At 57.2% G+C, this 56,796-nt stretch carries 52 protein-coding genes (1 of these 52 only partly in view); 31 read left to right on the top strand and 21 right to left on the bottom strand.

The window, feature by feature from the left end:
• Both ACFX4O_RS22065 and ACFX4O_RS22060 read right to left on the bottom strand, forming a co-directional pair.
• Nucleotides 1–261, bottom strand: the 5' portion of a protein-coding gene (locus tag ACFX4O_RS22065; protein ID WP_380211249.1) for a sigma-70 family RNA polymerase sigma factor. Its footprint begins 297 nt before the window's first position; the window shows 261 of its 558 coding nt (coding positions 1–261); it begins with the start codon at nucleotides 259–261; its stop codon lies beyond the left edge, outside the window.
• A complete protein-coding gene (locus ACFX4O_RS22060) occupies nucleotides 242–763 on the bottom strand; it encodes a tetratricopeptide repeat protein (RefSeq protein ID WP_380211251.1) in 522 nt (173 codons plus the stop codon). The genes ACFX4O_RS22065 and ACFX4O_RS22060 overlap by 20 nt, the downstream gene beginning before the upstream one ends.
• A 188-nt stretch (nucleotides 764–951) precedes the next feature.
• Between ACFX4O_RS22060 and ACFX4O_RS22055 the strand changes: the two genes are divergently transcribed.
• Nucleotides 952–2,622: a phospholipase D-like domain-containing protein gene (locus ACFX4O_RS22055; RefSeq protein ID WP_380211253.1), complete on the top strand. Its 1,671-nt coding sequence runs from the start codon at nucleotides 952–954 to the stop codon at nucleotides 2,620–2,622.
• A gap of 245 nt (nucleotides 2,623–2,867) precedes the next feature.
• On the opposite strand, the gene ACFX4O_RS22050 is transcribed toward ACFX4O_RS22055, so the two are convergent.
• A complete protein-coding gene (locus ACFX4O_RS22050) occupies nucleotides 2,868–3,464 on the bottom strand; it encodes an NAD(P)H-dependent oxidoreductase (RefSeq protein ID WP_380211254.1) in 597 nt (198 codons plus the stop codon).
• Between the two features lie 112 nt (nucleotides 3,465–3,576).
• Between ACFX4O_RS22050 and ACFX4O_RS22045 the strand changes: the two genes are divergently transcribed.
• The 7 genes from ACFX4O_RS22045 (at nucleotide 3,577) to ACFX4O_RS22015 (ending at nucleotide 15,436) form a co-directional block, all read left to right on the top strand.
• Nucleotides 3,577–4,173, top strand: coding sequence for a TetR/AcrR family transcriptional regulator (locus ACFX4O_RS22045; RefSeq protein WP_380211256.1), 597 nt, complete (start codon nucleotides 3,577–3,579; stop codon nucleotides 4,171–4,173).
• A gap of 60 nt (nucleotides 4,174–4,233) precedes the next feature.
• Nucleotides 4,234–5,490 (top strand): nitrate- and nitrite sensing domain-containing protein, encoded by a 1,257-nt coding sequence (locus ACFX4O_RS22040; RefSeq protein WP_380211258.1) that lies wholly within the window; start codon nucleotides 4,234–4,236, stop codon nucleotides 5,488–5,490.
• 276 nt (nucleotides 5,491–5,766) lie between these two features.
• The gene (locus tag ACFX4O_RS22035) at nucleotides 5,767–7,026 is read left to right on the top strand and encodes a CmpA/NrtA family ABC transporter substrate-binding protein (RefSeq protein WP_380211260.1); all 1,260 of its coding nucleotides are present in this window, start codon (nucleotides 5,767–5,769) and stop codon (nucleotides 7,024–7,026) included.
• A 10-nt stretch (nucleotides 7,027–7,036) separates the two neighbouring features.
• Nucleotides 7,037–7,924, top strand: coding sequence for a nitrate ABC transporter permease (gene ntrB, locus ACFX4O_RS22030; protein WP_131408726.1), 888 nt, complete (start codon nucleotides 7,037–7,039; stop codon nucleotides 7,922–7,924).
• A gap of 9 nt (nucleotides 7,925–7,933) precedes the next feature.
• Entirely contained in the window at nucleotides 7,934–8,728 is a 795-nt protein-coding gene (locus tag ACFX4O_RS22025; protein WP_380211262.1) for an ABC transporter ATP-binding protein, read from the top strand.
• A gap of 34 nt (nucleotides 8,729–8,762) precedes the next feature.
• Nucleotides 8,763–11,675 carry a nitrite reductase large subunit NirB gene (gene nirB / locus ACFX4O_RS22020; RefSeq protein ID WP_380211264.1) on the top strand — a complete coding sequence of 971 codons (2,913 nt, stop codon included), beginning with the start codon at nucleotides 8,763–8,765 and terminating at the stop codon, nucleotides 11,673–11,675.
• A 17-nt stretch (nucleotides 11,676–11,692) separates the two neighbouring features.
• Nucleotides 11,693–15,436, top strand: a complete 3,744-nt coding sequence (locus tag ACFX4O_RS22015) for a molybdopterin-dependent oxidoreductase (protein ID WP_380211265.1) — start codon at nucleotides 11,693–11,695, stop codon at nucleotides 15,434–15,436.
• Between the two features lie 118 nt (nucleotides 15,437–15,554).
• Here ACFX4O_RS22015 and ACFX4O_RS22010 read toward each other — a convergent pair whose 3' ends face one another.
• Complete coding sequence (locus ACFX4O_RS22010) at nucleotides 15,555–16,076, bottom strand: surface-adhesin E family protein (protein ID WP_380211267.1); 522 nt, start codon at nucleotides 16,074–16,076, stop codon at nucleotides 15,555–15,557.
• Nucleotides 16,073–16,681 carry a hypothetical protein gene (locus ACFX4O_RS22005; protein ID WP_380211269.1) on the bottom strand — a complete coding sequence of 203 codons (609 nt, stop codon included), beginning with the start codon at nucleotides 16,679–16,681 and terminating at the stop codon, nucleotides 16,073–16,075. The genes ACFX4O_RS22010 and ACFX4O_RS22005 overlap by 4 nt, the downstream gene beginning before the upstream one ends.
• Before the next feature lie 180 nt (nucleotides 16,682–16,861).
• Between ACFX4O_RS22005 and ACFX4O_RS22000 the strand changes: the two genes are divergently transcribed.
• Nucleotides 16,862–17,203, top strand: a complete 342-nt coding sequence (locus ACFX4O_RS22000) for a nitrous oxide-stimulated promoter family protein (RefSeq protein ID WP_380211271.1) — start codon at nucleotides 16,862–16,864, stop codon at nucleotides 17,201–17,203.
• Nucleotides 17,204–17,323: 120 nt separating this feature from the next.
• Here ACFX4O_RS22000 and flhA read toward each other — a convergent pair whose 3' ends face one another.
• Genes flhA through hypA form a run of 6 tightly spaced genes read right to left on the bottom strand, consistent with a single transcriptional unit; the run spans nucleotide 17,324 to nucleotide 23,067 of the window.
• Nucleotides 17,324–19,396, bottom strand: coding sequence for a formate hydrogenlyase transcriptional activator FlhA (flhA, locus tag ACFX4O_RS21995; RefSeq protein WP_380211273.1), 2,073 nt, complete (start codon nucleotides 19,394–19,396; stop codon nucleotides 17,324–17,326).
• 56 nt (nucleotides 19,397–19,452) lie between these two features.
• Nucleotides 19,453–20,463: a hydrogenase expression/formation protein HypE gene (hypE, locus tag ACFX4O_RS21990; protein WP_380211275.1), complete on the bottom strand. Its 1,011-nt coding sequence runs from the start codon at nucleotides 20,461–20,463 to the stop codon at nucleotides 19,453–19,455.
• Complete coding sequence (hypD, locus tag ACFX4O_RS21985) at nucleotides 20,460–21,581, bottom strand: hydrogenase formation protein HypD (RefSeq protein WP_380211277.1); 1,122 nt, start codon at nucleotides 21,579–21,581, stop codon at nucleotides 20,460–20,462. Before hypD ends, hypE begins: the two co-directional genes overlap by 4 nt.
• Nucleotides 21,581–21,853 (bottom strand): HypC/HybG/HupF family hydrogenase formation chaperone, encoded by a 273-nt coding sequence (locus tag ACFX4O_RS21980; RefSeq protein ID WP_131408746.1) that lies wholly within the window; start codon nucleotides 21,851–21,853, stop codon nucleotides 21,581–21,583. The genes hypD and ACFX4O_RS21980 overlap by 1 nt, the downstream gene beginning before the upstream one ends.
• Complete coding sequence (gene hypB, locus ACFX4O_RS21975; protein WP_380211279.1) at nucleotides 21,844–22,716, bottom strand: hydrogenase nickel incorporation protein HypB; 873 nt, start codon at nucleotides 22,714–22,716, stop codon at nucleotides 21,844–21,846. The genes ACFX4O_RS21980 and hypB overlap by 10 nt, the downstream gene beginning before the upstream one ends.
• Nucleotides 22,717–22,719: 3 nt before the next feature.
• On the bottom strand, nucleotides 22,720–23,067 hold the full coding sequence (gene hypA / locus ACFX4O_RS21970) for a hydrogenase maturation nickel metallochaperone HypA (protein WP_045511032.1): 348 nt from the start codon (nucleotides 23,065–23,067) through the stop codon (nucleotides 22,720–22,722).
• A 201-nt stretch (nucleotides 23,068–23,268) separates the two neighbouring features.
• On the opposite strand from hypA, the gene hycA reads away from it, so the two are divergent.
• The 9 genes from hycA (at nucleotide 23,269) to hycI (ending at nucleotide 31,082) form a co-directional block, all read left to right on the top strand.
• Nucleotides 23,269–23,730, top strand: coding sequence for a formate hydrogenlyase regulator HycA (gene hycA, locus ACFX4O_RS21965; RefSeq protein ID WP_131408750.1), 462 nt, complete (start codon nucleotides 23,269–23,271; stop codon nucleotides 23,728–23,730).
• Between the two features lie 97 nt (nucleotides 23,731–23,827).
• On the top strand, nucleotides 23,828–24,436 hold the full coding sequence (locus tag ACFX4O_RS21960; RefSeq protein ID WP_131408752.1) for a 4Fe-4S dicluster domain-containing protein: 609 nt from the start codon (nucleotides 23,828–23,830) through the stop codon (nucleotides 24,434–24,436).
• Nucleotides 24,433–26,247, top strand: a complete 1,815-nt coding sequence (hycC, locus tag ACFX4O_RS21955) for a formate hydrogenlyase subunit 3 (protein ID WP_380211282.1) — start codon at nucleotides 24,433–24,435, stop codon at nucleotides 26,245–26,247. Before ACFX4O_RS21960 ends, hycC begins: the two co-directional genes overlap by 4 nt.
• Before the next feature lie 2 nt (nucleotides 26,248–26,249).
• On the top strand, nucleotides 26,250–27,176 hold the full coding sequence (locus ACFX4O_RS21950) for a respiratory chain complex I subunit 1 family protein (protein ID WP_380211321.1): 927 nt from the start codon (nucleotides 26,250–26,252) through the stop codon (nucleotides 27,174–27,176).
• Between the two features lie 12 nt (nucleotides 27,177–27,188).
• Complete coding sequence (gene hycE / locus ACFX4O_RS21945) at nucleotides 27,189–28,901, top strand: formate hydrogenlyase subunit HycE (protein WP_380211284.1); 1,713 nt, start codon at nucleotides 27,189–27,191, stop codon at nucleotides 28,899–28,901.
• Nucleotides 28,902–28,917: 16 nt separating this feature from the next.
• Complete coding sequence (locus ACFX4O_RS21940; protein WP_131408758.1) at nucleotides 28,918–29,460, top strand: formate hydrogenlyase complex iron-sulfur subunit; 543 nt, start codon at nucleotides 28,918–28,920, stop codon at nucleotides 29,458–29,460.
• The gene (locus ACFX4O_RS21935) at nucleotides 29,460–30,224 is read left to right on the top strand and encodes an NADH-quinone oxidoreductase subunit B family protein (RefSeq protein ID WP_131408760.1); all 765 of its coding nucleotides are present in this window, start codon (nucleotides 29,460–29,462) and stop codon (nucleotides 30,222–30,224) included. The genes ACFX4O_RS21940 and ACFX4O_RS21935 overlap by 1 nt, the downstream gene beginning before the upstream one ends.
• On the top strand, nucleotides 30,224–30,634 hold the full coding sequence (locus ACFX4O_RS21930; RefSeq protein ID WP_380211286.1) for a formate hydrogenlyase maturation HycH family protein: 411 nt from the start codon (nucleotides 30,224–30,226) through the stop codon (nucleotides 30,632–30,634). The genes ACFX4O_RS21935 and ACFX4O_RS21930 overlap by 1 nt, the downstream gene beginning before the upstream one ends.
• Nucleotides 30,627–31,082, top strand: a complete 456-nt coding sequence (gene hycI / locus ACFX4O_RS21925) for a hydrogenase maturation peptidase HycI (RefSeq protein WP_380211287.1) — start codon at nucleotides 30,627–30,629, stop codon at nucleotides 31,080–31,082. Before ACFX4O_RS21930 ends, hycI begins: the two co-directional genes overlap by 8 nt.
• Before the next feature lie 29 nt (nucleotides 31,083–31,111).
• On the opposite strand, the gene ACFX4O_RS21920 is transcribed toward hycI, so the two are convergent.
• Nucleotides 31,112–32,068 (bottom strand): sensor domain-containing diguanylate cyclase, encoded by a 957-nt coding sequence (locus tag ACFX4O_RS21920; protein WP_131408766.1) that lies wholly within the window; start codon nucleotides 32,066–32,068, stop codon nucleotides 31,112–31,114.
• Nucleotides 32,069–32,118: 50 nt separating this feature from the next.
• Nucleotides 32,119–33,039, bottom strand: coding sequence for a LysR substrate-binding domain-containing protein (locus tag ACFX4O_RS21915; RefSeq protein ID WP_380211288.1), 921 nt, complete (start codon nucleotides 33,037–33,039; stop codon nucleotides 32,119–32,121).
• A 97-nt stretch (nucleotides 33,040–33,136) separates the two neighbouring features.
• Between ACFX4O_RS21915 and ACFX4O_RS21910 the strand changes: the two genes are divergently transcribed.
• Nucleotides 33,137–34,000, top strand: coding sequence for an aldo/keto reductase family oxidoreductase (locus ACFX4O_RS21910; protein ID WP_131408770.1), 864 nt, complete (start codon nucleotides 33,137–33,139; stop codon nucleotides 33,998–34,000).
• Between the two features lie 16 nt (nucleotides 34,001–34,016).
• On the opposite strand, the gene ACFX4O_RS21905 is transcribed toward ACFX4O_RS21910, so the two are convergent.
• Both ACFX4O_RS21905 and ACFX4O_RS21900 read right to left on the bottom strand, forming a co-directional pair.
• On the bottom strand, nucleotides 34,017–35,021 hold the full coding sequence (locus tag ACFX4O_RS21905) for a LacI family DNA-binding transcriptional regulator (protein WP_380211290.1): 1,005 nt from the start codon (nucleotides 35,019–35,021) through the stop codon (nucleotides 34,017–34,019).
• Between the two features lie 140 nt (nucleotides 35,022–35,161).
• Nucleotides 35,162–35,650 (bottom strand): PTS glucose transporter subunit IIA, encoded by a 489-nt coding sequence (locus ACFX4O_RS21900; RefSeq protein ID WP_380211291.1) that lies wholly within the window; start codon nucleotides 35,648–35,650, stop codon nucleotides 35,162–35,164.
• 196 nt (nucleotides 35,651–35,846) lie between these two features.
• Between ACFX4O_RS21900 and ACFX4O_RS21895 the strand changes: the two genes are divergently transcribed.
• From ACFX4O_RS21895 to ACFX4O_RS21865, 7 genes are all read left to right on the top strand, one after another.
• Nucleotides 35,847–36,161, top strand: a complete 315-nt coding sequence (locus ACFX4O_RS21895) for an antibiotic biosynthesis monooxygenase family protein (protein WP_380211292.1) — start codon at nucleotides 35,847–35,849, stop codon at nucleotides 36,159–36,161.
• Nucleotide 36,162: 1 nt separating this feature from the next.
• A complete protein-coding gene (locus ACFX4O_RS21890) occupies nucleotides 36,163–36,555 on the top strand; it encodes an amino acid-binding protein (RefSeq protein WP_380211293.1) in 393 nt (130 codons plus the stop codon).
• Nucleotides 36,552–37,259: an ArsR/SmtB family transcription factor gene (locus tag ACFX4O_RS21885; RefSeq protein WP_380211323.1), complete on the top strand. Its 708-nt coding sequence runs from the start codon at nucleotides 36,552–36,554 to the stop codon at nucleotides 37,257–37,259. The genes ACFX4O_RS21890 and ACFX4O_RS21885 overlap by 4 nt, the downstream gene beginning before the upstream one ends.
• A 106-nt stretch (nucleotides 37,260–37,365) precedes the next feature.
• A complete protein-coding gene (locus ACFX4O_RS21880) occupies nucleotides 37,366–37,725 on the top strand; it encodes a type II toxin-antitoxin system RelE/ParE family toxin (RefSeq protein WP_380211294.1) in 360 nt (119 codons plus the stop codon).
• Nucleotides 37,713–38,012 carry a helix-turn-helix domain-containing protein gene (locus tag ACFX4O_RS21875; RefSeq protein WP_380211295.1) on the top strand — a complete coding sequence of 100 codons (300 nt, stop codon included), beginning with the start codon at nucleotides 37,713–37,715 and terminating at the stop codon, nucleotides 38,010–38,012. The genes ACFX4O_RS21880 and ACFX4O_RS21875 overlap by 13 nt, the downstream gene beginning before the upstream one ends.
• Before the next feature lie 258 nt (nucleotides 38,013–38,270).
• A complete protein-coding gene (locus ACFX4O_RS21870; protein WP_380211297.1) occupies nucleotides 38,271–39,038 on the top strand; it encodes an isocitrate lyase/phosphoenolpyruvate mutase family protein in 768 nt (255 codons plus the stop codon).
• On the top strand, nucleotides 39,022–40,074 hold the full coding sequence (locus tag ACFX4O_RS21865; RefSeq protein WP_380211298.1) for a bifunctional transcriptional activator/DNA repair enzyme AdaA: 1,053 nt from the start codon (nucleotides 39,022–39,024) through the stop codon (nucleotides 40,072–40,074). Before ACFX4O_RS21870 ends, ACFX4O_RS21865 begins: the two co-directional genes overlap by 17 nt.
• A 75-nt stretch (nucleotides 40,075–40,149) precedes the next feature.
• On the opposite strand, the gene ACFX4O_RS21860 is transcribed toward ACFX4O_RS21865, so the two are convergent.
• The 4 genes from ACFX4O_RS21860 to ascF form a co-directional block, all read right to left on the bottom strand.
• Complete coding sequence (locus ACFX4O_RS21860) at nucleotides 40,150–41,979, bottom strand: glycoside hydrolase family 15 protein (RefSeq protein WP_380211300.1); 1,830 nt, start codon at nucleotides 41,977–41,979, stop codon at nucleotides 40,150–40,152.
• A 68-nt stretch (nucleotides 41,980–42,047) separates the two neighbouring features.
• Nucleotides 42,048–42,941, bottom strand: a complete 894-nt coding sequence (locus tag ACFX4O_RS21855) for an SDR family oxidoreductase (protein ID WP_380211302.1) — start codon at nucleotides 42,939–42,941, stop codon at nucleotides 42,048–42,050.
• Nucleotides 42,942–43,108: 167 nt separating this feature from the next.
• Nucleotides 43,109–44,533: a 6-phospho-beta-glucosidase gene (locus ACFX4O_RS21850; protein ID WP_380211304.1), complete on the bottom strand. Its 1,425-nt coding sequence runs from the start codon at nucleotides 44,531–44,533 to the stop codon at nucleotides 43,109–43,111.
• Nucleotides 44,534–44,554: 21 nt separating this feature from the next.
• Nucleotides 44,555–45,997, bottom strand: a complete 1,443-nt coding sequence (ascF, locus tag ACFX4O_RS21845; RefSeq protein ID WP_131408788.1) for a PTS cellobiose/arbutin/salicin transporter subunit IIBC — start codon at nucleotides 45,995–45,997, stop codon at nucleotides 44,555–44,557.
• Nucleotides 45,998–46,262: 265 nt separating this feature from the next.
• Between ascF and ACFX4O_RS21840 the strand changes: the two genes are divergently transcribed.
• The 4 genes from ACFX4O_RS21840 to hypF all read left to right on the top strand — a co-directional run bounded on the left by ACFX4O_RS21840 (nucleotide 46,263) and on the right by hypF (nucleotide 52,387).
• Nucleotides 46,263–47,276, top strand: a complete 1,014-nt coding sequence (locus ACFX4O_RS21840; RefSeq protein ID WP_380211306.1) for a LacI family DNA-binding transcriptional regulator — start codon at nucleotides 46,263–46,265, stop codon at nucleotides 47,274–47,276.
• A 136-nt stretch (nucleotides 47,277–47,412) separates the two neighbouring features.
• Nucleotides 47,413–47,958, top strand: coding sequence for an electron transport protein HydN (gene hydN, locus ACFX4O_RS21835; RefSeq protein WP_020454941.1), 546 nt, complete (start codon nucleotides 47,413–47,415; stop codon nucleotides 47,956–47,958).
• Between the two features lie 36 nt (nucleotides 47,959–47,994).
• Complete coding sequence (fdhF, locus tag ACFX4O_RS21830; RefSeq protein ID WP_380211308.1) at nucleotides 47,995–50,145, top strand: formate dehydrogenase subunit alpha; 2,151 nt, start codon at nucleotides 47,995–47,997, stop codon at nucleotides 50,143–50,145.
• A complete protein-coding gene (gene hypF, locus ACFX4O_RS21825; protein ID WP_380211310.1) occupies nucleotides 50,129–52,387 on the top strand; it encodes a carbamoyltransferase HypF in 2,259 nt (752 codons plus the stop codon). The genes fdhF and hypF overlap by 17 nt, the downstream gene beginning before the upstream one ends.
• Here hypF and norW read toward each other — a convergent pair.
• Both norW and norV read right to left on the bottom strand, forming a co-directional pair.
• Nucleotides 52,368–53,501, bottom strand: coding sequence for an NADH:flavorubredoxin reductase NorW (gene norW, locus ACFX4O_RS21820; protein ID WP_380211312.1), 1,134 nt, complete (start codon nucleotides 53,499–53,501; stop codon nucleotides 52,368–52,370). The genes hypF and norW overlap by 20 nt on opposite strands.
• Nucleotides 53,498–54,949 carry an anaerobic nitric oxide reductase flavorubredoxin gene (norV, locus tag ACFX4O_RS21815; RefSeq protein ID WP_380211314.1) on the bottom strand — a complete coding sequence of 484 codons (1,452 nt, stop codon included), beginning with the start codon at nucleotides 54,947–54,949 and terminating at the stop codon, nucleotides 53,498–53,500. Before norV ends, norW begins: the two co-directional genes overlap by 4 nt.
• Before the next feature lie 184 nt (nucleotides 54,950–55,133).
• Here norV and norR point away from each other — a divergent pair, with 184 nt between their 5' ends.
• Nucleotides 55,134–56,648: a nitric oxide reductase transcriptional regulator NorR gene (gene norR, locus ACFX4O_RS21810; protein ID WP_380211316.1), complete on the top strand. Its 1,515-nt coding sequence runs from the start codon at nucleotides 55,134–55,136 to the stop codon at nucleotides 56,646–56,648.
• Nucleotides 56,649–56,796 lie beyond the last annotated feature (148 nt).

The following is a 56,796-nucleotide window of genomic DNA, read 5'->3' as shown; positions in this document are numbered from 1 at the left end:
CGCGCGCAAATCGGAGATCCATATCGAGTGCAGAATGGCGAAAAGCCAGCTGTCTATCCGCGTGCCGGGGGTAAATTGCGCGCTCTTTTCGAGCGCGCGAACGCAGGTCGACTGCACCAATTCTTCGGCAACCTCGCGGTTGCGCGACAGAACCAGTCCATAGCGCCACAGGCGTGTCAGATGTGCAGCAAGTTGCTGGCGAACGTCACTGGTGGTGATTTTGCGCTCCTCGCACCGGTATTCAGGATTCGGGGTGACCATTAATTGCTGCCTGCAGGTCGCGATACTCTTCGCATTGCATCCCGCAAAGCGTGGCGATGGTCTTCAGTTGTTCTTTTGCCAGATCCGGGCGGCCTTTTATCAGCCACGCTTCACCGAGATATTCACGCACTTTCGCATACTGCGGGTTGAGTGCCAGCGAACGCTGATAATAGCCAATTCCTTCATCGGTGCGACCCAGTTTCCGCGTGGCGTAACCCCGGTAGTTCCAGGCTTCAGCGGTATTACCGTTTTTCAGCGTATCCAGCAGATTCAACGCCGCCTGATATTCCCCTTTTTTCGCCAGATGATAAGCATAATGGGTTTTGTCTTCGTCACTGAGGCGGCTACTTTTTTCCACCACGCACTGTTTGAGCGAACTGTCATAAACCTGCCCGCTCGGGCAGTCTGGCGTTTTACTGTTGGTATTATCGTCTTCGGCGGCAAAAACCTGCGCGGCAGGCAGTAAAAATAGCGACAGCAACAGCGGGGCGAACATTTTCATGGTGAGTTCCTTCGTAACGTTGAGTAATCAGTTAACGCTGCAATGACGATTTCTATTCGAAAAAAATCACGTTTCCCGCAAAGCGCTTCTGATGCGGGCGACATCACCGTTACGTCACACATCCGGTTTATAATTTCATACGGCTTGTCGCGGTAATGTGAGTCTCTGATTCCGGCGGAGGGTAAATCATGCGTGTTAGCGGGCAGCAAGGTGAGTTAACGGCGTTAGCGGTGGCGGGCAGTTATGTGGTGTTGCTGGGCTGGGATATGCCCGAGCAGCACATCATCGCCGGTAACATTTTGGGTTTCGCCATTCAGCGCACGCGTAAAAGCGACGGTGAAGTCATCTGGCTAAACGGCATGAAAACCTTCGCCAGCGTCGAGCCGACGCCGACGCCTGCGCCGGGCGTGCCCGTTTCCTCTTTTAAACATCCTTTCCAGACGTTTCAATGGTCTGATTACAGTGTTTCGCCCAATGCTGAATATCGTTACCAAATTGTCGCCATGCGCGGGCCTGCCGGGGCATTAACGCCGGGCGATGCGGTGCAACTGACGGTGTTAACTGAGCCAGTGGATAAAGGTGAACACGCAATTTTCTTCAACCGGGGCGCGATTGCTTCTCAGGAATATGCCCGGCGTTTTCACAATGCCAGCCCGGCGGAAATTGGCGATGCGGCGTGGAAGTGGCTGTCGCGCGGCTTGATTGAAGGGCTGGAGCGATTTATCGGCCAGGCTGATAAAGGTGATGAGTTGCACGGTGCCATTTTTGAGTTCAAAAACAGCCGCATCTATGAAGCGCTAAAAAGCGCTGCCGCGCGCGGCGCGACCGTGAGCGTGATTTACGATGGCGACTCGCAGCGCGAGTCGAATGAAAAACATCTGGCGCACAGCGGCATCGAGGCGCTGGTGCACCCGCGCATACACTCTGGTCGCTATATGCATAACAAGTTCTTTGTCTTTCGGCGCCAGGGTGTGTCGCAGCAGGTGTGGACCGGCTCCACCAATCTGAGCGAAAACGGCATTTTTGGTCACTCGAATAATGCACACATCGTTCGCGATCCTCGCGTGGCCGAGCAGTATGAAACCTACTGGCAACTGCTGTTGCAGGATTTAACCCGCGCGCCAACGGCGAAAAAAGTCGAAACGATCACCGCCGCGCCGCCGGTTCCCTGGCGTGATGAAGTCAGTACCGTTTTTTCGCCGCGTACCTCACTTACCGCGCTGGAGTGGTACGCCCAACTCGCAGCAGGTGCGCAACGAGCGCTCTTCGGTACTTTCGCCTTCGGCATGAACAAACTGTTTGTCCCTGCCTGGGATCGCACCGATGAGGTGTTGCGCTTCGCCTTGCTGGAGAAAAAAGGCTCCGGCAGTCAGTACAAGCAACAAGCGGCGGAAATCGACCGTATCCGTAAACATCCAAATGTCACCATCGCCGTTGGACAAAACCTGGTGCTGAACGCCTTTGACCGCTGGCTAAAAGAGATCGAAAGCCCAGTGGAAGAGACGCACGTCACTTATATCCACACCAAATATTTGCTGATTGACCCGCTTGGCCCGGAGCCGATTGTGATTGTCGGTTCGGCGAATTTTTCCGCCGCCTCCACCGACACCAATGATGAAAACATGCTGGTGATCAAGGGCAACGCTGCCGTGGCGGACGTTTATCTTGGCGAGTTTATGCGCTTATTCACCCACTATGCGTTTCGTGAATCGGTGGCGCGCTCGCAACAACGCATCGTTGCGGGCGCGGTGTCGCCAAAATATCTGTACGAAACCACGCAGTGGATTGATGCCGCATCCGGGTATTTTGTCGCCGGTAGCGATCGCGCCCTGCGTCGCCGCTATTTTTCTGGCCAGTAAGCGGCGGCAAAATGGCGGTTGCAATAAATCATTGCCGGTGGCGATAGTTTCGCCTTCTGTTATTTTTTCCGCTTTGTTTAGTTTGATAAAAAGAGAAATAACCGGTGATAAAGCGTATCAGAATGGATATTTTGTTTACGTTCGGTGAAAAGCCAACAATTGCTGGGTGTTTTCTTTGCTGCGTGGATAATAATGACCGGCAGAACCCGCCTGAAAGGCGGGTTTTCACGGATAAAGTGAGAGGCTTATTGCTGGTGAGTAAATATCCGCTCCCCTATTTTTTGTGCCTCGCGTAATAACGCTTCCGGCGTGCCGAAATCAGGTAACATCAGCGTGGCATTGGTGAGTACCGGCGCAGCGCAATAATCAAAAATACCGTGGGCGATCTGCGTATTCCATGATTGCGCATAGCCATGTTTTTCAAAGGTTTTCATGTCCGCACCACCCAGTGCGATAAGGTGAACGGGCAAGTGCCCCAGTTTGCCGGAAACCTTGCTGTTTGCGCCCTCTTCATAGGCCCAGCCGTTAGAAAACACCCGATCAATCCAGCCTTTTAGCTGACCAGGCATCGTCCACCAGTAGATGGGGAACACCAGCACCAGCGCATCGGCTTTCCCAATGCGCGCCTGCTCGGCAAGTACATCGGCGGGCAGCGGCGCGCCTTCGGCGAAGGCGGTGTAATCTTCGGCATTAAACACCGGGTTAAAGCCTTCTTGCGTCAGATCGGCAAACTCTGCGCTATTTTGCCCATTTTTATCCGTAATACCCTGCGCAATAGCTTTCGCTACGCTGTGGGTTAACGAACGTGCTAAAGGGTGAGAAACCACGATTAATGCATGCATCTGAATCTCCTGGATTGCCATCCGCCGTTAACGGACGTAGTCTTATATACGAACAGTAACCTACCATTAGTAAGTTACTTTTGGTATATAAACCTGTCAAGGGAGAAACATCATGCCGGAAACGCGTGTGCGTCAGCGCTTGTCGCGGGAAGAACGCTATTCGCAGCTTGTCGATGTCGCGTGGCACATTATTCGCCAGGAGGGCACCGAAGCGCTGACGCTCGGCCATCTTGCGGAGTTAGCCGGTGTCACCAAGCCGGTGGTGTACGATCATTTCACCAGCCGTTCCGGGCTGCTGGCGGCGCTCTATCGCGAATATGATCAACGCCAGAACCGCAAAATGGATGATGCGCTGGCAAAGACCGCGCCTGAGTTAGCCGCGCGCGCCACGGTTATCTCCACCGCTTATATTGAGTGCGTGCTGTTTCAGGGGCGCGAAATGCCAAGTTTACTGGCGGCGCTCGCCGGTACGCCGGAGCTGGAAACTATCCGCCGCGAATACGCCGTCGATTTCATCGGAAAATGCCGCACTCTGTTCGCGCCATTTTGCGGCGAACCGCTGCGTGATGCGCCGCTGTGGGCCATGCTGGGAGCCGCCGAAGGGCTCGCCTGGGCGGCGGTGCAAGGTGCCATCAGCGAGTTGCAGGCGAAAGAAGAACTTTGTGCGGTGATTATCGCCATGGTGCGGGCGACGCTGCCGCGCGGCTAAACCTGTTCTACCTGGCGCGCACCTTGCATCAGGGAAGGAGGACTTCCCTGGAGCATACGCATGATAGCCAATTCATCGACCACCATCCGTTTCTTGCTCGCCTCGCGCCAGTGTGAGCTCAACAGCCTACGTTATCTGCTACAAGGCGGCGAGCTGGTGGGCAAAATCAGCCAACTGGTGCACATGCTGCAACGCGAGCGCGGAACCTCCAATATGTTTCTCTGCTCGACTCGCGGGCAATTTGCCGATGAGCTTATCCTGCGTGAACAAGAGGTGGCGCAGGCGCAAGCCCCGCTGATGGCGCAACTCGACACGCTGGAGCACCAGATTGCCGCGCTGCCGCAGGCTAGCCGCCTGTTCAGCCACGTCGCCAGCGTCGTTTACGCCCTGAGTTTGTTACCTGCGTTACGCCAGCAAATCCGCCAGCGCACGCTGCGTTTACCGCAGGCGATGAGCTTCTTTAACGACATCATTCGCCATTTGTTGTCGCTGGTGTTTGAACTTTCTGACACCGCCGCCGAACCGGCCATCTCCAGGCGTTTAATCGCCATGTTCAGCTTTATGCAGGGCAAAGAGTACGCAGGTCAGGAGCGGGCGACCGGCGCGGCCGCTTTTGCCGCTGGCACCTTCAGCGAAGAGACGCAGCAGAAATTGCTCAGCCTGATTGAACGCCAGGAGCGCTGTTTCGCCACCTTTGCCGATTTCGCCGACGACGAACACCGCCTGCGCTGGCAGCAGATGGCGGCCGACAGCCAGTTTGAACGTCTGCGGCGCATTGCCTGCACCGGGCGTGAGTTATACGAAGCCGACAGTTGCCTGCGCTGGTTTGCCCTCGCCACGCAGCGCATTGACGCAATGAAAACTCTGGAAGACGCCCTGGCGCAAACGTTAATGGCGCACTGCCAGGCGCGTATTGCCGCCACCGAGCAGGCCAATAACGAGCAACTCGCCGATATCGAAAGCCTGATGCCCGCACACGAAAACGAAGAGAGCAGCTACTCGGTGTTTAGCGATGCGCACGGCTGGCTGGAGAGCGGCGGCGTTCGCCCGCAGCTTGGCCGTTCCCTATTGGTGTTGGTGCAGCAGCAATCGCGGCGCTTGCAGGCGCTGGACACTGAGCTTGCGGCGCTGCGCGAAACGCTCAACGAGCGCAAGCAGATTGAGCGCGCGAAAAGCATGTTGATGCAGCACCGGCAAATCAGTGAAGAAGAGGCCTATAAAACCCTGCGGCGCATGGCGATGAACCAGAACAAAAAGCTGATTGAAATCGCCAGCGCCATGCTGGCGGTGGCCGATGTTTTTCAGTCTAACCCTTAAGGAGTAGCTGCACATTGCCAGTGCGAAAAGTGCCCTTCCGCAGTGCGCCGCGCTGGGGTGTTAACGGCAATATGCCGCGAAATCCGCCGTTTTCAATTCTGGCACAGCCTTTGCTTTAACCTTCCCAGGTAGAAAAAAATCACAACGCGCACCCGACCAACGGCGGTCGGTTTAGCGTTAAGCGGACAACGGCGTCCATAAGCGTGCAGCTTTGCACGGGCTTATGGGCGCCGTTTTTTTTTTGCATCCCACAACGGTGAGCAGCGCGAGGGTGGCATGAGTGATAACAACACGAAAGGTATGACGGTTTCCCGCCGTCAGTTTTTACTGGGTAGCGCGGCGCTGGGCGGCAGCCTGCTGGTGCCGGGCGTCATCAACCGCGCATGGGCCGCCGGTTCTGACGCACCGGAGCTTAAAGAGATCCGCGTGGGCTTTATTCCACTCACCGATTGCGCCTCGGTGGTCATGGCGGCGGTGAAAGGCTTCGACAAAAAATATGGCATCACCATTTTGCCGAGCAAAGAGGCCAACTGGGCGTCGGTGCGCGACAAGCTTCTTTCTGGCGAGCTGAATGCTTCGCACATTCTCTACGGCCAACTTTACGGCTTGCAAATGGGGCTTTCCGGGCCGCAAACCAACATGGCAGCGCTGATGACCCTCAACCAGAACGGTCAGGGGATCACGCTGGCTAACGCGCTGCACGAGGCGGGCGTCACCGATTTGCCCGCGCTCGCGAAGCATCTCGCCGCCAGCCCGGCGGGCACTTACACCTTTGCGCAAACCTTCCCGACCGGCACCCACGCCATGTGGCTCAACTACTGGCTGGCGAGCGCGGGTATTAACCCGCTCAATGACATCCGCAGCGTGGTGGTGCCGCCGCCGCAAATGGTGATGAACATGAAAATTGGCAACATGGTCGGCTACTGCGTCGGTGAACCGTGGAACCAGCGCGCCATCAGCGATGGCATCGGTTTTACCGCCGCGACCAGCCAGGATATCTGGCCGGATCACCCGGAAAAAGTGCTCGGCACACGCGCCGATTGGGTCGAAAAGAACCCTAACAGCGCCCGCGCGCTGACCGCCGCAGTTCTGGAAGCCTCGCGCTGGATTGACGCCTCGGACGACAACCTCCGTGAAACGGCGAAGGTGATTGCCGGGCGTGCTTACCTGAACACCAAAGAAGAAACCATTGTTGGCCGCATGCTCGGCCAGTACGACAACGGCATTGGCAAAAGCTGGAAAGATCAGCACGCGATGCGCTTTTTCCACGATGGCTCGGTCAACTACCCGTGGCTCTCCGATGGGATGTGGTTTCTCACCCAACACAAACGCTGGGGGCTGCTCGACAGCGATCCGGACTACCTCGCCATCGCCCGCCAGGTGAACCGCATTGATATCTACAAACAGGCCGCCGCCAGCGTGGGCAATGTTCCGCTGCCGGGCAGCGATATGCGCAGCAGCGTGTTGATGGATGGCGTTCGTTGGGACGGCAGTAATCCTGTCGCCTACGCCAACGGCTTTAGCGTAAAAAAATGAGAGGTCGCTGATGAAAAACCAGGCGCAAGTTATCCCGATTCCGCTGGACGAAGCGGCGAAAATTCCCCAGCAGGCAGAGATTGTTACGCTGCCCGCTAAAGTGCGCGTGCGTCGTCGCCCGTCGCTGTTACGCCCGCTGATGCAGCGCGTGGTGCCTGCGTTGCTCGGCATCGGTCTGCTGCTCTGCTTGTGGCAGGTGGTGGCGCTGAACAGCAAAAACTTTCCCACGCCGTGGCAAACATGGCTGGCGGCGCTGGAGGTTTTTGCCGATCCGTTTTATGTCGCCGGGCCTAACGATCAGGGCATTGGCTGGAATGTGCTGGCGTCATTAGCGCGCGTGGCGACCGGTTTTGGCCTTGCCGCACTGGTTGGTATTCCCACCGGTTTTTTGATTGGCCGCTTTCGTTTTGTCGCCAACATGCTTAACCCACTCATCTCCCTGCTGCGCCCGGTCAGCCCGCTGGCCTGGCTGCCGATTGGTTTATTGCTATTCCAGCGCGCGGAACCGGCGTCAAGCTGGACGATTTTTATCTGCTCCATCTGGCCGATGATTCTCAACACCGCCGAAGGCGTACGGCAGATCCCGCAGGATTACCTGAATGTCGCGCGGGTTCTGAAACTTTCCGAGTTCGCCATTATGCGCAAAATCCTGCTGCCCGCCGCGCTGCCCGGCATCCTCACTGGCATGCGGTTATCGATTGGCATTGCCTGGCTGGTGATCGTGGCGGCAGAAATGCTGACCGGCGGCATCGGCATCGGTTTTTGGATCTGGAACGAGTGGAACAACCTGAATGTGGAACACATCATCATTGCCATCGTGGTGATTGGCGTGGTCGGTCTGCTGCTGGAGCAGGCGCTGATGTGGATTGCTAACCGTTTTAACTACACCAACCGCTAGGGGGCTCTGATGCGTACCAATCCGATTATCCAGGTTCAGCAAGTGAGCCAGCGTTTTAACACCAGCAGCGGTGAGTTTTTGGCGCTTGATAACGTCAGCTTCGACATCCACCCCGGCGAAACCATTAGCCTGATTGGTCACTCCGGCTGCGGCAAATCCACGCTGCTGAATTTGATTGCCGGACTGACACTGCCCACCAGCGGCGGTCTGCTGTGCAACAACCGCGAAATCGACGGCCCAGGGCCGGAGCGCGGCGTGGTGTTTCAGAACCACTCGCTGTTGCCGTGGCTGACGGCATACGACAACGTCGGGCTGGCGGTGCGCCATGTCTTTCGCGGTGAAATGAGCAAAGTGGAGATACACGAATGGATCATGCACAACCTGGATCTGGTCCATATGTCCCACGCCTGGAATAAGCGCCCGCACGAGATCTCCGGCGGCATGAAGCAGCGTGTCGGCATTGCCCGCGCGCTGGCGATGAAACCGAGCGTATTGCTGATGGATGAACCCTTTGGCGCGCTCGACGCCTTAACCCGCGCCCATTTACAGGATGCGGTGATGGAGATCCAACAACGTCTGCATACCACCATTGTGCTGATCACCCACGATGTGGATGAGGCGGTGCTGCTTTCCGACCGTGTATTGATGATGACCAATGGCCCGGCGGCGAGTATCGGCGAAATCATGGCGGTGGAGCTGGAACGTCCGCGCTCGCGCGTTTCGCTCGCCGACGACGCGCAGTATCAGCGCTATCGCCAGCAGGTGCTGCATTTCCTGTATGAGAAGCAGCCCAAAGCGGCCTGATCTCTCTTTCTCTTTTGCATTAAGGATTCAGGTTATGAAAAAGCCCGTTTTAGCGGTGATTGGCCACGGCATGGTGAGCCACTACTTTCTGCAACAGCTTGTGGATCGCGAACTGCACCAGCATTACGACATCGTGGTATTTGGCGAAGAGCGGCTGCCCGCTTATGACCGCGTGCATCTTTCCGAATATTTCGCCGGGCGCAGCGCGCAGTCGTTGTCGCTGGTAAGCGAAGGGTTCTTTGCCGAGAGCGGCATCACGCTGCACTGCGCGAGCAAAATTGTCGCTATCGACAGCCAGCAACGCTGCGTGCGCGATGCGCAGGGTGTGGAAACCCACTATGACACGCTGGTGCTCGCTACCGGCTCGTATGCCTTTGTGCCGCCGATCAGCGGCAATACGCGCCCCGGTTGCCTGGTATACCGCACGCTCGACGATCTGGACGCCATTGCTGCGCAGGCGGAAAACGCAAAAAGCGGCGTGGTGATTGGCGGCGGTTTGCTGGGGCTTGAAGCCGCCAACGCCCTGCGTCAGCTAGGGCTGGAAACCCACGTTGTCGAGTTTGCTCCGCGCCTGATGGCAGTGCAGCTCGATGAAGGCGGTGCCATGATGCTGCAACGCAAAATCGAAGCGCTCGGCGTGCAAGTACACACCCGCAAAGAGACGCGGGAAATCATCGACGGCGAGCAAGCGCGCCATCGTCTCTGCTTTGCCGACGGCAGTTTTCTGGAAACCGATCTGCTGCTGTTCTCGGCGGGCATTCGCCCGCGCGATGAGCTGGCGGAAAGCGCAGGGCTGCAAAAGGGGCCGCGCGGCGGCATTGTCATCAACGATCACTGCCAGACCTCCGACAGCGCCATTTACGCTATCGGCGAGTGCGCGTTGTGGAACGGGCAGATTTTTGGCCTTGTCGCACCGGGCTACCAGATGGCGCGGTGCGTGGCGGACAGGCTTGCGGCGCGCGACACGCCGTTTACCGGCGCGGATATGAGCACCAAGCTGAAATTACTTGGCGTCGAGGTGGCCTCTATTGGCGATGCACATGGCAAAACCGCCGGCAGCCAGAGCTATCAGTGGACCGACGGCCCGCGTGAAATCTATAAGAAAATTGTCGTTTCCGCCGATGGCAAACGGCTGCTCGGCGCGGTGCTGATTGGCGATAGTGCCGATTACAGCCTGCTGCTGCAAATGGTGCTTAACGACATGCCGCTGCCCGCGCAGCCGCAAACGCTCATCCTGCCTGCACTTTCTGGTGATGCACCAAAAGGGCTGGGTGTTGCAGCGCTCGCCGCCAGCGCGCAAATCTGCTCCTGTCATAACGTCAGTAAGGGCGATATCGCCGCCGCCGTGGCGGGCGGTTGCAGCGAGCTTGGGGCGCTCAAAAGCTGCACCAAAGCGGGCACCGGCTGCGGTGGCTGCGTGCCGCTGCTGAAACAGGTTATGGAGCACGAGCTGCAACAGCTTGGTGTGGAAGTGAAAAAAGATATTTGCGAGCATTTTGCCTGGTCGCGCCAGGAGCTGTATCACCTGATCCGCCTGCACGATATTCGCACGTTTGACGCGCTTATCGACCAGTTCGGCCAGGGGCATGGCTGCGAAGTGTGCAAACCGCTGGTCGGCTCAATGCTCGCCTCGTGCTGGAACGATTATCTGCTTAAACCGCAACACCTGCCGTTGCAGGACACCAACGACCGCTTCTTCGCCAACATTCAAAAAGATGGCACCTACTCGGTGGTGCCGCGCATCCCGGCGGGTGAAATCACGCCGCAGGGGCTTATCGCCATCGGGGAAGTAGCGCAGCGCTACAACCTTTACACCAAAATCACCGGCGGGCAGCGGGTAGATCTGTTTGGTGCGCGCCTTGAGCAATTGCCCGCGATTTGGGAGGCGCTGATCGCCGCCGGGTTTGAAACCGGCCACGCTTACGGCAAATCCCTGCGCACGGTGAAATCCTGCGTCGGTTCCACCTGGTGCCGCTATGGCGTGCAGGATTCCACTGGCATGGCTATCGCACTGGAGAACCGTTACAAAGGGCTGCGCTCGCCACACAAAATCAAAATGGCGGTCTCCGGTTGCACCCGAGAATGCGCCGAAGCGCAGGGCAAAGACATTGGCGTGATTGCTACCGACAAAGGCTGGAATCTGTATGTCTGCGGTAACGGCGGTATGAAGCCGCGCCACGCGGATCTGTTTGCCAGCGATCTCGACAGCGAAGCGCTGATCCGCACCATCGACCGGGTGCTGATGTTCTATATTCGCACCGCCGACCGGCTACAGCGCACCAGCACCTGGCTGGACAACATGGAAGGCGGGCTGGCCTACCTCAAACAGGTGGTGCTGGAAGACAGTCTCGATATTGGTGCTGAGCTGGAGCGTGAAATGCAGCAGGTGGTCGACAGCTACCAGTGCGAGTGGAAAACCACGCTTGATAACCCGCAAAACCGCCTGCTGTTCCGGGGCTTCCTCAATAGCGATAAACCCGATGAAGCGGTAGTGATGGTGCCGGAGCGCGGGCAGATTCGCCCGGCAACGGCGCAGGAAAAACCGCTGGTGCAGAACCATTCACACATCGGTGATGGTGAGTGGGAGCACATTGCCGCACTGGCTGATATTCCGGTGAACGCTGGCATGGCGGCACGTCTTGGCCAGCAGCAGATTGCCCTGTTTCACCTGCCAGGCAGTGAGCAGCAGGTTTTCGCGCTCGAAAACCATGAACCGGGCAGCCACGCCAATGTGCTGGCGCGCGGGCTGGTGGGCGATGCGGGCGGTGAGCCCATTGTTATCTCCCCGCTGTATAAAAAACGCTTTCGCTTGTGCGACGGGCAAAGCCTCGACGATGCCGGGCTGCGCTTGCGTGTCTGGCCGGTGAAAATCCAGCACGGGCAAGTTTGGGTGCAGCACGCACCCGCCACGCAGAACACGTTCCCGGCAATTGCCGAAGCGTCTTAAGCAAACCCGGGGGCGAAATGGAGCAGATCAAAAGCGTGTGCCCCTACTGCGGGGTGGGCTGCGGGCTGGTGATGCAGGTTGAAAACCAGCGCATCATCAGTGTAGTGGGCGATAAAAGTCACCCGACCAACCAAGGACGGCTGTGTACCAAAGGCAAAAGCTGCGCCGGGGCGATAACCGCACCCGGTAGACTGGATAGCGCGTATCTGCGCGTGTCGCGCCAGCATGAGCCGGTACGTACGGCGATGGATGAGGCCATCCGCGAAACCGCCCGGCGGTTGCGTGGCATTATCGATAAGCACGGCCCGGATGCGCTGGCGCTGTATGTCTCGGGGCAGATGTCTTTAGAAGCGCAATACCTGGCGAACAAGCTGGCGAAAGGGTTTATTGGCACCAACAATATCGAGTCCAACTCACGCTTGTGCATGGCCAGCGCCGCCAGTGGCTACAAACTCTCGCTCGGCGCGGATGGGCCGCCGGGCTCTTATGACGACTTTGAACATGCCGATCTGTTTTTGGTGATTGGCGCGAACATGGCCGACTGCCATCCGATCCTGTTTCTGCGCATGATGGAGCGCGTCAACGCCGGGGCGAAACTGATTGTCGTCGACCCCCGGCGTACCGCCACAGCGGAAAAAGCCTCGCTCTTTTTGCAGATCAAACCCGGCACCGACCTCGCGTTGCTTAATGGCCTGTTGGCGTGGCTGATGCAAAACGGCCAACTGGATAACGATTTTATTGCCCAACACACCGACGGCTGGCAGGCGATGCCGGATTTCCTGCTGGACTATACGCCGCAGCAGGTGGCAGAGCGCACCGGGCTGCGTGAAGCCGACATTCGCCAGGCGGCGCAGTGGATTGGCGAGGCGGGCGAATGGATGAGCTGCTGGACGATGGGGCTAAACCAGAGTACGCACGGCACCTGGAGCACCAACGCGTTATGCAATTTACACCTCGCGACCGGCGCGATTTGCCGCCCCGGCAGCGGGCCGTTTTCCCTTACCGGCCAGCCGAACGCGATGGGCGGTCGGGAAATGGGTTACATGGGCGGCGGGCTGCCAGGCCAGCGATCGGTGCTGGTAGAAGAAGATCGTGCTTTCGTCGAACACCTGTGGCAACGCCCGCCGGGCACGCTGCGCAGCGAGGTTGGCGGCGGTACGGTCGCGTTGTTTGACGCGATGAGCGCAGGTGAGATCAAAGCCTGCTGGATAATCTGCACCAACCCAGTCGCCACCGTGCCAAACCGCGAAAAAGTGATTGCCGGGCTGGCGCGCGCCGAACTGGTGATTTCTCAGGATGCGTTTCTTGATACCGAAACCAACCGCTATGCCGATATCCTGTTGCCGGGCGCGTTGTGGGCAGAAGCCGAAGGGGTGATGGTCAACTCCGAACGCACCATGACGCTGATGCAGCATGCGGTATCCCCGCCGGGCGATGCGCTTGCCGACTGGCAAATTATCGCCAGCGTGGCGTGTGAGATGGGGTATGCCGAGGGCTTTCGCTACGCCAGCGCCGCCGAGGTGTTTGATGAAATTCGCGCCGCTCACAACCCGGCAACCGGCTACGACATTCGCGGCGCGAGCTACGCGCGGCTGCGCCAGACGCCGTTGCAGTGGCCTTGTGCGCCGGATGATGATCAAACGCGTCACCCCATTCGCTATTTGCAGGATAACGGGCGCGTGCGTTTTGCTACCGCCAGCGGCAAGGGGCAATTTTTTGCCCGCCCGGATCTCGCGCCTGCCGAAATGCCAGATGACGACTATCCATTGGTGCTCAACACCGGACGCGTGCAGCACCAGTGGCACACGCTCACCAAGACCGGCAAAATCCCGCTGCTCAATACGCTCAACCCCGGACCGTTTATTGAAATCGCGCCCGAGGACGCGCAACGGCTGGCAATAAACGAGGGGGATTGGGTTGATATCCGCTCGCGGCGCGGTATGGCACGGCTGCCTGCGGTCGTGACTGACCGTGTGCGACCCGGCAACAACTTTGCCCCCTTTCACTGGAACGATCTGTTTGGCGAGAACCTGGCGATTAACGCGCTGACCAGCGATGCGCTGGACCCTGTTTCGCTGCAACCCGAACTGAAACACTGCGCCATCGCGCTGGTGCGCAGCGAACAGCAGCCTGCGCCCGCCGCTGCACCCGCAACGGATGAGGACAGCGGGTTAGTGCTGGTGCTGTGGGCTTCCACCACCGGCAATGCGCAGGCCTTTGCCCGCCGCTGCGCCGAACAGCTTCTGCATGCCGGGCTGGCGGTAAAACTGCGCGCCATGGATAGCGTCGGTATTAACGATATTGCCGCCGCGCCGCGCGTGTTACTGCTCGCCAGCACTTTTGGCGATGGCGATCCGCCCGCTAATGGCACGGCGCTATGGGCTGCGTTGAACGCTGAAAACGCGCCTACGCTGAGCGAGACGGCGTTTTCGGTGCTGGCGTTTGGCGATGCCAGTTACGCACAGTTTTGCGGTTTTGGCCGCAAACTCGATACCAGGCTGGCCGCCCTTGGCGCGCAGCGGCTGCTGGCGTGCCGTGAGTGCGACGCAGGCGACACCGACGCGGCGCAGCAGTGGCTGGCGGCGATCCACACTGACATTCTGCGGCTCGGCGCGCCGCCGCAAAGCGCGGCGCAATCCACGGCGAAACCCGGTTTCAGCCGCCACGCTCCCGTCAGCGTGCCGTTAGTCACTAACCAACTGCTGAGCGCGCCGGGGGCGGAAAAAGAGATCCGCCAGTTCGCTTTTGATCTGCAAGGCAGTGGGCTGAATTACGAAGCGGGTGACGCGCTCGGCGTCTGGCCGCGCAACTGCCCACAGCGGGTCGCCGAAATCCTCGGCCTGCTGGCGCTGGATGGGCAACGCGTGGTGCAGGTTAGCGGCGTGGGCGAGATGACGTTGCAGACTGCGCTTTGCGACTACTTCGACATCACGCGGATCACCCCGGAGGTGCTACGTCTGGTCGCTGAGCACGCGAAAAGTGAGACGCTAAACAGTCTGCTTGCCAGTGAAAACCAGCAGGAGCTGGCGCAGTGGCTGTGGGGGCGGCAGGTCATCGACCTGTTGCAGTGTTCCCCGGTTCATCTTTCCGCAGAACAGTGGCTTGCGGCGCTGCGCCGCTTGCAGCCAAGGCTCTATTCCATCTCCTCCAGCCCGACAGTTTCCCCGCAGCGCGTTGAACTGACGGTTTCCACCGTGCGTTATGGCGACAGCAAGCAACGCGGTGGTGTGTGTTCGACCTTTCTGGCGGATCGTGCCGAGCGTGTGGCGATCTTTCTTCAGCCCTCGCCGCATTTTCGCCTGCCAACCGATCCGAACACGGCGGTGATCATGGTCGGTGCTGGCACCGGTATTGCGCCGTTTCGCGGTTTCTTGCAGGAACGCCAGGCCACGCGGGCCAGAGGCGATAACTGGTTGTTCTTTGGCGAGCAGCATGCGGCCACGGATTTTTACTACCGTGAGGAGCTGGAAGCCTGGCAGCGCGACGGCATTTTACAACGTTTCACCTGCGCGTTTTCCCGCGATCAGGCGCAGAAAATCTATGTTCAGCACCGCATGCTGGAGCAGGGTGAAGAGTTGTGGCGCTGGTTAGTTGCCGGGGCGCACTTTTATGTTTGCGGCGATGCAAGCCAGATGGCGAAAGATGTCGAGAACACCTTAAAGCAGGTGGCACAAACCTTTGGCGGTATGAGCGCTGACGAGGCGAACGCATGGCTGGCAGCCATGGCGCGGGAAAACCGCTATCAGCGCGATGTCTATTAAGCGTGGATGCAGCCGACACGGCGGGTTTTTAATCGCCGATATTCGTGAGGTTAGCCAACAGTGGGCGATGCTCGGTGGCATCTGCCCACTGTAGCCCGGAAGCATTCTGTGCCGACGGCTATTTTCCGTTCTGTAACAAAGTCAACAGATCCGGTGTTTGCGTATCGCGTTCGGGCTCTGCGGCCAGGCGATCTTCCGGGAGCTTACACAGCAAGCCTGCCGTCAGGCCGATCAAGGATGTTGGCGGGTAATCCTGCCACTGTCCTGGCGTGTTCATACGGGCGATTTTGTCGCCAGTGGCAAAATGCTCTGAAAAGAAGAGCTTATGTACATGGGCGAATTGGTGTGTATCACAGTTCACGACCAGGCTTTGGCGTTCGCTGCGAATCATCATCAGCGGATTCTTTTTCACCGGCATGCCTTCGTTGTAGTTATGAATCACGTCAATACGGCGCAAATAGGGGTTGCCGTCGTAAAGGGAAATGGCGCGAAAATCCAGATAGCTGACGCCGCTGCTGAGTGTCACGAACTTAACGACCCGCTTGGGTGGTGTTTCCTCTTGCGTAACGGTGGCACCCGGATGGCTGGTGCAGCCGGACATCAGCAGCAGTGCTGAGCCAATAAACAGAGATTTTTTCATTTTTGCTCTCCTTGCAGATCCGGGCGCACCGCCAGTAACTCGTCCTTGCTGACCTTGCCCTGAATCGAGCAGCGCAAAAAGGTTTTGCCTGCACTCACTTCCAGCATAGCGAGTTTTTCCACGCTATCTGCTGCCGGAGCAATACCGCTGACGGCGGTTTTGTTGACCCGCCATGTTGTCTCACCGGCGCGTTTGATCAGCGGATTGCCGTAATACCCGTCAGTGACTTTTTGCCAGTGAACATCAGGCAACGCAGCTATCACCGCAGACATGGGCTCTTCGATCACCCATCCCCAGAAGTAATAATCGCCCAATTTGCCCAGTGACTCTTGAGACCTGTCGAAGCCAGAAATGGTGAGCTGATTTATGCGCAAAGGCTTGCTAAACCAAACGGTATCGGCGCCGTCTTTCGGCGCGGCAAACCAGGCGTGATGCTGCTTATCTGTTACCAGTGGCGCGGTGTGCGCCAGCGTTGCCCGCTGCTTATAGAGTTCATTGAAAAAAGTGCTGTCGCAACGCAGCAAACTTTCTGTCAGCGTTTGCGCCTTCGCGGCTCCTGTCATCGTCAGCGTGAGCAGTGCCAGGTGTAGAAAAAAAGATTTCATGTTTGTCCTTAAGGGTATGCGCCGTTTGTTATTACGGCTCCATTTTTTCATCGTCAGCAGAAGTGCGTACACAGGTATCGGCATGAGAGGCCTGGCCTTTACATGAAAACGCGGCGGGCAAGGTTTTTTGCACATTTATTAAGGTGTATTATTTATGCATCTTAATTATTGGTGATGTGTATGGCTGGCCCCCGGATCCTGCGAGAAAAACTGACTATCCGCAAAATGATTGCCCTTTATCAGCGCGCCTGCCCGGATGCGGTAAGCAGCATGGCGCACTACGCGGATTTGTATGCTTATGCGGAAAAGCGGCTGGATAAATGTGTGTTTGGCGAAGAGAAACCGGCCTGCAAACAGTGCCCGGTGCACTGTTACCAGCCTGCGAAACGCGAAGAGATGAAACAGATTATGCGCTGGGCGGGGCCGCGAATGCTGTGGCGTCACCCGGTGCTGACGGTGCGTCATTTGATTGACGATAAGCGCCCGGTGCCCGAGTTGCCGGAGAAGTACCGGCGTAAATAACCGTTGAGAAAGCAGGGCGAGTATTCGGGAAGGCTGGTTATGCGTTTGCCGGATTGGCGCTTTTACGGCTCTGTTGACGCGCGAAACGCCCGACGCGCGAAACGCCCGTCGGGTCTGTGGCTATAACGTCTCTTTATCAATACCTAATCGTTTCATTCTGGAGAGCAGCGTCGTGCGTTTCAGCCCCAGTCGCTGCGCCGCGCCTTTTGGCCCGGCGACCACGCCGTTGGTTTCCCGCAGCACGCGCACAATCAGTTGATACTCATCTTCCCCTTCACGCGCCACTTCAGCGGGCGGTTCAGGTGCGAGGGACGGCACGGCGATTTCCGGCATTGAGAGTTGCAGCACGTTGCCGCGTGTGAGCAGCACCGCACGCTCGATCACGTTCTCCAGTTCACGCACATTCCCCGGCCACTCCATCGCACTCAGCACACGCAAGGTTTCTGCCGGGATGCTGTCGATATTGCGCCCCATTTTGCGTGCGATTTTAAAGGTGAAGGCTTTCACCAGCAGCGGAATATCTTCCGGGCGCTCGCGCAGCGGCGGCAGGTGGATGGGGAACACATTCAGACGGTAATAGAGATCGCTGCGAAATTCCCGGTCGGCGACCATCTGTTTGAGATCGCGGTTGGTGGCGGCAATCAGCCGCACATCAGTCTGGATCAGTTTATTGCTGCCGAGGCGCTCAAACTCCTGCTCCTGCAACACGCGCAGGAGCTTGGGTTGCAACTCAAGCGGCATATCGCCCACTTCGTCAAGAAACAGCGAGCTTTTATCCGCCAGCTCAAAACGCCCGATGCGCTGGGCGCTAGCGCCGGTAAACGCGCCGCGCTCGTGACCAAACAGATCGCTTTCCAGCAGCCCGGCCGGCATCGCCGCGCAGTTCATCTTCACCATCCGCCGGCTGTTGCGGTTGCTAAGGTTATGAATGGCGCGCGCGATAAGCTCTTTGCCAGTACCGGTTTCGCCAAGGATCAGCACCGTGCTGTTGCTCTGCGCCACCATTTCAACCTGCTTGAGTACGCGGAACATCGCATCGCTGCGCCCGATAATCTCGCCAAATTCACTGTCGACATTATTCAGCTGTTCAGTCAGTGCGAGGTTTTCATCCACCAGCCGCTCTTTCAAACGGTGGATCTCCTGGTAGGCCAGCGCGTTATCCACGGCAATGGCGATGCGCTCGGCAATCTGGCGCAGCAGCTTCAGGTTCGCCGGGGTAAAGACCTCTTTCTGGCACTGCGCCAGTTTCAGCACGCCCAGCAGATTTTTCCCGGACATCAGCGGCAGCAGACACAGGGTCTGAATTTTATTGCCCCAGGTTTCAAACAGCATCCGCTCGTAGGGGGCGAGTTTGTCGCGCTCATGCAGATTAATTAGCAGCATCTCTTTGCTGCTAAATACTCGCTCGGTCAGCGTCCCCTGTTCGTCGACTTCCTGCGTTTCATGGGCGGGGTCGGCTTCGTCCAGATAATGCGTCGAGTAGATGGTCAGTTTGCCCTTGCGGCTGCCGCGCAGCACCAGGCTAATGGCATCGATGCCGAAGTAGTAGTGGATCTCTTTCGCTACTTCACTGACCAGTTCATCCATATGCAGCCGGGAGAGCACCGCGTTGGTGATGGCGACCAGAATGCGGAAATCGTCGCGCTCCTGGCACAGAAGCTCGTAGTCCGGTGTGGGGTGGCCGCGGCTTTGCAACTGCTCGGCAACCACGGCAACGATTTGCGTCAATGTATGCAGGCGCTCGGTCTCTTTGTCGCTCCATGGCCTATCGCTGGTGCGAAAAAATTCGCAGCCGCCAAAAATCTGCCCTTCAGCAGCGAGCGGCAACAAGCAGTAATGGGCAAACGCCGGATAGATCCGGCTTTCGGCAACGGCGGGCCAGGTCTCGCTAAAGAGTTGCGCGGTGCAGTGCAGCGCCTGCGGGTGAGAGAGGATATGCCGCACCGGGCCGCCTGCCAGCAGCGCCTGGTCGTTATATTTGGCGCTGTTGTCAGGCGCTTGCACCGCGTAACGGCTGGCGAGATGGCTGTCGGCATGCCACAGCACAATCGCGGCGTTGTCGGCGAGACCCGACTGGCGGGTCAACCGGGTTAACGTTTCACAAAGCGCGGCCATATCGGGCTGTTGTAATAACATCCGCGTTATATCAAACAATCCTTGTTGCCCGAGATCACTCATCGGTGTATACGACATTTTGCTTTTCCAGGAACACACGCAGAAGGTGTGAAAAAATTAATAAAAATAAAAAGTTAACAAATTCGTGGTAATGGCTCGGCATGGGGTAAATCCAGCAGGCGCTTCACTCCATAAAGGCCTGTCAGACGTACACCTTTGCGTTCGACCACTTCGCCAATCATTGCGGCGTCGCGCCCTAAAGGATGAGCGCGTAATTGTGCCAGCGCCTGCTCTGCGGCTTCACGCTGTACGGCAATCACCAGTTTGCCTTCGTTGGCAAAATTCAGTGCATCCAGCCCCAACAATTCGCAAACCCCGCGCACTGCCGGTTTTACCGGTAAATCTCGTTCATTTAACTCAATGCCGTAACCGCAGGCGGCAGCGAACTCATGCACCACGGCGTTAACACCGCCGCGCGTGGCGTCGCGCAGGGCTTTTACGCCGGGAAGATCGCGCAGTTGGCTAATCAACGGGGTCAGCACTGCGCAGTCGCTGGTCAGTTCGCCATCCAGTCCTAAGCCTTCGCGCAGGTTAAGGATGGTCGCGCCATGATCGCCCAGTGTGCCGCTTGCCAGCAGCACGTCGCCGGGTTGCAGCGAAGCCGCCGCCCAGTGAATGGACGCCGGGATAGCACCAATACCGCTCGTATTGATAAATACTTTATCGGCCGCGCCGCGCTGCACCACTTTGGTATCGCCGGTAACAATGGCGATATCGGCGCTATGGGCAGTGGCGGCCATGCTTTCAACAAGGGTCTTCAGCGTTGCCATTGGCAGCCCCTCTTCAAGGATAAAACCGCAGGAGAGGAAGCGCGGTATTGCGCCGCTAACGGCAATATCATTTGCCGTGCCGCACACCGCTAGCTTGCCGATATTGCCGCCGGGAAAGAACAGCGGATCGATAACGTAGCTGTCGGTGGAAAACGCCAGCCGATCGCCGCTTGCCGTAAGTTCTGCCAGATCGAGACGCGCCTGATCTTCCTGCTCTGCAAGCCAGGGATTATCGAACGCTTCTAAAAAAAGTTGGTTGATGAGTTGTTGCATGGCCTGGCCGCCGCTGCCGTGCGCCATCTGCACTTCATTCATGCTTCACACTCCTGAGCACGATATTGATACCAGGCCGCGCAGGCACCTTCTGATGAAACCATCAGCGCACCGAACGCGCTTTGTGGGTTACAAGTATTACCGAACAGCGGGCACTGGTGCGGTTTACAGCGGCCGGTCAGCACGTCACCGCAGCGGGCGCGCGGATCGTCATACACTTGCTGTACCGCCGGGCGAAAATGCGCTTCGGCGTCAAAGCGTTGATACGCTGGCGTCAGATGCACACCGGATTCGCCAATCATGCCCAGGCCGCGCCACTCGCTGTTGCCGCGCACGGTAAATACTTCGGCAATGGCGGCCTGCGCCAGCCGGTTGCCTTCGTCCGGTACCACACGGCGATACTGGTTTTCCACCTTGCTGTGGGCGGCGATTTTCTGCTCAACCAGCATCACCACGCCCTGCAACAGATCGAGCGGCTCAAACCCGGCGACCACCAGCGGGCGCTGATACGTATCGGCGATAAAGGTATAGGCGTCGGTGCCGATCACCATGCTGACATGTCCCGGCGCGAGAAACGCGTCGATGCCGTTGTCCGGCTGCTCCAGCAGGCTGCGTAGCGTAGGAATCAGCGTAATGTGCTGACAGAAAAACCAGAAGTTATCGAGGTTACGGGCTTTTGCCTGCTGCAAGGTAATGGCGGTGGCGGGCATGGTGGTTTCGAACCCGAGGCCAAAAAACACCACTTTGCGCTGCGGATTTTTTTCCGCCAGCGCCAGCGCATCCATTGGTGAATAGACAATCCGCACATCCGCGCCGCGCGCTTTTGCTTGCAGCAGCGAGCCGTTTTTTCCCGGCACGCGAATGGCGTCACCAAAGGTGCAGAAAATCACCTCCGGGTGCTGGGCTATCTCCACGCAGGTATCAATCCGCCCCATTGGCAACACGCAAACCGGGCAGCCGGGACCGTGAATAAACTCAATATTTTCCGGCAGTAACTGATCGAGGCCAAATTTGAAAATAGCGTGCGTGTGCCCGCCGCACACTTCCATAATGCGCAATGGGCGCGCGGCGCTATAAGAGAGATGTGCTGCCCGTTCACGCAGGTGGTCAATCAGTTGCATCACCTGTTCCGGGGCGCGGTATTCGTCGACAAAACGCATTATTTCTCCTCGCCGTATAGCAGCGCGCCGACATCTGGTTCGACATCGAACATGTTTTGCAGCGCCGCCAGCGTATCCAGCGCTTCTTCTTCGTTAATTACGCTCATGGCGAAGCCGACATGCACCAGCACCCACTGGCCGAGACGCGACTGACCGTTTTCGTCGGTGTTGCCGACCAGCGTTAAATCGACATCGCGCTGAATGCCGCTGACATCCACTTTGGCTTGCAGGCCATCAATGGCGCAAATTTGCCCCGGTACGCCTATACACATCGTTGCGTCTCCAGCCAGTCAAGCCAGGCGTCCATTCCGTCGCCTTTGGTGGCGGAAATCAGCATGATTTCAATGCTCGGGTTCACTTCACGCGCATAGGCGATGCACTGCTCAACGTTAAAATCGAGGTAGGGCAGCAAATCCACTTTATTGAGCAGCATCAGTGAGGCGGCGGCGAACATATGCGGATATTTCAGCGGCTTGTCTTCGCCTTCTGTCACCGACAGCACCGCCACTTTATGGCGCTCGCCAAGGTCGAAACCCGCCGGGCACACCAGATTACCGACGTTCTCAATAAACAGAATGCCGCGATTTTCCAGCGCCAGGCGCGGTGCGGCGTCGGCAATCATCTGCGCGTCAAGATGGCAGCCTTTCCCGGTGTTGACCTGAATCGCCGGCGTGCCGGTCGCGCGAATGCGCGCGGCATCGTTAACTGTCTGCTGATCGCCTTCAATCACTGCACAAGGGACGCGCGTTTTCAGGCGCTTAAGGGTTTCGGTAAGCAGGGTGGTTTTGCCGGAACCGGGGCTGGAAACCAGATTTAGCACCAGTTGCTGCGAAGCGGCGAAACGGGCGCGGTTGCGGGCGGCGATTTGGTTGTTTTTTTCCAGCACGTCGATTTCCACTTCCACCATCCGCCGTTGGCTCATGCCGGGCGCGTGGGTACCGGCTTCACCATGACCATAATGCAGGTCGCCGTGTTCCAGTTGGGTTGGGCGAAAATCGTCGGTTTTGACACCGGTGATTTTCAGCGCCGGGCGAGCGGCAGGGGAGAACGGAGCACCACGAAACGCTGAGTGCGGGTTATGTTCGTCACCTTCAATATAAAGGTTACCGTCCTGACAACCACATGTTGTACACATTGTTTACTCCTCAATTTCCAGCCGCTGAATTTGCATTCCGTCATCGGCGACAATTTGCAATTGGTCGCTGTGGCACTGCGGGCAGCGGCGCACACGCTGGGTAAGTAACGTCACATACTGTTGGCAGGACTCGCACCAGCATTCCGCCTGTTGTTGTTCGATGTGCAGTGTACAACCTTCCGCCAGGCTGCCACGGCAAACCAGATCAAAACAAAACGTTAAAGCTTCCGTTTCTACACAAGAAAATGCGCCGACTTTCAGCCACACGCCGGTGACCCGACGCGCGCCGTTTGCTGACGCCTGTTGTTCAATGATTTCCAGCGCTCGCTGGCAGAGGGTGATTTCGTGCATAACGTCTCCTGATGACATTGCGCCCTTGTATGCAATAAGAGTGCCATTGCGCCTTTTGACACGGTGACGATGTCGACAATGTCGAGATGACACGTCGAAAGGGTAAGCTTTTTCCATTTATTTCTTTATAAATTAATGAGTTAAATTTTGGCATGGATGATGCTATATCGCCGTTGTTTTTCATTAACCGGGTAAGCAGACATGACGATATGGGAAATTAGCGAAAAGGCAGATTACATTGCCGGGCGGCATCACCGCCTGCAGGAAGAGTGGCGCAGCTACTGTAACGCGTTAGTTCAGGGGGTTACGCTTTCCAAAGCGCGGCTGCATCACGCCATCGGCTGTGCGCCAGAGCAGCAGCTTTGCTTTGTACTGTTCGAACACTTCACGGTTTATATCACCCTGAGCGGCGGCTTTAACGGTCACACCATCGAATATGCAATAGCCAATAAAGAGAGCGATGAGCGACGCGTGATTGCCAAAGCGCAGCTCTCCAGCGATGGCAAGGTTGATGGTGCGTTCAGCGTGCGCGATCGCGAGAAAGTGCTTGAGCATTATCTCGGCAAGATCGCCGCCGTTTACGACAACCTGTATGCCGCAATGGAAGCGGATACGCCGGTCAATCTCACCACGCTTGTCAGCCACGCGCCTGCGCTGGCCTGAGTTTGGGTGTCGACATGTGTCGAAGTGACACATAGCGCGACACGTTTCGTCAAAAATGACCGCCCGTAACCAGGGTGAATCACCTGAGGATTTGCTGGTGAACCGTTTTGTAATTGCCGATTCGGCGTTATGTATTGGGTGCCATACCTGCGAGGCTGCCTGCGCCGAAACGCATCGCGCGCATGGCCTGCAGGCGATGCCGCGGCTGCGCGTGATGCGCAACGAAAATGAGTCCGCGCCGCAGCAGTGTCATCACTGCGAAGACGCGCCTTGCGCGGGCGTTTGCCCGGTGAACGCGATCAACCGCGTCGATGGCGCAGTGCAGTTAAATGAAAGCCTGTGCATCAGTTGCAAGCTGTGCGCGATTGCTTGTCCTTTCGGCGCGATTGAGTTTTCCGGTAGTCGCCCGCTGGATATTCCCGCCAATGTTAACTCGCCAAAAGCGCCCGCCGCGCCGCCAGCGCCCGCGCGCGTCAGCTCGTTGCTGGACTGGGTGCCTGGCGTGCGGGCCATTGCGGTGAAGTGCGATCTCTGCCATTTCGATGCAGAAGGCCCGGCCTGCGTACGGATGTGCCCGACCAAGGCGCTGCATTTGGTCAATAACCGGGATATCGCCAGAGCCAGCCGTCGCAAACGCGAGCAAACCCTCAATACGGACTATGGCGATTTATCGCTGTATACGCAGCTAAACCGGAGCGCGAAATGACTATCCTCTCTTTGTTAAGCGCGGCTGTCGCGGTGCTTACCTGCGCCGCCATGTTGGCCTATCTGTTTATGCCGTTCAAAGCGTTAAGCGGCCTGTTTGCCGGGCTTGGCGGCGCGATCGGTTGTGCGATGGCGGCGGCCTGCGGCGTGATGGCATTAACAGAAGCCATCACGGTGAGTGGCGTGATACCGCTGATTCAGTATCACATTCTGGTCACACCGCTGAACGCCGTATGGCTGATAACACTCGGCGTGTGCGGCGGTTTTATTAGCCTGTTTACCATTCACTGGCATCGCCATGAAGTGGTGAAAGCTAACGGTCTGCTGATGAACTTACTGCTGGCTGCGGCGCTGTGTGCGGTGAGCGCGGCAAACTTCGGCGCGCTGGTCATCATGGCGGAAATCATGGCGTTGAGCGCGGTATTCCTTACCGGCTGTAGCAAATCCGGCAAGTTGTGGTTTGTCATGGGCCGCTTCGGTACGGTGCTGCTGGCGCTGGCCTGCTGGCTGCTGTGGCAGCGGTATCAGACGCTTGATTTTGTGCAGCTCGGTACACATGCGCTCGGTAGCGACATCTGGCTGCTTGGCGTGGTTGGTTTTGGCCTGCTGGCCGGGATTATTCCGCTGCATGCATGGGTGCCGCAGGCGCATGCTACCGCGCCCGCACCTGCGGCGGCGCTGTTTTCCACGGTAGTAATGAAAATCGGTTTGTTCGGCATTCTGTGCCTTTCACTGCTCGGCGGCCAACCGCCGCTGTGGTGGGGCGTTGCGCTGCTGGTATTTGGCGTCATTACCGCCTTTGTCGGCGGTCTGTATGCGCTGATGGAGCACAATATCCAGCGCCTGCTGGCCTATCACACGCTGGAGAACATCGGCATTATCCTGCTTGGCCTTGGCGCAGGCGTTACCGGCCTTGCGCTGCAACAACCTGTTCTGCTGGCGCTGGGGCTGACCGGCGGCCTGTATCACCTTTTCAACCACAGCCTGTTTAAAAGCACGCTGTTCCTCGGCGCGGGTACGCTGTGGTTTGGCACCGGTTATCGCGATATCGAAAAACTGGGCGGCATCGGTAAAAAAATGCCGGTTATCTCGCTGGCGATGCTGGTCGGGCTGATGGCGATGGCGGCGCTGCCACCGCTCAACGGTTTTGCCGGTGAGTGGGTGATTTATCAATCCTTCTTTGGTTTAAGCGCCAGCGGTCATTTCCTGCTGCAACTGCTGGGGCCGCTGCTGGCGGTTGGTCTGGCAATTACCGGTGCGCTGGCGGTGATGTGCATGGCGAAAGTCTATGGCGTCACCTTTCTTGGCGCGCCGCGTAGCGCTCAGGCGGAAAACCCGCGTTCTATTCCCTGGTTAATGACTGGCGTGGTCGCCGCGCTGGCCATTTGCTGCGTTATCGGCGGTGTGGCTGCGCCGTGGCTGATGCCGCGCCTGTTTGCTGCCGTGCCGTTGCCGCTACAAATGGCGAACACCGTGGTGTCGCAGCCGATGATTGCGCTGCTGCTGATTGCCACGCCGCTGCTGCCGTTGCTGCTAATGATGCTGTTTAAAGGCGATCGCCTGCCTGCCCGTCGCCGTGGTAGTGCCTGGGTGTGCGGTTACGATCACGAAAAGTCAATGGTGATTACCGCGCATGGTTTCGCTATGCCGGTGAAAGCGGCCTTTGCCCCGGTTTTGAAGCTACGGAAATGGCTGGAGCCGCGGCTTCCTGTTCCCGGCTGGCACGGTGATAGCGCGCCGGTGCTGTTTCGTCGGCTGGCGCTGATTGAGCTGGCGGTGCTGGTGGTAGTGGTGATTTCACGAGGAGCCTGATGATGAGTTTTCTGTTTGCTTTACTACAGGCGCTGGTGTTGTTTGCCGTTGCGCCGCTGCTTTCCGGCATCAGCCGCGTGGCGCGTGCGCGTTTGCATAACCGACGCGGGCCGGGCGTGCTGCAGGAATACCGCGATCTGCTGAAACTGCTGGGGCGGCAAAGTATTGCCCCGGCAGCGTCTGGCTGGGTATTTCGCCTGACACCGTTTGTGATGGTAGGTGTCATGTTGACCGTCGCGACCGCGTTACCGGTGGTGACGATTGCTTCGCCGCTGCCGGAACTTGGCGATCTGATCACGCTGATTTACCTGTTCGCCATTGCCCGCTTTTTCTTTGCCATCTCAGGGCTTGATACCGGCAGCCCGTTTACCGGGCTTGGTGCGAGCCGCGAAGCGATGCTTGGCGTGCTGGTGGAGCCGATTTTACTGCTTGGCTTGTGGGTGGCGGCGCTGGTCGCTGGCTCGACACACATTAGCTACATCACCAATACCGTCTATCACTGGCCGCTATCTCGCAGCATTCCTCTGTTCCTGGCGCTGTGCGCCTGCGCGTTCGCCACCTTTATCGAAATGGGCAAACTGCCGTTTGATCTCGCGGAAGCGGAGCAGGAGTTACAGGAAGGGCCGCTATCTGAGTACAGCGGCAGCGGTTTTGCCGTGATGAAGTGGGGCATCAGCTTAAAACAACTGGTGGTACTGCAACTGTTTGTTGGCGTGTTTCTGCCCTGGGGGCAGATGACCACCTTTAGCGCCGCCGGTTTGCTGCTGGCGCTGGTGATAGCCGTGGTGAAACTGGTCGCTGGCGTGCTGATTATCGCCCTGTTTGAGAACAGCATGGCGCGTCTGCGTTTTGTCGCGACCTCACGTGTGACCTGGGCCGGTTTCGGCGTCGCCTTTTTAGCCTTCGTCTCCTTGCTGGCGACGTATTAAGAGAGTTTGAGCATGTCTGAAGAAAAAATCGGTCAACACTATCTTGCCGCCCTGCACGAGAAATTTCCCGGCGTGGTGCTGGATGAAGCGTGGCAGACCAAAGACCAGATCACGGTCACCATCAAAGTGAACTACCTGCCGGAAGTGGTTGAGTACCTCTACTACCAACAAGGCGGTTGGCTTTCTGTCCTGTTTGGCAACGACGAGCGCAAGCTGAACGGCCATTTCGCCGTCTATTACGTGCTGTCGATGGAGCAGGGCGTGAAATGCTGGATCACGGTGCGTGTGGAAGTGGATGCGTTGAAACCGGAATACCCGTCGGTAACGCCGCGTGTGCCCGCAGCGGTATGGGGCGAGCGTGAAGTGCGTGACATGTACGGCCTGATCCCGGTGGGTCTGCCGGATGAGCGCCGCCTGGTGTTGCCGGATGACTGGCCGGATGAACTCTACCCGCTGCGTAAAGACAGCATGGACTATCGCCAGCGTCCTGCACCGACCACCGATGCGGAAACCTACGAGTTCATTAACGAGCTGGGCGATAAGAAAAACAATGTGGTGCCGATTGGCCCGCTGCATGTGACCTCGGACGAGCCGGGCCATTTCCGCCTGTTCGTTGACGGCGAAAATATTGTCGACGCCGACTACCGCATGTTTTACGTCCATCGCGGCATGGAGAAGCTGGCGGAAACCCGTATGGGTTACAACGAAGTCACGTTCCTTTCCGATCGCGTCTGCGGCATCTGCGGTTTTGCCCACAGTACGGCCTATACCACCTCGGTAGAAAACGCGATGGGCATTGTCGTGCCGAAACGCGCGCAGATGATTCGTGCCATTCTGCTGGAAGTCGAACGCTTGCACTCCAACCTGCTCAACCTTGGCCTGGCCTGCCACTTTGTCGGTTTTGACTCCGGGTTTATGCAGTTTTTCCGCGTACGTGAAGCCTCCATGAAAATGGCGGAAATCCTCACCGGGGCGCGTAAAACCTACGGCCTGAACCTGATTGGCGGCATCCGCCGTGACATGTTGAAAGACGACATGATCCAGACTCGCCAGTTGGCACAGCAGATGCGCCGCGATGTCACTGAGCTGGTGGAGATGCTGATGAGTACGCCGAACATTGAGCAGCGCACCGTGGGCATTGGTCGTCTCGACCCGCAAATCGCCCGCGATTTCAGTAACGTTGGCCCGATGGTGCGCGCCAGCGGTCACGCCCGTGACACCCGTGCCGATCACCCGTTTGTGGGCTATGGGTTGTTGCCGATGACCGTGCATACCGAACAGGGCTGCGATGTGATTTCACGCCTGAAAGTGCGCATCAACGAAGTGCTGACCGCGCTCAATATGATCGATTACGGGCTTGATAACCTGCCTGGCGGCCCGCTGATGGTGGAAGGCTTTACCTATATTCCGCACCGTTTTGCGCTCGGTTTCTCTGAAGCGCCGCGTGGGGACGATATCCACTGGAGCATGACCGGCGATAACCAGAAACTTTACCGCTGGCGCTGTCGTGCGGCGACGTACGCCAACTGGCCGACGCTGCGCTATATGCTGCGCGGTAACACGGTTTCCGACGCACCGCTGATCATTGGCAGCCTCGACCCTTGCTACTCCTGCACCGACCGCATGACGGTGGTGGATGTGCGGAAGAAGAAAAGCAAGGTCGTGGCTTACAAAGAGCTGGAGCGTTACGGGATTGAGCGTAAGAACTCGCCGTTGAAATCGTGAGGGGAGAACGGTAGCGATGTTTACCTTTATCAAAAAAGTGATCAAAACCGGCACGGCAACCAGCGATTATCCGCTGTCACCGATGCCGGTCGATAAAAATTTTCGCGGCAAACCGCAGCACAACCCGCAGCAGTGCATTGGCTGTGCGGCGTGCGTCAATGCCTGCCCGTCGAATGCGCTGTCGGTGGAAACGGATCTGGCCACCGGCGAGCTGGCATGGCAGTTCAACCTGGGGCGCTGCATCTTCTGCGCCCGTTGCGAAGAAGTGTGCCCGACTGCCGCCATCACGCTTTCGCAAGAGTATGAACTGGCGGTGTGGAACAAAGCCGATTTCCTGCAACAGTCGCGCTTTGAGCTGTGCCAGTGCCGTGAGTGCACCCGACCATTCGCAGTGCAAAAAGAGATCGACTACGCCATTGCGCTGCTGGCGCATAACGGTGATAGCCGGGCAGAGCAGCACCGTGAAAGTTTTGAAACCTGCCCGGAGTGCAAACGCCAGAAGTGCCTGGTGCCGTCCGATCGGATTGAATTGACCCGCCATATGAGAGAGGCCAGCTAATGAGCCAGCTGTTAGGTCCGCGCGATGCGGACGGTATTCCGGTGCCGATGACGGTGGAGGAGTCCATCGCCAGCATGAAAGCCTCGCTGCTGAATAAGATCAAACGTTCCGCCTATGTCTACCGCGTGGACTGCGGTGGCTGTAACGGCTGCGAAATCGAGATTTTCGCTACGCTTTCGCCACTGTTCGATGCTGAACGCTTTGGTATCAAAGTGGTGCCGTCACCGCGCCACGCCGACATTCTGCTGTTTACCGGGGCGGTCACCCGCGCGATGCGTTCGCCTGCGTTGCGTGCCTGGCAATCTGCGCCGGATCCCAAAATCTGTATCTCCTACGGCGCATGCGGCAACAGCGGTGGTATCTTCCACGACCTGTACTGCGTGTGGGGCGGCACCGACAAAATTGTGCCGGTGGATGTCTATATTCCCGGCTGCCCACCAACGCCCGCGGCCACTTTGTATGGTTTCGCCATGGCGCTGGGGCTGCTGGAGCAGAAAATTCACGCCCGTCTGCCAGGTGAACAGGACGACCAACCGGCCGAGATTTTGCACCCGGCGATGGTGCAACCCCTGCGCGTGAAAGTGGATCGCACCGCCCGTCGGCTGGCGGGTTACCGCTACGGCCGCCAGATTGCTGATGACTATATGCGTTTACGCAGCGTAGGCGAACATGAAGTGGTGCGCTGGCTGACGCAGGAAAACGATCCGCGCCTGACCGAGATTATCAGCCACCTGGACCAGGTGGTGCAGGAGGCGAAAATCTGATGGGCGAATCGGTGGTCTTTAGCCAGTTGCGGCGTAAATTTATCGACGAGAACGACACTGCGCCCGCACAGGCGCAGCAAGTGGTTTATTACAGCCTGGCTATCGGCCACCATCTTGGGGTGATCGACTGCCTGGAAACCGCGCTCTCCTGCCCGTGGGACGATTATCTGGCGTGGATCGCCACGCTGGAAGCGGGTAGCGAAGCGCGGCGCAAAATGGAAGGCGTGCCGCGCTACGGCGAAATTGTTATCGACAGCACACACGTGATGCTGCTGGCAAACGCCTTTGATCGGGCGCAGGCGCGGCAAAATGCGCAACAGCTTGCCTGGAGCAAAGCGCTGCTGTCGATGCTGCATGATATCCATCAGGAAAGTGCCATCTATTTGATGGTGAGGAGATTGCGTGACTGACGTATTGCTGTGTGTGGGTAACAGTATGATGGGCGACGATGGTGCAGGCCCGTTGCTGGCCCAAATGTGTGTTGAAAACCCGCAAGGCAACTGGCAGGTGATTGACGGTGGCAGCGCGCCAGAGAACGATGTGGTCGCCATTCGCGAGCTCAAACCTTCACGGTTGCTGATTGTTGACGCCACAGATATGGGATTAAACCCTGGCGACATCCGTATTGTTGACCCGGATGACATTGCCGAAATGTTCCTGATGACCACTCACAATATGCCGCTCAACTACCTGATTGATCAGCTTAAAGAGGATATTGGCGAGGTGATTTTTTTGGGGATTCAACCGGATATCGTTGGTTTTTATTATCCGATGACGCCGCCAGTAAAAACGGCAGTAGAGCGTATCTACCAGCAGTTGGCGGGCTGGGAAGGTAATGGCGGTTTCGACAATTTATAAACAGCGCGCCGGTTGCCCGGCGCAGTGGCTTAACGGCGGCGTTTTTCCGTGTACATCACTTTGTCGCAGTCTTCCAGCATATCGCGCAGCGTGGCGTATCGACTGCCGCCGTTTTCGATAATGCCGTGCGAATAGTTGATGTGGTAATTCTTACCGGACAGCTGATCGATGGCGTCCATCCGCGACTGCAGATCGAATAAAAACGCATCCACGTCATTCACGGCGAGATTTCCCAGCAGTACGGCAAATTCCCCGCCGCCCAGACGTGCGGCGATATCCTGCTCTTTAAGACATTTCGTCAGGTTGCTGGCGAAGATTTTTACCACCTCATCGCCCTCTTTGCTACCCAGTAACTCATTGATGGCTTTCAGATTATCTATGCTGAAATAGAGCAGGCTGAAGGGTTTTTTATGCTCTTTTAGCCACGCGAAGCGCTTCTCGCCGGTGCGGTAAAAACCGCGATTGTTTGGCATCCCGGTCAGGCTGTCGGTCATCGCCATGCTAAGAATTAAAAACTCATCTTCCACAATGGCGGCGAAGTCGAGCAGAGTGTTGATTTCTGCGCTGGAGAACGGACGCGGATACGTGTCGATAATACAAATCGTCCCGGCAATCGCACCGTCTGGCAGGCGCACCGGGCAACCTGCGTAAAAGCGCACCCAGGGCTCACCAACGACAAACGGGTTATCGGCAAAACGCGGATCGGCGAGGGTATCTTTCACAATGAAAGTCCCCTCTTCGAGGATGGCGTGTGCGCAAAAGGAGAGATTGCGCGGTGTTTCGTGAGTATCGACACCGCTGCGCGACAGTAGCCACTGGCGATCGCGGTCGAGCAGGCTGATGATCGCGATCGGCACGTCAAAGGTGGTCTTCGCCGTACGGGTTAACCGGTCAAAGCGCTCATCATCCTTTTTATCAAGCAAATCCATCATGTATAGCGACTTAAGCCGCTCGATTTCATTGACTGGCATGGCCGGAAAGATCATAGCTCACCCTCGCTCTGTTCTATTTCCTCAAGTGTAGACAGTTCTTCTGATCATTGCGTTATATATCCGTAACTTGCCTGTGCGCGCACAAAATCGATAAATGCCTGTAAAGGCGCAGGAATTAGCCGGCGGGAGTTGTAATAGAGATACGGGCCATTGAACGACAGCCACCAGGGTTCCAGCAGCGGTATCAGTTCCCCCTGATCCAGTGCCGGGCGCAACCACTCTTCAAACAGATAGATAATGCCGCTACCGGCAATGGCGGCTTGCACCGCCAGTTCCACTGCGCTGCCAACGCTAACCACTAATGACCCGCTGACCTGCACGCGCAGTGGCTCGCCATCACGCTCGAACTCCCACTCCGGGCTTACCCCGCTGGCGTAACGCCCACGAATGCAGTTGTGAGTAATAAGATCGCGCGGATGTTGCGGTATACCATGTTGTTGCAGGTAAACGGGCGCTGCGGCGGCGGCAAAACGTTGGCGACGCGGGCCAATGGGTAGCGCGACCATATCTTGCTCCAGACATTCGTCATAGCGTATACCGGCATCACAGCTGTCGCGAAAGACATCCTGAACGTTACTTTCGGCAACGATTTCCAGTTGGATATCCGGATATTGCGCCAGAAAGGCGGGTACGATGGCCGGCAGCACCAGCCTGGCGGCACTCACCGGCACGTTCAGGCGCAGCGTACCGCTGGGCGTGGAACGGAAACGGTTGATGGCGTCCAGCGCGGCGTCCACTTCGCTCATTGCTGGTTGCAATCGCTCCATCAACGCTTTACCTGCATCGGTTAGCACCACGGTGCGGGTGGTACGGTTAAACAGACGTACGCCGAGCTGCTGTTCAGCGCGGCGCACCGCATCACTCAGGCGGGAAGGGTTGGTGCCGGTCACGCGTGCGGCTTCGCGAAAGCCTCCGGCGTTAGCGACAGCCACAATGGCATTCAGCAGAGCGAAGTCCAGTTTCATTGTTCGGTTAACCGTACAGTGTGTATGAATTTCAGCGGATTGTTGCACAGCAACGATGCTCCTACAATCTGTTTACTTAATGCACAGGAGGTACTCCATGTCTCAACCCTCACTTACTTTTCGTCTGGGCGATCGCCTGGTTGGTCGCCTGGGTTACGGTGCAATGCAACTGGCGGGTCCCGGCGTGTTTGGGCCGCCTGCTGATGAAGCGAAAGCGCTGCAGGTGCTACGTGATGTGATTGCCGCGGGTGTGAACCATATCGACACCAGTGATTTTTATGGCCCGCATGTCACCAATAAATTGATCAAGCAAGCGCTGCATCCGTACCCGGATGATCTGTGCATTGTCACCAAAGTCGGTGCGCGCCGTGATGACAAAGCCAACTGGTTGCCCGCCTTCAGCGCTGAAGAGTTAACGCGAGCCGTTGAGGATAACTTGCGAAACCTCGGGCTTGAGGCGATGGAAGTGGTGAACCTGCGCTCAATGTTCGGCGTACATGGGCCGGAAGAGGGGCCGCTTGAAGCACCGCTGGAGGCATTGATTAAGCTGAAAGAGCGCGGGCTGATCCGCCATATTGGCCTGAGCAACGTGACGGCAAAACAGGTGGCGGACGCGCAGAAAATGACGCCGATTGTCTGTGTGCAGAACCTCTATAACGTGGCGAATCGCCATGACGACGCGTTGATTGATTCGTTGAATGCGCAGGGGATCGCCTTTGTGCCGTTCTTCCCGCTTGGTGGTTTTACGCCGTTGCAGTCAGGTGAGTTGAATGAGGTGGCGCAGGCGCTTGGCGCAACGCCAATGCAGGTTGCTCTGGCCTGGCTGTTGCAGCGCTCACCGAATATCCTGCTGATTCCCGGCACTTCGTCACCACAGCATTTGCAGGAAAACCTTGCCAGCGCGAAGCTCACATTATCGCAAGATGCGCTGGCGAAGCTCGACGCCATCGGCCACGCGTAATCAGAAACTGCCCGGTTTACCGGGCAGTTTTAGGCGCAATCACCGACTCACGGCACACCAGCTCGCCCCGATGGGCACAAATGGCGGCAGCTTCTGGCATCAGCACCATCTCAATGGCGTTACGGATCATCTCTTCCATCGGAACATGGATGGTGGTCAGGGATGGGTTGTAATATTTGCCGATAACCGAGTCGTCAAACCCGGCCAGCGACACATCTTCGGGCAGCCGCAAACCCGCCTCATAGCAGGCTTTCGCCACGCCAATCGCCATATCATCATTCCCGGCCAGCACGCAGCTAAACGGCACGTTGCGCGCCAACAGTTCGCGCCCCGCTTCATAACCACTGTCGGTACTCCAACTGCCGCGCACCAGCAGTTGCGGGTCGGGTTCAATCCCGGCGTTGCGCAGCGCATTACGATAACCGGCTAAACGCCTCTCGCCGGTGGGGGAGGCATCCGAACCGGCGACAAACGCAATGCGCCTGTGCCCTTGCGCCAGCAGATATTCCATCATCGTTTCACAGCTTTGCTGGTGATCGACAAACACGCACTGGCTGCGGTGGCGAGACAGTTCCCGGTTGATCACTACGATCGGCGTTTGGTTGTGTTCAATGATCTCATCGAGTTCGGCAACCGACAGGTATTTGGGGTAGATCATGATCGCTTCGCAGCGCAGCGACAGCAGTAGATCGATGGCGTCGCGCTCTTCCTGCGCACTGTGTTTACCGTCCGCCAGCACCAGTTGGCGGCTGTGCAACTCGCTGTTGGTTGCCGCGTGGTAAATCATGCTGGAGAAAAACGGGCCGTTATACAGCCCGTTGGTGATGACCAGCCCGACCGAGTTGGTTTTATTGTTGGCAAGATTGCGCGCCAGCTGATTGGGGCGATAACCCGTTTCGGCAATCGCCTGCATAATACGGGCTTTCACTTCCTCACGGACAAAGACTTTGCCGTTTAGCGCGCGCGATACTGTCGCTTTGGAGACGCCGGCCAGTCTGGCGACATCCAGTATCGTTACCATCGTTCAACCTCACTCTTGTTATTATGATGGCGGTTAATTTCAGACCAGCGACATCAGCGGAACTCCTGCTGTGACAGTGCCCTGCGACTGGTGGCGAGTGAGCGTAACCCCCTCGCTGTTGACCACCAGCACTGGCGTGGTCAAGTCGTAACCTGCCTGCTCAATATGTTCTTTATCAAAGGCCAGCAGCGGTGTTCCGGCGCTAACCCGACCAGCGGCGTAAAATATTGTCCCTGAAGATTAACGGTGTTAAGGCCATCATGAATCAGCAATTTCGCGCCATTATCACATATCAGGCCAATGGCGTGATGAGAGTCGATCAATGTTGCGACCTGTGCATCACAAGGGGCGGCAACTTTACCTTCGTGCGGGATGATGGCGATGCCATCGCCCGGCATTTTTCCGGCAAAGGCTTCATCCGCCACGCTCTCCAGCGCGATCACTTCGCCTTTGATGGGGCTGAGCATCTGCAGTGAACCGACAGTCAGCGCCGCGCTTTTCTCATCAGAAACCGCTGCTTCTACCGGATCTTCAAAACCGACAAATTGCACCATCATAATGGTCAGCACAATCGCGGTACCCGCGCCGACCCGCTCGCCAATCAACGACATCGGCGAATCCGGGCTCATTTTATTTACCTTTTATTATCGCAAATTGAGTCGGTGTAACTGCGTGAGATTGGTTTCATGGAAATCTGCGAGCCAAATCACTTCACGGTTTTGAGCAGGGGCACGAAATCGCACAGGCATATTTCGTTCGGGGGCGAAGCGTCGATGTGCCGTCTGAGCAACACTGGCGGCTCATCATTCACGAGGGAGCCACTTTATGATCGCTGTACTTTTTGAAGCCGATATCGCCGCAGGCAAGCAGGCGCGATACGTGCAATTAGCCGCAGAACTCAAGCCTGTACTGGCAGAAATTGATGGGTTTATCGCTATTGAACGTTTCCAGAGTTTAAGCCGCGAAGGGAAGATATTGTCACTGTCATGGTGGCGGGATGAAGCGGCGGTGCAAGCCTGGAAACGCAACGTCTTGCACCAGGCGGCTCAGAGCGAAGGGCGGGAAGCTATTTTTGCGTATTACCGCATCCGTGTTGCGACGGTTTTTCGCGATTACGCATCAACTCCGGAGAAACCATAATATGTACGATATTCACGTTATCCTGAATAATGCGCCGGGCGAGCTGGCACGGCTGGGTGAAACGCTTGGCAAAAATGGCGTCGGGCTGGAAGGGGGCGGTGTGTTTACCACAAGCGATCAATGTCATGCGCACTTTCTTGTGGCTGACGGCGAGCGCGCCCGGGAAGTGTTAACCGCGGCCGGTTTATGTGTGCATGCCGTGACGTCGCCGGTTATTCGCAAACTCAAGCAGGAACGTCCTGGCGAGTTAGGCGAAATTGCCCGCACGATCGCGCAACATAATATCAATATCCTTGTGCAATACAGCGATCATGACAACCGGTTGATCCTACTTACCGATAACGATCCGCTGGCGCGCGAGGCAACACAACGATGGGACGTACAACCGTTATGACCGGCTATGAACTCCGCAAAACGCAGGAAGAACCACATCTGCTGGAGGAGACGCTTTCGGGCCTTGCCAGCGCGATGGCGGATCCGTCACGGGCGAAAATGCTTTGCGCGCTGATGGACGGGCGGGCGTGGACCGCGACCGAGTTGAGCGCGGTAGTGGATATCGCCGCGTCAACGGCCAGCGCGCATCTGGCAAAACTGCTCAGTAGCGGGCTGCTGGTCTGCGTTTCGCAGGGACGACACCGCTACTACCGGCTGGCAGGCAGCGATGTCGCCGCACTGCTGGAAACGATGATGAGCGTATCAATGCGTGGCGCGCAGGCACCTGTCACCCGCACGCCGCTGGCGCTGCGCCAGGCGCGTACTTGCTATGATCATCTTGCCGGTGAAATAGCCGTTGGTGTGTATGCGTTTATGCAGCGCGAAGGCTGGATCGCTGATGATGGCAGTGCGGTAACCGAGTTGGGTAAGCGGAGCCTTGAAAAGGTCGGCGTCACCCTTGATCCGCGCACCCGGCGCAAACCCTGTAGCGCCTGTCTGGACTGGAGCGAGCGGCGTTTTCACCTCGGCGGTGATGCGGGCGCGGCGCTGCTGATTGCTTTCGAACAACAGGGCTGGTTGCGCAGAACCCCGGGTTATCGCGAAGTCACGGTAACGGAAGAGGGGAAAACCGCGTTTTTTCGGGTGTTTGGCGTGAAAGGGTGAGAATAAAATTGTCGACACGGCTTCAGGAATGGTTAAACTTTTCTTGATCGCATAGCTTTCAGGCTATAATTTCCGTTCATAGCAAAAAAGCTATGAGGGAACGGCAATGTGGCAAGTGATTACGACGGAGCGTTTTGACGTGTGGTTTAGCATCCAGCCAGAACCGTTGCAGGATGAGATTTTGGCGGTTTTCAGGATCCTCAGTGAGTTTGGCCCGCAGCTTGGGCGTCCTTATGTCGATACTATAAAAGGATCAACCTATAGCAATATGAAAGAGTTGAGGATCCAGTATGCAGGTTCTCCCGTACGCGCTTTTTTTGCGTTCGATTCTACGCGGTGGGCTATTGTGTTGTGCGCCGCAGATAAGACAGGCGTTAACGAGAAACGGTTTTATAAAGAGATGATAAAAATTGCCGCAGAGTTCAGAAATCATATGCGAAATAAGGAGTTAACGTGGCAACCTTAGACGAACTTTTAGCGAAACGCAGCCCTGAAAGCCAGGCGCGAATTGAAGGGCGTGTTGATGAGCTGCGCCGCAACATTGTATTGAGCCAGCTACGTGAAGAATTGAATATCTCCCAGACCGAGCTTGCCGGAGTCATGGGCGTCAAACAGCCGACACTGGCGAAAATAGAGCAGCCTGGCAACGATCCCCGTCTCTCTACTCTCAAGCGTTATGTCTCTGCGTTAGGTGGCGAGTTAAGCATTGATATCACATTGCCGACAGGCAAACGCGTTGCATTTCATATCTGATATTGATGCCAAAAGCCGTGAATACGCCGCCGGATGGCGGCTTGCGGCTTATCCGGCCTACACAACACTGCATTGATTTTATGAGAAAAAATGCGCTCTCTGCCTGAGACAATGATCGTTGTTCCAGACTGGGCAAATTGATTACCAGCAGTGAAACGTTTCCTGCCCGATATATAAAAAATGGTCGTCCGATTTTCGGTTGTGAGAAGTAGGCGGCAAACGCCACACTCGCTCCACTTAATACCTCTGGAGACGACCATGGATTTCACCGCTTTTCACCATCAAACCACACCATTACTGATCGCCAATGTCTGGGACGCAGCCAGCGCGCGTGCGGCAGAGCAGGCCGGATATCAGGCGATGGGCACGTCCAGCGCCGCCATTGCCACGATGCTCGGTTATGAAGATGGTGAACAAATGCCGTTTGCTGAATTGCTGTTTATGGTGAAGCGCATTCGTGCGGCCTGCGACCTGCCGCTCAGCGTGGACATGGAAGCCGGTTACGGTGAAACCGCGCAAGCCATTGCCGATAACCTGCAACAACTCATCAATCTCGGTGTGGTGGGCATCAATCTGGAAGATAGCCGCGTGGTCAATGGCGAAAGGCAATTGGTTGAGGCCACCCAATTCGCCCGGCAGTTACGGAAAATTCGCACGCAATTGCCGCGCACGCTGTTTTTGAATATCCGTACCGATACCTTCTTGCTGAACGTGGAAAATGCGCTGGCAGAGACGCTGTATCGCGGGCAGTTATATGCTCAACACGGCGCGGACGGTCTGTTTGTGCCCTGCGTGATGCAAAATGCGGATATTGCCGCCATTGCCCAACAGATTTCGCTGCCGCTCAATGTGATGTGCGTACCGGGGCTGTCAGGGTTCGCCGAACTGGCAACGCTCGGCGTGCGCCGCATTTCGATGGGTAATTTCATCCATGCCGCGTTACAAACGCAGCTGAAAAACATACTGTTGAGCGTGCAGACTCAGCAATCCTTTGAGGGTGTTTTCCACCATGCAAATCACGGATAAAGCGCAGTGCGATACCTGGTATCAGGCGCTGCTCGATCGCGCTTCTGAATACACCGGCCTCTTTTTTGTCGGCGTCAAAACCACCGGTGTTTTTTGTATTTCCGTCTGTCGCGCGCGTAAACCGAAGCGGGAAAATGTGGTGTTTTTCCGCGAGATGAAATCAGCGCTCGACGCCGGTTTCCGCCCGTGTAAAGTGTGTCGGCCAACGGAAAATGCCTGCTCGGCACCGGACTTTATTGAACAGGCGTTAGCGCTGGTTCACGCCAATCCGAAAATGCGCATCAGCGACACGCTGCTACGTGAGCAGGGCATCAGCCCGGAGCGCGTGCGGCGCTGGTTTTTACAGCAACATGGCATCACATTTCAGGCTTTTCAGCGCATGTCGCGGGTCAATGTGGCGCTTCAGGAGTTGAAAGGTGGACGCAGCGCCACCGATGTCGCGTTTGATAGCGGTTATGAATCGCTCAGCGGCTTTGGCTATACCTGTAAAAAACTCACCGGTGCCGCACCAAGTGTGGGGCGACAAGTGATCATGATCCACCGTTTCACCACGCCGATTGGTCCGATGTTTGTCTGCGCCACGGAACAGGGCGTTTGCCTGCTGGAGTTTGTTGACCGGCGCATGCTGGAAACTGAATTCAGCGACTTACAGCGCTTGCTGAAAGCACGCATTATCGCCGGGGAAAACGCGCACACCCGGCAGGCGGAAAAAGAGATCGGCGAGTATTTTGCCGGCGACAGGCGGCAATTTTCGCTGACGCTGGATCTGCCTGGCAGTGAATTTCAGCGCCGTGTGTGGCAGGGCTTACAAACGGTGCCCTACGGTCAGACCACGCATTATCAAGCGCTGGCGGAATCCCTTGCGCAACCCACTGCGGTGCGTGCCGTCGCAGCGGCCAATGGTGCGAACCGGGTGGCGATTGTCATTCCTTGCCACCGGATCATCGGTAAAGACGGTTCCATGACCGGCTATGGCGGCGGTATCGCGCGCAAAGCGTGGTTGATCGCGCATGAGAAAAACCACCTTATACGGTAGCAGTGTTTACCCCTTTGGCAGAAAATCCTTCGGTCGCAGGTCGGGCCAGCGTGCGCGTTTTCCCCTTATACCTGTTCACGGGTGGGATGAGGTGCTGTAATCGGTAATCGCCTGCGCGGCGCAAATCAGCGCCAGGTGGCTTAAACCCTGCGGCAGGTTGCCGCTCCACTTGCCGGTGCGAACATCAAACATCTCATTAAAGGTTTCGACATTGCCTCTATCGCAAAGGGCGTTGAGGATCGCCTCCATTGCCGCTTCGGCTTTGGTTATCTCGCCCATTGCTGCCCAGGCTGCCGCCAGCCAGAACGAACAGGCGACAAAAGTGTTCTCTTCCTGTTCGACGCCGCTGTAGCGGTAGACCAGTGCGCCGCCGTGACCCAACTCTTCTTCAATGGCCCGGTAAGTGGCAAGCATGCGCTGGGGGTTAACATGTTGACCATAGCGATAAACCAGCGCCAGCGAAGCATCAAGCCGATCGTCGCTATCCGGGTAAAAAAGGTAGGCCTGCTTGCTCTCTGACCAGCAATGGCTTTCGATCCAGTCGCGGATGCGATCCCGCTCGCGCTCCCAGCGCCCGACCCATGTCGGTTCGATATATTTCTCTTTCGCCATCAGCACGGCCATATCCAGCGCCAGCCAGCACGCCATCTTGGAGTGGGTATAATGTTGCAGCTCGGGCAGTTCCCAAATCCCGCAATCCTTTTGTCGCCAGTGATCGGCGCAACAGTTCGCCAACTCGCCCAGCAGCCGCGAGGTGGTGAGATCCAGCACGTGGCCCGCCTTGACGAACAGTTCCGCCGTTGCCAGCATGTCGCCGTACATGCTGAGTTGTAACTGGTCGCGAGCGTTATTACCCACTCGCACAGGCTTTGAGTTTTTGTAGCCCCGCAGCGCCGGGTAAGTTTCGCTGGGCACTTCATCCCCTTCGAGTGTGTAACACGCCTGCAGCCTGACACCGTGGCGGATAATGGTTTTTGACAGCCATGAGAAAGCGGCTTTGCACTCTTCCAGCGCGCCCAAAAACGCAAACGCTTTAATAATCAGGCAGGCATCGCGGATCCACGCGTAGCGATAATCGTAATTCTTCTCGCCGCCAATGCCTTCCGGAATTGAGGTGGTCGCCGCCGCCGCAAGCGCGCCGGTCGGGGAATACCAAAGGAATTTCAGCGCCAGCGCGGAACGCCCAATATGCTCTGTGTAGCGCCCTGCATAGCTCAGGTTTTTACTCCAGTCGCACCAGGCGGCATGGCTGGTTTCAATTCGCGCGTCAATTGCCTCAAGGCTCGGTACTGCCAGCGGCTCTTTCTCGGTCACCAGCAGCGCGACTAACCGCCGCTGGCCCGCTGAAATTTTCATGTGACCGTTAATCTGCTCATCGTCGGCGTCGGTGATGTTGACCTCTTCGCTGGTGCGCAGCATCGCCATTAAATCGGCGATATGGTAGACGTTGCCGTGCGCTGTTTTATTCATCCATGGCGAACAGGTTTCTGCCCGTGTGCCGAAACGGACTTTCAGCGCTAATGCCACTTCGCCTTCCAGACCGTCAATCCGGCGCGCCAACTCGCTCCACGGCAAACGTCCGGCGAGCGTACTGTTAATGGATTCGGTGAGTAACACTTTGCCGCTGGCGGTAGTAAAAGTGGTTTCCAGCACGTTGCTGTCCTGCCTGTAGCGCCGCGTAACGGTGTAAGGTTGCTGCGGTTCTAGCTGAAAAAAACCGCCAATCTCCGGGTCGAGCAGGCGGTCAAACAGCGGCGGGGAATCGAGGTTTGGCGCGCACCACCAGTCGATTGAACCGTCGGGGGCGATGAGTGCAACCGAGCGCCCTTCACCAATCGCGGCGTAATCGCCGGGTTCGGCAAAGCCATCCTCCCGCACAGGAGAGTGAAAAATTGTGTTCTTCACGGTGTTGCGATCCTTACCAGAAATGGCCGCCAGACGGCGGCCATACAGAGTGGAATCGGGAGTGAGAATTACAGCGTGCCGGTACCCCCGTCAGAACACCAAACCTGCCCGGAGGTGTAGCTGCTTTCCGCCGAGGCCATGGTGACATACAGCGGAGCAATTTCTACGGGCTGACCTGGGCGGCCCAGCGGCGCGCTGGCACCGAATTGCTGCACTTTTTCCTGCGGCTGACCGCCACTGGACTGCAGCGGTGTCCAGTAAGGGCCAGGCGCAACCGCATTCACGCGGATGCCTTTTTCACCCAATTGCTGCGCCAGCGATTTAGTGAACGCCACGATCGCCGCTTTGGTCTGCGCGTAATCCAGCAGAATAGGGCTTGGCTGGTGGGCCTGCACCGAAGAGGTGTTGATTATGCTGGCACCGCGCGGCAGATGTTCCACTGCGGCTTTGGTTATCCAGAACATCGCATAGACGTTGGTTTTAAAGGTGGCGTCAAAATCTTCCGTCGAGAGCGTCAGAATCGACTCGTTAAACTGCTGGCGACCGGCGTTGTTAACCAGAATATCCAGCCCGCCCAGTTTCGTAACCGCCTCGTTGACCAGCGTCCGGCAAAACGCCTCCGAACGGATATCACCTGGAATGGCGATGGCTTTTCGTCCTTCGGCTTCAATCAGTTGGATCACTTCAGCGGCGTCAGATTCCTCTTCCGGCAGGTAATTAATTGCCACATCCGCACCTTCGCGGGCGTAGGCAATGGCGACCGCCCGGCCAATGCCGGAATCGCCGCCGGTGATCAGCGCTTTACGGCCCGTTAAACGCCCGGAACCCCGGTAGCGGGTTTCACCGTGATCCGGCACAGGTTTCATTTTGCTGGCAAGACCCGGTGCGGGCTGCGGTTGTTCGACAAACGGAGGAGTAGGATAGTGCGGTGCTAGCGTGGTTTTTGGGCTTTGCTCTGCCATGCTTTCTCCTTCAGACGTTGTTGTACACGTCATTAAGCCTGGCATAGATGTGAGCGTTGTCACGCTATCAAGCGGCAAACTGCCGTTGAGAAAAGTCTGTAAACAGGGGGAGAAAGACGGACAACGACGAAATGCGTTCGTGTTGCCCGCCTGGTGTTGCGCGGTGTTTAGTCGAGATCGGCCCCGTTGCTGGCGATCACTTTCTTATACCACCAGAACGATTTTTTACGGCTGCGTGCCAGCGTACCGTTACCGGCATCATCGCGGTCGACATAGACAAAACCGTAGCGCTTGCTCATCTCGCCGGTGGATGCCGCCACCAGATCGATACAGCCCCAACTGGTGTAACCGATAACCGGAATACCATCTTCGATGGCGTCGCCCATCGCACGGATATGTTCGCGCAGGTAGCTGATGCGGTAATCATCTTCTACTTCGCCATTGGCGTTCAGTTCATCTTTCGCGCCGAGGCCGTTTTCCACCAGGAAGAGCGGTTTCTGGTAGCGGTCGTACATCATGTTCATGGTAATGCGCAGACCCAACGGATCGATACCCCAGCCCCATTCGCTGACTTCAATGTGCGGGTTGCGCAGCGATTTCACGATGTTGGCCGCGCTGGTGTTGTTGGCGTTCATATCCGCCGACGCACAGCGTGAGGCGTAATAACTGAAGGAGACGAAATCGACGGTGTTCTTCAGGATTTCGTCGTCACCCGCTTCTTTCACAATGGTGACGCCTTTTTCGCGGAACACGCGCGCGGAGTAGGCCGGGTAGCTGCCGCGCGCCTGCACATCGATAAAGAACAGGTTTTCGCGATCTTTTTCCAGCGCCGTCCACACATCGACCGGTTTGCAGGAGTAGGGATAAAAATTACCACCCGCCAGCATGCAGCCCACCTGGTTTTGCGGGTTTACTTCATGGGCGATTTTCGTTGCCAGCGCGCTGGCAATCAGCTCATGGTGCGCCGCCTGGTATTTCACCTGATCCTGGTTTTCACCCTCTTCGAACACCAGCCCCGCACCGGAGAACGGGCTGTGCAACATGATGTTGATTTCGTTGAAGGTCAGCCAGTATTTCACCAGCCCGTTAAATTCTTCAAAGCAGGTGCGTGCGTAACGGGTGAAAAACTCCACCATTTTGCGGTTACGCCATGAGCCGTATTCGATGACCAGATGCATCGGCACATCGAAGTGGCACAGCGTGACCAGCGGTTCGATATTGTACTTTTTGCACTCTTCAAACACCGCGCGGTAGAACGCTACCCCTTCCGGGTTCGGCGTCAGTTCGTCGCCGTTCGGGTACAGGCGGCTCCAGGCAATCGAGGTACGAAACACCGAAAAACCCATCTCCGCCATCAGCGCGATATCTTCTTTGTAGCGATGATAAAAATCGATCGCCTCGTGGCTTGGGTAGAACTCGTCATCGCGCAGCGTAAAGCGTTTTTCCTGACCCAGTTTCACTGGCAGACGGTTCGCGCCGTGCGGGATCATATCTACAGTGGTCAGCCCTTTGCCGCCCTCCAGATAACCCCCTTCCGACTGGTTGGCGGCAAGCGCGCCGCCCCATAAAAATCCTTGCGGAAATACTGACATGCGTTACCTCGCTTTCTTAAATCAGGCTCGTGCTTCTTTTACATTGACCGGCTCGGCCGCTTGCGGTTTGTTCTCGGTTTCCACGGGAATATCTTCAAACCCGAGCAGCAGCGTCAACACAAATGACAACACTACCGCCAGCGCCATTACGCCGAACACCCAGACAATGGACATGGGGTTAGCCGGGTCGAAGAACTGGACGCTGGTAAATAACCCAGGCGCCGCCATTGAGTGGCTGGCAAGCCCGGCGATACCGGCAACCGCGCCGCAGACAAAACCGCTAATCAAACTGGCAATCAGCGGACGTTTCAGGCGCACCGCCACGCCGTAGAGCGCCGGTTCTGAGATACCGGCCAGAATCGCGGAAGCCGCCGCCGCCATTGCGGTCTGGCGCAGTTCCGGGTTTTTGGTTTTCCAGGCTACCGCCAACGAAGAACCGCCAAGCGACAGGTTCGCACCGATTTCCGACGGCATAACCATGCCCTCTTTGCCGGTTTCCGCGATGGTCTGAATAATGGTTGGGGTAAAGACACGGTGCATACCGGTCATCACCAGCAGCGGCCACAGTGCGCCCATAATGGCAACGGAGAGCCAGCCGAGATAGCCGTGAATGGTGTAGACCAGCGCGGAAATAGCGCTACCGATCCAGATGCCGAGCGGGCCAATCAGCACAATTGCCAGCGGCGCGGCAATCAGCACGATCAACATCGGTTTTAAGAAGTTTTTCGTCACCGCCGGTGTAATGCGATCCACCCAGCGTTCGATATACGACAGGCACCAGGTCATCACCAGCGCCGGGATGACGGTATAGGTGTATTTCACCGCCGTCACCGGAATCAGCGCGAACTCAACGTGCTCGCCCTGCGCGGCTTTCGCCATCAGATCGACAAAACTCGGATGCACCAGCACCCCGGCGATGGCGATTGCCAGCGACATATTGGTTTTGAATTTCACCGCCGCAGACGCTGCCACCATCAATGGCAGGAAGAAGAAGGCGCCGTCGCCAATCACCGTCAGAATCGTCAGTGTGGAAGAGCCTTTTGGCAGCACGCCGGACATCTCCAGCACCATCGCCAGCAGTTTAACCATCGACCCGCCGATGATCGCCGGGATCAGCGGCGACATGGTGCCGATCAACGCATCGAGAATGCCCGCGCCGATGCGGCGCAACGTCAGTTTTTGCTTCGTCTGCACTTCAACCGGCTGCATATCTTGCGGCAGCAGGCTGACCACTTCGCGAAACGCCTGGGAAACCGTGTTGCCGATGATCACCTGGCACTGGTTGTCGTTGCGTACCACACCCATTACGCCGCTGACGCTTTTAAGCGTGGGGGCGTCGATGCGTGTTTCGTCTTTCACCACAAAGCGCAGGCGCGTCATACAGTGCGTTACGGCGGCGATGTTATCGGCTCCGCCCAGCGCGTCCACCACCGAGTGGGCCAGCGCGGCATAATTCTTTGCCATTAAATTTTGTCCTGTTTTATCAATAAGGTACTGCTTCATCGCAACGCCCAGGCGGCCATGAAACATGAAATAGGTAACCGGTTCCACAAAATCATGAATAGTTTCATTGTGTGAAACAAGACATAAAAAGAGGTTATTTTTATAATCGTGATGTTGATCACTAGATGAGGCGCGAGGGAAATGTTGATCTGTCGGGCTTAAGTGTTCCCATCATCGCAACGCCTGAAGTACACTTCGGGTCACGTTTTTTGCAGCGGGAGGATCGATGGCGACAATGCAGGAAGTAGCAAAGCGGGCTGGGGTGTCGAAAGCCACCGTTTCCCGCGTGCTGACGGGCAAAGGGTATGTTGGCGAAGAGACGAAAGCACGCGTCTTTCAGGCCATTACCGAAAGCGGTTATCGCCCGAATTTGCTGGCGCGCAGCCTGGCTTCCAGCAAAACCCAGACCTTAGGGCTGGTGGTCACCAACACTCTTTATCACGGTGTCTATTTTAGCGAGCTGCTTTCCCATGCCGCGCGCATGACCGAAGATAAAGGCCGTCGATTGCTGCTGGCAGACGGGAAACACAGCGCCGAAGAGGAGCGCCAGGCGATCCAGTACCTGCTCGATTTGCGTTGTGATGCGATCATTATTTACCCGCGTTTTTTGAGTGTTGATGAACTTGACGAGATTATCGACAACCATTCGCAACCGCTGGTGGTGCTCAATCGCCGTTTGCGTAAACACGCCAGCCACTGTGTTTACTCTGACCAGAAAGCCTCCAGCATGAGCGTGGTGTCGCGGCTTATCACCCGTGGTCACCGCGATATCGCATTTATCACCGGTTCGCTGGATTCACCCACCGGTATTGAGCGTTTATCGGGTTATAAAGAAGCGCTGGCGCAGCACGGGATCGAGGTGCGTAATGAATTGATAACCGAAGGGAAATGGACGCCAGCCAGCGGCGCGCAAGGCGTGGCGGAGCTGCTTTCCCGCAAGGCGACCTTCACCGCGCTGGTGGCGAGCAACGACGATATGGCCATCGGCGCGATTAAGCAACTGCATGAAAGCCAGCTCGCGGTGCCGCAGCAGGTGTCGGTGGTGGGGTTTGATGATATCGCCATTGCGCCCTTTACCGTGCCGGCGCTTTCCAGCGTGAAAATCCCGGTCACGGAGATGATCAAAGAGACGATTAACCGCTTGATCTTTATGCTTGATGGTGGCGATTTTCACTACCAGCAAACCTTTCCAGGTGAGTTAATTACCCGCGATTCCATCACTGACGGCCCGCACATCTGATCTCGTCAGCTGTCATCGTCACTTCTGTCGATGACAGCCCACTGATTTTATAAATTTCCTTTAATTACAGTTAATTATAATTCTGGCACGCTTTGTGAATACTCCGGCGGGATATCGCCTTTTTCCGGAGGAACTCATGAACCGATTTATTATGGCAGACGCTGCAAAATGCATTGGCTGTCGCACCTGTGAGGTCGCCTGCGTGGTGTCTCATCAGGAAAACCAGGATTGCGCGGCACTCACCCCTGAGACGTTTCTGCCGCGTATTCATGTCATCAAGGGTGTCAATGTGTCGACGGCGACATTGTGCCGTCAGTGCGAAGACGCGCCCTGCGCGAATGTTTGCCCGAACGGTGCTATCAGCCGCGACGAAGGGTTTGTGCATGTGATGCAGGAACGCTGCATTGGCTGCAAAACCTGCGTAGTCGCGTGCCCGTACGGCGCGATGGAAGTGGTAGTGCGCCCGGTTATTCGCCACAGCGGCGCAGGCCTGAATGTGCGCGCTGAGAAAGCCGAAGCCAACAAATGCGATTTGTGCCACCACCGCGAAAGCGGCCCCGCTTGTATGCAGGCCTGCCCGACCAACGCGCTGGTATGTGTCGATCGCAACTTACTGGAACAGATGAGCGCGGAAAAACGTCGTCGCGCCGCGCTGGATGGCGCCGTTTCCCTGGTGTTCTAAACAATCTGAATTTCACTTTTAACAGGTCTGTTACTGATGAAAAAAATTACGAGCGTATGCCCTTACTGTGGCGCTGGCTGCAAACTGAAACTGGTCGTGGATAACGGAAAAATCATCCGTGCGGAAGCGGCCAACGGCCACACTAACCAGAACGAACTGTGCCTGAAAGGCTACTACGGCTGGGATTTCCTGAACGACACCAAACTGCTGACGCCGCGCCTGACCCAGCCGATGATCCGCTACGAAAAAGGCGGCAAACTTACGCCGGTCAGTTGGGATGAAGCGATCCGCTACACCGCCAAACGCCTTGGCGATATCAAAGCGAAATATGGCCCGCGCGCCATTATGACTACCGGCTCGTCACGCGGCACGGGCAATGAAACCAACTATGTAATGCAAAAATTTGCCCGCGGCGTGCTCAACACCAACAACGTCGACTGCTGCGCGCGCGTTTGCCACGGCCCGTCTGTTGCGGGTTTACAGGAAACACTTGGCAACGGTGCGATGAGTAACTCCATCAGCGATATCGAAAACTCCAGTTGCCTGCTGGTATTTGGCTATAACTGCGCCGATTCACACCCGATCGTCGCGCGCCGGGTGATCAAAGCCAAACAGAAAGGGGCGAAAATCATTGTCTGCGATCCGCGCCGCATCGAAACCGCGCGCATCGCCGACCAGCACCTGCGACTGAATAACGGCTGCAACATGGCGCTGGTCAACGCTTTTGGCTATGTGCTGCTGGAAGAGGAACTCTACGACAAAGATTACGTTGCCAGCTTTACAACCGGGCTGGAAGCGTACCGTGAAACGGTAAAAGATTACGCGCCTGAAGCGGTGGAGCACATTACCGGCGTCCCTGCAAAACAGGTGCGTCAGGCAATGCGCACCTATGCCGCCGCACCGTCTGCCACCATTATGTGGGGCATGGGCGTCACCCAGTTCGGCCAAGCGGTGGACGTGGTGAAAGGACTCTCCAGCCTGGCGCTGCTTACCGGTAACCTTGGTCGCGAACATGTTGGCGTTGGCCCGGTACGCGGGCAAAACAACGTGCAGGGCGCGTGTGATATGGGCGTGATCCCCAACCAGTTCCCTGGCTATCAGGATGTGGTAAACCCGGAAGTACGCGCTAAATTCGCCAAAGCCTGGGGCATCGACCCGGCGGTGATGGACGATAAAGTGGGCGTGCGCATTACCGAAGTGCCGCACCTGGCGCTGGAAGGCAAAGTGAAAGCCTACTACATCATGGGTGAAGATCCGTTGCAGACCGAAGCGGATTTAGGCCTGGTGCGTAAAGGCTTTGAAGCGCTCGATTTTGTGGTGGTGCAGGACATCTTTATGACTAAAACCGCCGAGCAGGCCGATGTGCTGCTGCCCGCAACGTCATGGGGTGAGCATGGCGGTGTCTTCACCTGCGCCGATCGCGGCTTCCAGCGCTTTGAAAAAGCCATTGAGCCGAAGTACAACGTCAAGCGCGACTGGGAAATCATCAGCCTGATTGCCACGGAAATGGGCTACCCGATGCACTACGACAACAACCAGCAGATCTGGGATGAGCTGCGCGAGTTGTGTCCGCTGTTCTACGGCGTGACCTACGAGAAAATGGGCGATATGGGGCACATTCAGTGGCCTTGCCCGACGCTTGATCACCCCGGTACGCCATACCTGTATCAGAACAACAAATTCGATACGCCGGACGGCAAAGGCCATCTCTTTGCCGCGCAATGGCGTGCGCCAGCGGAACGCCCGGACGATGAATTCCCACTGGTGCTCTGTACGGTGCGCGAAGTGGGCCACTACTCTTGCCGTTCAATGACCGGCAACTGTGCGGCGCTGCAAACGCTCGCTGACGAACCGGGCTTTGTGCAGATTAGCCCGGCCGATGCCGAGGCGCTCGGCGTGCAGGATCGCCAACTGGTATGGGTTGAGTCGCGACGTGGCAAGGTGATCACGCGTGCGGATGTCAGCGAGCGCGTTAATCACGGCAGCGTGTATATGACTTATCAGTGGTGGATTGGTGCGTGTAACGAACTGACGCAGGATAATCTGGATCCGATTTCAAAAACGCCAGAGACCAAATACTGCGCAGTTCGGGTGAGTGCGATCAACGATCAGCGCTGGGCCGAAGAGTACACTCAGAGCACTTATCAACAGATGAAGAGTCGATTGCTCAATGCAGCAATGCAATGATGACACAGCCAACAGCAACGGTGTCTGTTTGCGCGTGTACGGAAAAGTACAAGGGGTGGGCTTCCGCCCCTTTGTCTGGCAACTGGCGCAGCAGCTCGGGCTGAAAGGCGATGTCTGTAATGATGCGCAGGGCGTGGAGGTTCGGCTGCTCGGTAATGAGCATGAATTTCTCGCCCTGTTGCAGCATCAATGCCCGCCGCTGGCGCGCATTGATATGGTGACCAGCGCGCCGTTTTGCTGGTCTGTTTTACCGCTTGATTTCGCCATTCGCCACAGCGCGGGTGGCGCAATGAATACCCAAATTGTTCCCGACGCGGCAACCTGCCCGGCATGCCTGGCGGAGATGAACGACCCTTCTGAACGCCGCTATCGCTACCCATTTATCAACTGCACCCACTGTGGGCCGCGCTTCACCATTATTCGCGCTATGCCTTATGACCGGCCTTACACCGCAATGGCGGGTTTTCCGTTGTGCCCGGTGTGCGAAGCCGAGTATCGCAATCCGCTGGACCGGCGTTTTCACGCTCAGCCCGTCGCGTGTCATGAATGCGGCCCGGCGCTTGAATGGCGCAGCGGCGAACAGCATGCACAAGGGGAAGCGGCACTACAGGCGGCAATCGCGCTGCTAAAAAGCGGCGGCATTGTGGCGGTAAAAGGCATTGGCGGTTTTCATCTCGCTTGTGATGCAACGAACCAGGCGGCGGTGATGCACCTGCGCGCGCGAAAACATCGCCCGGCAAAACCGCTGGCGGTGATGTTACCCGGCGCAGAAGGCGTGACGGCGCAGGCGCAGCGTTTACTTGCAACGCCCGCCGCACCGATTGTGCTGGTGGAAAAAGAGCGCGTGAGCGGGCTGTGCGAGGCGATTGCTCCCGGCCTTGATGAAGTGGGCGTCATGTTGCCTGCCAATCCGCTGCAACACCTGCTGGCACAGGAGTTACAGCGCCCGCTGGTGATGACGTCCGGCAACCTCAGCGGCAAACCGCCCGCTATCTGTAATGACGAGGCGTTAAGCGATTTGGCGGATATCGCCGACGGTTTTTTGCTGCACAACCGCGATATTGTTCAGCGCATGGATGATTCCGTGGTGCGCGAGAGCGGGGAGATGCTGCGCCGCTCGCGCGGCTATGTGCCGGATGCGATGTCGCTGCCGCCGGGGTTTAACGATCTTCCGCCGCTGCTCTGCCTGGGGGCGGATCTGAAAAACACCTTTTGCCTGTTGCGCGGCAACAGTGCGGTGCCGGGGCAGCATTTTGGCGATATCACGGATGAAGGCGTCGAAGCGCAGTGGCGCAGTGCGCTGCGTCTGATGCTGGATATTTACGATTTTGCCCCGGAGCAGGTGGTGGTGGACGCCCATCCAGGGTATCGCACGCATCAATGGGCCAGCAGTTATGGCCTGCCAGTGCAGACGGTGCTGCATCATCACGCCCACGCCGCTGCCTGCCTTGGCGAACACGGCTGGCCGCTCGAAGGTGGCGATGTCATTGCAATAACGCTTGATGGTATCGGTATGGGCGAGGGCGGTGAATTGTGGGGCGGTGAATGCCTGCGGGTCAATTACCGCGAGTGCGAGCACTTGGGGGGGGTACCGGCAGTGGCGCTCCCCGGCGGCGATTTAGCGGCGCAGCAGCCGTGGCGCAACTTGCTGGCGCAGATGCTGGAATTTATCCCTGACTGGCAACACTATCCGGAAACCGCCGATATTCAGCGGCAGAACTGGCCGCTGCTGGCGCGTGCAATTGAGCGCGGCGTTAATGCGCCGAAAGCTTCATCCTGCGGGCGTTTATTTGATGCTATTGCCTGTGCGCTGGGCTGCGCGCCGCTGCACCTCAGTTATGAAGGCGAGGCGGCTTGCCAACTGGAAGCGCTGGCGGCGAGTGTGGAGTCTGTTGAGCATCCGGTTCAGATACCGCTTTGCGGCACCATGCTAGATTTGGCAGCATTCTGGCGAAGCTGGCTGAACTGGCAGGCAACGCCTGCCGAGCGCGCATGGGCATTTCATGATGCGCTGGCGCAAGGTCTGGCAACACTGGCGCGGCAGGAAGCGACATTGCGTGGGATCCCTGTGCTGGTGTTCAGCGGCGGCGTGATGCATAACCGCCTGCTGAAGAAACGCTTACAGTACTACCTTGCGGAATTTACTTTGCTGTTTGCGCACCAGCTCCCGGCCGGTGATGGCGGCATTGCCTTCGGCCAGGGGCTGGTAGCGGCAGCGCGGGCTATACCGCCAGCGCTTTAAGCAGGGCAAACGCCTCTTTCATTCTGTCTTCGCTGACCACAAACGCACGCAGTTTATCTTCTGTGTCCAGCCCTTTTGCCACCATGCCATCGGCCTCGGTGGCGATATGCCAGCGCAGATCGGTGCGGTGCGTTTCCCCGGCCAGATGCAGCGGCATTAGCGGCGTTTTCACCTTCACCAGCATCGCGGGCAGCACCAGTTGCGTGCTGTTGCCGGTGAGGTTTTTCGCCAGCGTCATTGCGCTCAGTTGAATCGGTTGCAGGAACGGCAGCACCTGGCCGTTAATCTGCGCACAGTCACCGAGTGCGAAGATGTGCGGATTGTTGGTTTGCAGCGTTCCGTCCACCACGATCCCGCGCCCAACCTCCAGCCCGGCGTTCTGCGCCAGCGACACCTGCGGCGACAGCCCGGTGGCGGCAACGACCACATCTGCATCAATGTAGCGATCGTCATCCAGTTGCGCACGCACCCCCTGTTCATGCTCGTCGAGTTGCACTAAACGCGATTGCAGCAGCAGGCGCACGCCCAGCGCCGTCAGGCAGTGTTGCAGGCGACCACTCACTTCCGGCGGCATTAACGAAGGCAGAATACTGGCGGCGTTATCCAGCACGGTCACGGTTTTGCCCGCACGGCGAAAATCCATCGCCAGCTCGCAGCCAATCAGCCCGGCACCTACAATCAGCACGCGGCTGGCATCGCGCAGGGTGGTTTCACAGGCGTGGTACTCCTGCAAGCTATTGAGCGTGAGCATTTTTTCGCGCCCCGGCAGCGGCGGAACGAACGCCTTTGCCCCGGTCGCCAGCACCAGTTTGTCGTATTGCCACTGTTTATCGGCGCTTTTCACCACCCGCGCTTGTGTGTCGATGGCGGTAACAAACGTGTACGGGAACAGCCGCAGATTATATTGCTCGGCGAACTCGCCCGCCGACTGGCGAATCAGATCCTCGGCGCGCTGCGCCTGGCTAATCACATGGCTGAGATCCGGCTTGTTGTAATCTTCCATGCCGTCGGCGGCAATCAGCGTCAACGGTACGGCACTGTCCAGTTTGCGGATGTTTTTCACCAGCGTCCGGGCGGCGAAGCCCGAACCGATAATCACGATGCCTGCGCTCATTTTGCCTCCGTTGCCAGTTCGTCAAACACCTCTTTGCCAAGGGAACATTCCGGGCAGAGGAAGTTGTCCGGCACTTCGCTCCACGGCGTACCGGGTGCGACATCCTGCATCGGTTCGCCTTTTGCCGGGTCATAAATCCACTGGCAAACACTGCACTGCATGGATGGACCGAGATCCGCCGCGGTTGCGGCTGCGCAGGCACAGGTTTCTTGCGCGCTGGCGGCTGGGCTGTTTACCGGCTCCGGCAACGGCGATAGCGCCCACTGGCGGGCAATATCGCGCCCGTGCTGGCGGCAGACTTCCAGCGCGTCGATATCCGGTCGCCACTTCGCTTTCAGGCTGACCGACATCTCAAATCCGGCATCCTGTAAACGGGTTGACAGGCGGTCAACTGCACCGCCGCTCCAGCCGTGGGAGCCAAAAGCGCTGGCGCGTTTATTGCGAAAACGCAGGCCGGTAATCTCTTCAACCAGCCCGGCGATTTTCGGCATCATCACGTTGTTCATGGTCGAGGTGCCAACCAGCACGCCTTTGGAGCGGAACACATTGGTCAGAATGTCGTTTTTATCGCTGCGGGCGACGTTGAAGATTTTTACCGCCACGCGCGGGTCAACTTCGTTAATGCCCTGCGCAATGGCGTCGGCCATCATGCGGGTGTTGTTGGACATGGTGTCGTAGAAAATCGTGATGCGATCTTCCTGGTAATCCGCCGCCCATTTCAGATACAACTCAACAATTTGCGTCGGATTATCGCGCCATACCACACCGTGTGAGGTAGCTATCATATCGACCGGCAAGTTGAAGCCGAGGATCTCGGTGATTTTCGGCGTTACCAGGCGGCTGAACGGCGTGAGGATGTTGGCGTAGTAGCGCTGGCACTGCTCGAACAGTTCCGTTTGATCCACTTCATCATTGAACAGGCGTTCATCGCAGTAGTGCTGACCAAAAGCGTCGTTGCTGAACAGCACGGCATCGCCGGTCAGGTAAGTCATCATGCTGTCCGGCCAGTGCAGCATTGGCGTTTCGACAAAAATAAGCTGTTTGCCGTTGCCGATATCCAGCGTGTCGCCGGTTTTCACCACGTTGAAATTCCATTCAGGGTGGTGATGGTGGCCGTTAATCGAGTCGATGGCGTTATTGGTACAGTAAATCGGGGTGTTCGGGATATACGACATCAGCTCGGTCAGCGCACCGGCGTGATCTTCTTCCGCATGGTTGATCACGATGTAGTCGATCATCTGCAGATCGATTTCGCTGCGCAGGTTCTGCACGAACTCACGGCTAAATTTATGATCGACGGTATCGATCAGCACGTTTTTGCCTTCGCGGATCAGATAGCTGTTGTAGCTGCTGCCGCGCAGGGTTTTATATTCAGTACCGTGAAAGTCGCGAACTTCCCAGTCACGTTGTCCAACCCAGTGAATGTTGTTTTTTACATGAATAGCCATATCAGTTGTCCTGTGCAGTTTTCTCAATTCGATGTATGGCTATTATCAAGTTGCGTGCCAACTTTTTATTTTATTGATTTATAATGATTTTATTTATTTTTTTGAAAAAATAAATTGTCATTATGACTATGATAAATACGGTCAATATGACACTATGCATTGTCAAAAAGACAGTGAGGTAAGTATGAGTTTTTCGCTGAATGTGCTGGCGGGGATCGCCATTGAACTGCAAAGCGGTATCGGTCATGCGGATCGTTTCCAGCGGCTGATCACCACCCTGCGCCAGGTGCTGGAGTGCGATGCCTCGGCGTTGCTGCGCTATGATGCGCGGCAATTTATTCCGCTGGCGATCGACGGACTGGCGCAGGATGTTTTAGGCAGGCGTTTTACGCTGGAAGGCCATCCCCGGCTCGAAGCGATCGCCCGCGCTGGCGATGTGGTGCGTTTTCCCGCCGATAGCGATTTGCCCGATCCTTACGATGGCCTGATCCCAGGCCAGGAGAGCCTGAAAGTGCACGCCTGCGTTGGGCTGCCGCTGTTCGCCGGGCAAAACCTGATTGGCGCGCTGACGCTCGATGGCATGTCGCCGGATCAGTTCGACACGTTTAGCGATGAAGAGCTGCGGTTGATTGCCGCGCTGGCGGCAGGTGCGCTGAACAACGCGCTGCTGATAGAGCAACTGGAGAGCCAGAATATGCTGCCCGGCGCGCCAGCGGCCTTTGAACAGGTGACACGTAGCAAAATGATTGGCCTGTCGGCGGGCATGGAGCAGCTAAAAAAAGAGATCGATATCGTTGCCGCTTCCGATCTGAATGTGTTGATCAGTGGTGAAACCGGCACCGGTAAAGAGCTGGTAGCGAAAGCCATCCATGAAGGCTCGCCGCGCGCGATCAATCCGCTGGTCTATCTTAACTGCGCCGCGCTGCCGGAAAGCGTGGCCGAAAGCGAACTGTTCGGTCACGTTAAAGGCGCGTTTACCGGCGCTATCAGCAACCGTAGCGGCAAGTTCGAGATGGCGGACAACGGCACGCTGTTTCTCGATGAGATTGGCGAGCTGTCGCTTTCGTTGCAGGCGAAATTACTGCGCGTGCTGCAATACGGCGATATTCAGCGCGTCGGCGATGACCGCAGCCTGCGTGTCGATGTTCGTGTGCTGGCCGCTACCAACCGTGACCTGCGTGAAGAGGTGCTGGCCGGGCGTTTTCGCGCCGATCTTTACCATCGCTTGAGTGTGTTTCCGCTTTCTGTACCGCCACTGCGCGAACGCGGGGAAGATGTGGTGCTACTGGCGGGCTATTTCTGCGAACAGTGCCGTTTGCGGCTGGGGCTGGGGAGAGTGGCGTTAAGCCCCGGCGCGCGCGCGCATTTACTGAGCTACGGCTGGCCGGGCAATGTGCGCGAACTGGAACATGCCATCCACCGCGCGGTGATTCTGGCGCGCGGTACGCGCAACCGTGATGACGTGGTGCTGGAAGCGCGTCATTTCGCCCTCAGCGATGAACCGACGCAACCATCCGCGCTGGCGACACCGCTGCCCGTGGAGCAAAATTTGCGCGATGCGACAGAAGATTTTCAGCGAGCGTTTATTACCCGCACGCTGGAAGAGCAGGGCGGTAATTGGGCGGCCTGCGCGCGTGGTCTGGAGATGGATGTCGCCAACCTGCACCGGCTGGCGAAACGTCTGGGATTAAAGCGGTAAAGGATTCCCACCTGGTCGATATTGTGCAGGTGGATGTCGCTAACCTGCACCGGCTGGCGAAACGTCTGGGGTTAAAGCGGTAAAGGATTCCCACCTGGTCGATATTGTGCAGGTGGACGTCGCTAACCTGCACCGGCTGGCGAAACGT

Origin of the sequence: Kosakonia sp. YIM B13571 (genome assembly GCF_042788095.1) — a bacterium.
GTDB lineage: Bacteria > Pseudomonadota > Gammaproteobacteria > Enterobacterales > Enterobacteriaceae > Kosakonia > Kosakonia quasisacchari.
The sequence above is the reverse complement of the archived record's forward strand: the minus strand, read 5'-3'. Positions and strand labels throughout refer to the sequence as shown.

Coding starts and splice junctions, on each gene's coding strand:
- ACFX4O_RS22060 (WP_380211251.1), bottom strand. CDS start 763: ATGAAAATGTTCGCCCCGCTGTTGCTGTCGCTATTTTTACTGCCTGCC.
- ACFX4O_RS22055 (WP_380211253.1), top strand. CDS start 952: ATGCGTGTTAGCGGGCAGCAAGGTGAGTTAACGGCGTTAGCGGTGGCG.
- ACFX4O_RS22050 (WP_380211254.1), bottom strand. CDS start 3,464: ATGCATGCATTAATCGTGGTTTCTCACCCTTTAGCACGTTCGTTAACC.
- ACFX4O_RS22045 (WP_380211256.1), top strand. CDS start 3,577: ATGCCGGAAACGCGTGTGCGTCAGCGCTTGTCGCGGGAAGAACGCTAT.
- ACFX4O_RS22040 (WP_380211258.1), top strand. CDS start 4,234: ATGATAGCCAATTCATCGACCACCATCCGTTTCTTGCTCGCCTCGCGC.
- ACFX4O_RS22035 (WP_380211260.1), top strand. CDS start 5,767: ATGAGTGATAACAACACGAAAGGTATGACGGTTTCCCGCCGTCAGTTT.
- ntrB (WP_131408726.1), top strand. CDS start 7,037: ATGAAAAACCAGGCGCAAGTTATCCCGATTCCGCTGGACGAAGCGGCG.
- ACFX4O_RS22025 (WP_380211262.1), top strand. CDS start 7,934: ATGCGTACCAATCCGATTATCCAGGTTCAGCAAGTGAGCCAGCGTTTT.
- nirB (WP_380211264.1), top strand. CDS start 8,763: ATGAAAAAGCCCGTTTTAGCGGTGATTGGCCACGGCATGGTGAGCCAC.
- ACFX4O_RS22015 (WP_380211265.1), top strand. CDS start 11,693: ATGGAGCAGATCAAAAGCGTGTGCCCCTACTGCGGGGTGGGCTGCGGG.
- ACFX4O_RS22010 (WP_380211267.1), bottom strand. CDS start 16,076: ATGAAAAAATCTCTGTTTATTGGCTCAGCACTGCTGCTGATGTCCGGC.
- ACFX4O_RS22005 (WP_380211269.1), bottom strand. CDS start 16,681: ATGAAATCTTTTTTTCTACACCTGGCACTGCTCACGCTGACGATGACA.
- ACFX4O_RS22000 (WP_380211271.1), top strand. CDS start 16,862: ATGGCTGGCCCCCGGATCCTGCGAGAAAAACTGACTATCCGCAAAATG.
- flhA (WP_380211273.1), bottom strand. CDS start 19,396: ATGTCGTATACACCGATGAGTGATCTCGGGCAACAAGGATTGTTTGAT.
- hypE (WP_380211275.1), bottom strand. CDS start 20,463: ATGAATGAAGTGCAGATGGCGCACGGCAGCGGCGGCCAGGCCATGCAA.
- hypD (WP_380211277.1), bottom strand. CDS start 21,581: ATGCGTTTTGTCGACGAATACCGCGCCCCGGAACAGGTGATGCAACTG.
- ACFX4O_RS21980 (WP_131408746.1), bottom strand. CDS start 21,853: ATGTGTATAGGCGTACCGGGGCAAATTTGCGCCATTGATGGCCTGCAA.
- hypB (WP_380211279.1), bottom strand. CDS start 22,716: ATGTGTACAACATGTGGTTGTCAGGACGGTAACCTTTATATTGAAGGT.
- hypA (WP_045511032.1), bottom strand. CDS start 23,067: ATGCACGAAATCACCCTCTGCCAGCGAGCGCTGGAAATCATTGAACAA.
- hycA (WP_131408750.1), top strand. CDS start 23,269: ATGACGATATGGGAAATTAGCGAAAAGGCAGATTACATTGCCGGGCGG.
- hycC (WP_380211282.1), top strand. CDS start 24,433: ATGACTATCCTCTCTTTGTTAAGCGCGGCTGTCGCGGTGCTTACCTGC.
- ACFX4O_RS21950 (WP_380211321.1), top strand. CDS start 26,250: ATGAGTTTTCTGTTTGCTTTACTACAGGCGCTGGTGTTGTTTGCCGTT.
- hycE (WP_380211284.1), top strand. CDS start 27,189: ATGTCTGAAGAAAAAATCGGTCAACACTATCTTGCCGCCCTGCACGAG.
- ACFX4O_RS21940 (WP_131408758.1), top strand. CDS start 28,918: ATGTTTACCTTTATCAAAAAAGTGATCAAAACCGGCACGGCAACCAGC.
- ACFX4O_RS21935 (WP_131408760.1), top strand. CDS start 29,460: ATGAGCCAGCTGTTAGGTCCGCGCGATGCGGACGGTATTCCGGTGCCG.
- ACFX4O_RS21930 (WP_380211286.1), top strand. CDS start 30,224: ATGGGCGAATCGGTGGTCTTTAGCCAGTTGCGGCGTAAATTTATCGAC.
- ACFX4O_RS21920 (WP_131408766.1), bottom strand. CDS start 32,068: ATGATCTTTCCGGCCATGCCAGTCAATGAAATCGAGCGGCTTAAGTCG.
- ACFX4O_RS21915 (WP_380211288.1), bottom strand. CDS start 33,039: ATGAAACTGGACTTCGCTCTGCTGAATGCCATTGTGGCTGTCGCTAAC.
- ACFX4O_RS21910 (WP_131408770.1), top strand. CDS start 33,137: ATGTCTCAACCCTCACTTACTTTTCGTCTGGGCGATCGCCTGGTTGGT.
- ACFX4O_RS21905 (WP_380211290.1), bottom strand. CDS start 35,021: ATGGTAACGATACTGGATGTCGCCAGACTGGCCGGCGTCTCCAAAGCG.
- ACFX4O_RS21900 (WP_380211291.1), bottom strand. CDS start 35,650: ATGAGCCCGGATTCGCCGATGTCGTTGATTGGCGAGCGGGTCGGCGCG.
- ACFX4O_RS21895 (WP_380211292.1), top strand. CDS start 35,847: ATGATCGCTGTACTTTTTGAAGCCGATATCGCCGCAGGCAAGCAGGCG.
- ACFX4O_RS21890 (WP_380211293.1), top strand. CDS start 36,163: ATGTACGATATTCACGTTATCCTGAATAATGCGCCGGGCGAGCTGGCA.
- ACFX4O_RS21885 (WP_380211323.1), top strand. CDS start 36,552: ATGACCGGCTATGAACTCCGCAAAACGCAGGAAGAACCACATCTGCTG.
- ACFX4O_RS21880 (WP_380211294.1), top strand. CDS start 37,366: ATGTGGCAAGTGATTACGACGGAGCGTTTTGACGTGTGGTTTAGCATC.
- ACFX4O_RS21870 (WP_380211297.1), top strand. CDS start 38,271: ATGGATTTCACCGCTTTTCACCATCAAACCACACCATTACTGATCGCC.
- ACFX4O_RS21865 (WP_380211298.1), top strand. CDS start 39,022: ATGCAAATCACGGATAAAGCGCAGTGCGATACCTGGTATCAGGCGCTG.
- ACFX4O_RS21855 (WP_380211302.1), bottom strand. CDS start 42,941: ATGGCAGAGCAAAGCCCAAAAACCACGCTAGCACCGCACTATCCTACT.
- ACFX4O_RS21850 (WP_380211304.1), bottom strand. CDS start 44,533: ATGTCAGTATTTCCGCAAGGATTTTTATGGGGCGGCGCGCTTGCCGCC.
- ascF (WP_131408788.1), bottom strand. CDS start 45,997: ATGGCAAAGAATTATGCCGCGCTGGCCCACTCGGTGGTGGACGCGCTG.
- ACFX4O_RS21840 (WP_380211306.1), top strand. CDS start 46,263: ATGGCGACAATGCAGGAAGTAGCAAAGCGGGCTGGGGTGTCGAAAGCC.
- hydN (WP_020454941.1), top strand. CDS start 47,413: ATGAACCGATTTATTATGGCAGACGCTGCAAAATGCATTGGCTGTCGC.
- fdhF (WP_380211308.1), top strand. CDS start 47,995: ATGAAAAAAATTACGAGCGTATGCCCTTACTGTGGCGCTGGCTGCAAA.
- hypF (WP_380211310.1), top strand. CDS start 50,129: ATGCAGCAATGCAATGATGACACAGCCAACAGCAACGGTGTCTGTTTG.
- norW (WP_380211312.1), bottom strand. CDS start 53,501: ATGAGCGCAGGCATCGTGATTATCGGTTCGGGCTTCGCCGCCCGGACG.
- norV (WP_380211314.1), bottom strand. CDS start 54,949: ATGGCTATTCATGTAAAAAACAACATTCACTGGGTTGGACAACGTGAC.
- norR (WP_380211316.1), top strand. CDS start 55,134: ATGAGTTTTTCGCTGAATGTGCTGGCGGGGATCGCCATTGAACTGCAA.